Below are 57,324 nucleotides of genomic sequence, written 5' to 3'. Positions count from 1 at the left end.
CCCTGTCGCGGGCGCGGAGCTTGGTCATGGCCCGGTTGACGTGGGTCTTCGCGGTCATCGGGCTGATCACCATGCGCCCGGCGATCTGGTCGTTGGACAGGCCCTGCGCGACGAGGACGACGGCTTCACGTTCGCGGTTGGTCAGCTCGTCCAGTCCTGTGGCCGCGCCGGTGTGGAGCGGCTGGGTGACGTACCGGTCGATCAGTTTGCGGGTGATCGACGGTGCGAGCAGGGCGTCGCCGCGCGCGGCGACGCGTACGGCGTGCAGCAGGTCCTCGGGCACGATGTCCTTGACGAGGAATCCGGCGGCGCCGGCGCGCAGCGCGTCGAAGACGTACTCGTCGAGGCCGTAGTTCGTGAGGATGACGACGCGCACTCCCGCCAGGGCGGGGTCGGCGGCGATACGCCGGGTGGCCTCGATGCCGTCGGCGACCGGCATCTGGATGTCGACGAGAGCGATGTCGGGCAGGTGCTCCCTGGCCAGGGCCACGGCCCGGTCGCCGTCTCCGGCCTCGGCCACCACCTCGATGTCGTCCTCCAGGTCGAGCAGCGCGCGGAACCCGCTGCGGATGAGCGGCTGGTCGTCGGCCAGCAGGACCCGGATCATGACGTCCGCTCCACGGGAAGTTCGGCCCGTACGCGGAAGCCGCCCTCGCTGCGCGGCGCCGCCAGCAGGTGGCCGCCGAGCGCGGTGACGCGCTCGCGCATGCCGAGCAGTCCGACGCCGGGCACCGGCGCGAGGTCCGGGGTGGCCCTGCCGTCGTCGTCCACCTGGATGAGGAGGGCGCCGGGACGGTAGTCGATGCGGACCGTCGCCGTCGCGGCGGCGGCGTGCCGGGCGATGTTGGTCAGTGATTCCTGGACGATGCGGTAGGCGGTCCTGTCCACCGCGGCCGGCACGCCCTGGCGGCGCCCCTCGACGGTGAGCGTCGCGTCGAGTCCGGCGGTACGGGCGCGCTCGACCAGGCCGGGAACGTGGTCGAGACCGTGCGGCGGGCGCGTGTCGTCGTCGCGCAGCGTCTCCAGGGTCGCGCGCAGGTCCCTGGCGGCCTCACGCCCGGCCTCGCGGATCGCGAGCAGCGCCTGCGGCACCTCTTCGCCGCGCCTGCGTGCCACGTGGACGGCGGCTTCGGCCTGCACCTTGATGATCGAGATCTGGTGGGTGAGCGAGTCGTGCAGCTCTCGCGCGATGTGCAGCCGTTCCTCGTCGGCCCGGCGCCGTGCGGCCTCCTCCCGGGTGCGTTCGGCTTCGTCCGCACGCCGCTCCGCCTGCCGCAGCGCTTCGCCCGCCGCGCCGGCCGCGATCAGCCAGGCCAGTTCGAGTGCACCCCTGGCCTGCGCGAACGCCTCACCCGTGTCGTGCAGGCCCGAGGCCATGGCGGCCAGCGGCAGCGCGGCCACCACGGCCACGCTCACCACCACCGTGACCGTGCGGTGCCCCGCGCGTACGGCCGCGTACACCGCGAACAGGTACGCGATGGCGGGCACGTCGAAGCCGGCCGCCTGATGGCCCAGGGCGCACAACCCGGTGACGGCCAGGACGATGAGCGGGGCCCGGCGGCGCGCTCCCAGCACCAGGCCGCCGGCCGTCAGCAGCGTGTAGCCGAGCAGGTCGAGCGACGTGCCCGAGTGCTGCTCCGACAGCCCGCTGATCAGCAGCGTCGCCGCCACGCCCACGGCGATGGCCCCGTCCGTGACGGCTGCCCGCCGGCCGGGCCGTCCAATGCTCATGCGCGCACCCTAACCCGGCGCCGCCGCGGGCGGGTCACGCGCGCGGATGACCGGCCGGCTACCGCGGACGCGGTATTCCCGCGGCCGCTGCGGCGTCCGCGGTAGCGGGCTGCCCTGTCGGCGGCAGCGCGTAATGTCCGCATCCGCCGGACGACGGGGGGCGGGCCCGGCGGAGATGATCGGACCGCGTCCCGCCGCGGAGAGGACGTCCCGCCGCAGGCGAGGACGTCGATCGCAGGCGTGGACATCCCCTGCCGATGAAGGCGTCCCTCCGCAGGAGGGGGACGCCCTGCCGTGGAGAAGGAGTCCCTCATGCCCGTTCGACAGGTGTTCGCCGCCGCAGCAGCCGCCCTGTCCGCAGGGTGGTGGTCGGCGACGCCGGCGGCCGCTCACGTCCTGGCCCAGCCCGAAGCCGGCCTGTACGCCATGAGCGCCGGACGGCTGGGCGCCATCGTGGCCGCGCTGTCGGGCCTGGCCGGCACGGTCATCGGCGGGTGGGCCCTGAGACGTGCCTCCGGCCCCGGAGGGTCGGGGAAGGCCGTGGTGGCGCTGGTGGCGGGGCTGGCCGGCATGGTGCTGGGCGGGCTGGTGGTGGTCACCGCCGAGGGCGGCCTCGGCACCGGCAACGGGCTGGGTGGCGGCGTCGTGGCGCTGATGGTGGGGCTGGCCGGCGCGGTGCTGGGCGGGCTGGCTCTGGCCCGCTCCCGCCGCGCCGGCTGATCGCCCTGGCGGAGCTCGGCCTCCCCGAACGCGAGCACCTCATGCGACAGGCCGCACGGTCCAACGCACGCCTGCGCGGTTGAGCGGCGAGCGCTCACGGGGTGCGCGGGGTGACCGGGCCGGGCGGCCCGGCGCGGTCAGCCGGGGGCGCTGCGTGCCTCCAGGCGGTCGATCGCCTGGGTGCCGGCGTTGCCGCGCAGGCCCGCGGCGTAGTGCCAGCCGTTCAGCGCGCCCGGCCGGGTGAAGTCGATCCGGCCCTGGGTCGTGGCCGTCATGATCTGGGACCAGCCCCAGCCCCGCCCCCGGTCGACCCAGGTGCTGATCGTGTTGCCGTCCAGGACGTATGCCCAGCGGTCGCCGGGTTCGAGCGGCGCCGTGGCGCAGCAGGCGCTGGTGAGCTTCCCGTCGATCCTGATGTCGACGCCGTGCTGGCCCTTGATCCCGGTCCAGGCCATGACGTAGTTGCGCTCGTCCTTGACCAGCCCGTTGAACAGGGCGTCCTGCCCCTTCCCCGTGCCCGCCCACGTGCCGTGGTCGACGATCACCACGGCCCGGGAGCTCTGCGGCCCTGAGCCATGGGCGACCAGCCCGTAGTAGGCGCCGGGACCCTGCGCCCGCAGGCTGCCCGCGCCGAAGGTCAACCGCGGCAGCGCCTCGCCCGCCGACGGCTGGTGAACCGTGTAGCCGGCGCTGGAGTCGGTGTCGAAGGTGTCGTCCACGCCGACCACGGGGTAGGCCTCGGGGTCGAACGCCACCGTCGATCTGCTGATCGCCTGGATCGCGTGCTCACCCCAGCTCGCGGTGGCGGTGAAGTCCGCGGTCTGGCCGGTCAGCACGTCCGACTCCGCCCGTACGGTGTACGCGACGTGACGGGCCTGGCCGGGCTTCAGCGAGGCGATCGTGTCCGGCTCGGCGGCGGTCGCGGTCCAGCCCTCCGGGGCCGACATCCGCACCCGCACGTTCCGCACTGTCTTGCCGGTGTCGTTGACCACGGAGACGATCGCCGTCCCTGTGCCGGTTCCTGGCGCGATCGCCGCCGGAGCCTGGTACACCGAAAGCCGCGAGTCGACGGCCTTGAACCGCGGGCGTTCGTCGGGCGCGGAGACCCGGCCGCCGGCCAGCGCAGGTGGCGTGCCGTGGCGTCCCGCACGGGCGCCGAAGATCGACAACCCGCCGCCGTCGGAGGCGAAGCGCAGCGTGACGGTGCCCGCGTCGCCGAGTTGCCGCCCGGCGATCGGGACGGCGACGCGGTAGCCGTAGCGGTTGCCGAAGTCCCCCGCGAGGGAACCACGCGAGCGACCGGCCAGCGCCGCCGGGCCGTGGGGATCGTCGGGCAGCTCGATCGGCCGCAGCGGGCTGCCGTTGACGGACACGGTGAGGCGGGTGGGGTGGCGGCGCGCGCCGGTCTTGTTGTTGGGGTCGTACCAGCCGCGCGCCTGGGCGGAGGCGACCTCCGCGACCAGGGTCGCGCCGTCCGCCCCGCGCAGCTTCTCGGGCACCTTGACCTCGTACTCGAAGTAGCCGCGGCCGCGACCGGTGACCCAGTCCGATCCGCCGGTGGTGTGGGCCTGGGCCCCGCCGGTCCACTCCTGCGCCGTCACCTCTCCGGCGGGGAAGCCGGTCTCGCCGCCGGTCTCGCCGCCGGTCTCGCCGCCGGTCTCGCCGCCGGGGGCGTCGAAGGTGAGGGAGTTCTCGGCGAGGGTCCTGCCGCCGGCCTCGAGCCAGATCCACAGGTGCCCGGCCCGCAGCCCGGCGGGTGCGGTGACCGACACGGTGCCGGCGTCGGTGACGGTGTAGCGCGCGGGTGCGACCTCGCGCGAGCCGCCGCCGGCGTCGGCGATCCAGCGGCCCTCGTCGTCGTACCCGCCGACCTTCCAGCGCAGCCTCGCCCGGGAGAGGTCGTGGTCACTGAAGTGGCTGACCTTGACCGGGACGTCGATCGTGCCGCCGGGTTCGACGGTCCGCGCCGACCTGCCCATCAGGGCGATCGCGTCGTCACCCTGGAACATCTCGATGCCGCGGGCCCTGCCCCGGTGGTCGGTGAACTCCGGCTGGTTCGGCTGCCGGTCGAAGGTGACCGGGCTGTGGACCTCCTGCTCGGTCTCGGCCAGTTGCACGCCGACGTAGCCGTTGAGCTTGGGGTAGGCGCGGAAGAGGCTCGCCGTGTGGGGGAACTGCCCGCCCCTGATGGCGAACTCGGAGTTGAGCCAGGGTTGCCCGCTCTGTGCTCCGTCGTTGAAGTTCCAGGTGGAACCCGGCTCGACCTGGGCGTCGAACCCGTCGAGGAGCTTCTTCCACTCGTCGTAGGTGGCCAGGTAGTAGTGCCAGTCGTTGAGGTCGGTGTCGAGGTGGCCGTTCCGGCAGCAGGCGGAGTTGTCGACGACCAGCCGGGACGGGTCGAGGTCGTGCGCGACCCGCACCATTCTGCGGACGTACGGGAACGCCTCCGCCGGGATCGGCTGCTGCCACGGCTCCTTGTTGATCCCCCACGACTCGTTGAAGATCGTCCAGATCACGATCGACGGATGGTTGTGGTCGCGCTGGAACGTGGTGCGCAGCAGCCCTTCGAAGAGCCGTTCCGCCTCCTCGCCCAGGGAGTGCCAGCCCGCGTTGGGCAGGTCGTACCAGATCATCAGCCCGAGCTTGTCCGCCCAGTGGTAGTAGGCCGGTTCGTTGACCTTCAGGTGGTTCCTGATGACGTTGAAGCCGAGCTTCTTGGCGTTCCTCAGGTCGAGCAGGATCGAGCCGCGGCCCGGCTCCGCCTCGCTGCCGGTGCGCAGGTCGGGGCCGGCGCTCACCCCGGTGTAGGTGTACAGGCCCCACGGGTTGTAGCCCTGGTCGAGGACGCCGCGCACGTAGATCGGCCGGTTGTTGAGGTGGATGTACTGGTACTCGCCGGTGTGGCCGGGGGCCCATTTGCGCTCGATCGTACGCAGCCCGAAGGTCGTCCTGACGCCGTCGTCGTCTCCCAGCCGGACGTCGGCGGTGTACAGCGCCGGGTCGTCCGGCTCCCACAGGCGCGGGCGCTCGATCGGGATCCGCGCCGTGCCCCGGCCGTCGTCCAGCGGCACGGTGGCGGTGCCGACGACCTTGCCGCGGGGGTCCTTCACCCGTACGGTCGCGCTTTCCGCCGCGCCGTCGGCCGCGAGGTCGATCTTCGCGGCGGCCTCGGACGGCGTGCGTGACTCCGCCTCGAAGGTCAGCTCGGGGGTGATCCGGGTCCCGGTGAGCCGGGCGCCGTCGTAGGGTTCGATCCACACCGACTGCCAGATGCCGCCGACGTCGGTGAACCAGCCGGTGTTCTCGCCGTCGGGAACACCCGTCTGCTTGCCCTGGGGGTACGGCGAGCCGGGCGTCGTCGGAGGCGCGACCACCCGGATCGTCAGCGTGTGGGTCGAGCCGGGAGCCAGTTCGCCCAGCCCCGCGCTGATCTCGGTGTAGCCGTCGCCGGAGTAGGGCAGCACCGGCTCGCCGTCGAGCCAGACCGCCGCGCCCCAGTCGGCGGCCCCGATGCGGAGCCTGGTCCGCCTGCCGGAGAAGTCCTCGGGGACGGTGAAGGAGCGCCGGTACCACACCGTTCCGCGGTAGGAGGAGAAGGCGCTGCGGAAGATCTCCTTGGTCGCCAGCGTCTCCTCACCCCAGGCCGCCATCGACTGGTAGCCGAACGGCACCCGGATCGCCCTGCCGAACGTGTGCCCGGGGTCGAACCAGCGCTCCCGCTCCCCGGCGTCTCCGGGATCGAAGTCGAAGGACCAGGTGCCGTTCAGCGACATCCAGGCGCCGCCGGTGAACGGGCGCCGGTCGGCGTCGGGACGCGGATATTCCGCCCTGGCCGGCGCGGTGTCGCGCTCGAGCTCGAGGGTGACCGTACGGTCCGTGGTCGTGGAGGCGAAGGCGTACCCCTCCTTGGCCGCGACCACGAGGGCGCTGCCGTCCGGCACGCCGGTCAGGGTGAAGGTGCCGTCCTTCGCGGTCGTGGCGTACGCCTCCGACCTGGAGGCGTGCACGGTGGCGCCTTCGACCGGCGCGACGCCGCGATCCTCCACGACCCGTCCGCGTACGTCGATCGTCTTCCCCGCCGAGGCCGGGGCGACCGGGCCGCCCCCGCGGTCCGGCTCGGCGAGGGCCGGGGTCCCCGGGCACAGCAGCGCCAGAACGCTGATCAGGGCGATGGCTAAGTTCCGACGTGTCGTCGCGGCCGGGGCACGCACGCCCCGCCCGCCTGCAGCACCAGACATCAGGTCACCGATCTACGTGGTGGGAGAGGTGGTGGACGTGGGGGCCTGCGCCCCGGGCCGGGCCCGCTCGATGGCGGCCGGACGGTGCTGCGCCGCGCGGATCCGCGAGACGTCCAGCTTGCTCGTGCGGTCGAAGCGGTAGACGCCGTTCTGCTCCTGGAAGACGTCCGTGAGCTGGGTGTAGCAGTAGCCGAACATCCGGGGGTCGTCCAGCAGGACCCCGACCAGCCCGGCGAAGCGCCGCTGGAGTTCCTCCTCACTCGTGGGCCGTTCGCCGTACCCCCAGGAGCTCTCCCCGGGACGCACGTCCGGGTTCCACCAGATGCCCCCGAACTCGCTGCAGAAGTACGGCTGCCCGCGGTACGGCACCGACCAGGCCGTGCCGTCGCGGTCGGCGTTGACGTACGGCTCCCCCTCGGCCAGGCCGGCCATCAGCTTGCCGAACACCTCGGGATCCTGCTCGTAGCAGTGCGAGTCGTAGACGTCGGCGCCGGGAACCCGGTGCGCGTAGCCGGACGCGTCGAGCACCGGGCGGGTGGGGTCGGCCGCCTTGGTGGCGAGGTACATGCCCAGGGTGACGTCGTCGAGGACGGTGATCCGGTCGTGCAGCCGCTGCCAGGTCTCGTTGAGCGGGCACCAGCCGACGATGCTCGGGTGGGAGTAGTCGCGCTCGACCGCCTCCAGCCACTGGGTCACGAAGGTCGCGGTGGGCTGCTGGTTGTCGCCGGCCGGCCCGCCGGTGTTCGCTCCCCAGTCGCCGAACTCGCCCCAGACCAGGAAGCCCGCCCGGTCGGCGTGGTACAGGTAGCGCTCCTCGAACACCTTCTGGTGCAGCCGGGCGCCGTTGAACCCGGCGGCCACGGCCAGCTCGATGTCGCGGCGCAGGGCCTCGTCCGTCGGCGCGGTCATGAGGCCGTCGGGGTAGTAGCCCTGGTCGAGCACGAGCCGCTGGAAGCACGCCTCGCCGTTGAGCAGGACGGCGTGCCCGTCGATGGCGACCGAGCGGAGCCCGGCGTAACTCGCCGCGGTGTCGGCCACGGCCCCGTCGCCGTCGAGCAGGTCGATGCGCAGGTCGTACAGGTGCGGGTCCTCGGGGCGCCACAGGCGTACCCGATCGTCCGGCAGCGGCAGCCACACCTCGGCGGACAGGTCGAGGTCGGCGCGCGCCCGCGCCTGCACGAGCTCGCCGGCCTGGTCCGACACCGTCACCCGCACCTCGTGCCCGGCGCGGTTGGCCGATACCGGCACCGTGACGCGGAACGCGGACGCGGCGACGTTGGGCGTGATCCGCGGCCGGCCGAGGTGCGGGCCGGGCACGGGCTCGCACCACACCGTCTGCCAGATGCCGGTGGTGCGTCCGTAGCGCGCTCCGCGCCCCTCGTAGGTGGTCGCCTGCTTGCCGCGCGCCTGCGGCCCGCTCCGGGGATCGCGGGCACGCACGACCACGGTGTAGGTGTGCGCCGGGTCGGCCGCGGCGGTCAGGTCGCAGGTGAACGGGGTGAACCCGCCCCGGTGCCGGCCGGCCTCGACGCCGTCGACCCACACCGTGGCATCGTGGTCCACCGCCTGGAAGTGCAGCAGCACCCGCTGCCCCGCCCACTCCTCCGGCACCTCGACGGTGCGGCGGTACCAGACGGCCGGGTGGAAGTCGGGGTCGCCGACGCCGGACAGCGGCGCCTCCGGGCAGAACGGCACGATGATCTCGCCGGTCAGGTCGCGGTCGAGCAGGCCGCGCTCCAGCCCGGAGTCGCCGGGGTCCCTCTCGAACTGCCAGGTTCCGTTCAGGCACTGCCATGCGGCGCGGACGAACTGCGGGCGGGGATACTCCGGGCGGGGAACCACGGGGTTCTCAGGCACGATGCTCACTTTCTCGATGGGGATGTGCTCAGGACTTGACGGCGCCGGCGATGCCTTCGACGAAGTAGCGCTGCAGGGCGATGAACAGCGCGACGACCGGCAGCAGCGAGATCGTCGCCGCGGCGGCCATGCCCGACCAGTCGGTGGCGTTCTCGCCCACGAACGCGAGCATGCCGACGCTCACGGTGCGCAGGTCGGGCCGGGAGAAGGTGAAGACCAGCGGCAGGAAGAACGCGTTCCAGGTGTTCAGGAAGGTGAGCACGGTCACCGTGGCCGTCACCGGCTTGGCCAGCGGCAGCATGATGCGGAAGAAGACGGTCGCGAACCCGGCGCCGTCCATGAGCGCGGCCTCGGTGAGCTCCTTGGGGATGCCGCGGAAATAGCCGATGTAGAGCAGGATCGCCGCCACGTGCGCGGCGCCCGACATCGCCAGGATCATGCCGGTCAGCGAGTTCAGCATGCCCAGCCGCTGGGCGAGGTCGACCAGCGGGATGATGGTGTAGCCGGCGGGCACGAACAGGGTGGCGATCAGGGTGCCCATGACGATCTTGCGTCCGCGGAACTCGTGGCGGGCGAGGACATAGCCCGCCATGGCGCACCTGACGACCACGACGACCACCGTGGCCACGGTGACGATCACGGTGTTGAGCAGGTATTTGCCGAACTGGGCGTCTCCCCAAGCGCGCTCGTAGTTCTCCCACTGCGGGTTGCCCGGCAGCAGGCCGAGCCCCTGGGTGAACACCTCGGCCGACGTCTTCAGCGACGCGGCGACCATCCACAGGAACGGGTAGATCCAGAGCAGGCAGCCGATGGCGAGCGCGGCGGCGGCCAGCCACCAGGGCAGCCGGCGCAGCGCCTTGGACGGGGTCATGCCGCCCCCCTGGCCTTGCGGGTGGCACGGACCGCGAGGAGCTGCAGCAGCCCGATGACGCAGACGAACAGGCCGAACAGGACGGCGGCCGCGGAGGCGTATCCGAGCCGGGGCACCGTCGCGGCGAAGGCCCACCGGTAGATGTAGACCTCGATCACCTCGGTCGAGTAGAACGGGCCTCCCCCGGTCATGGTCAGGACGAGGTCGAAGACCTGCAGCGAGGCCTCGATCGACAGCAGCGTGATGATGACCAGGAACGGTTTGAGCAGGGGCGTGGTGATGTGCCGGAGGGTGGCCAGCGCGCCGGCACCGTCGAGGCGCGCCGCCTCGTACACCTCGTCGGGCACGGTCTGCAACGCGGCCAGCCAGTAGACCAGGGTGATACCGAACCACTTCCACACGTAGACGGCGATCGTCGTGCCCAGCGCCGTGGACGACTGGCCGAGGAAGTCGACCCCGTCGGTCACCAGGCCGGCCTCGCGCAACGCGAGGTTCACCGGGCCGCTCGCCGGGTCGAAGACGAACTGCATGACCACGCCGACGATCGCCGTCGTGGTGACCACCGGCAGGAACAGCGCGGTGCGGAACACCTTGCGCAGCGGCATGCGGGGCGAGTTGAGGACGATCGCGACCAGCAGGGTGGTCAGCACCTGGAGCGGCACCGCGACGAGCATGAACGTCAAGGTCAGCCGGAACGAGCTCCAGAACATCGGGTCGGCGAGGACCTCGCGGTAGTTGGCCACGCCGATGAACGACGGGCCGGCGTCGAACCCGTTCCAGTCGGTGAGCGAGTAGACGTAGCTGCCGACGATCGGGTAGACGGTGAACGCGCCGTACAGCAGCACGGTCGGCGACAGGAACAGCCACACGTACGTGGTGGTGCGGGCGCCGCGCGGTTTCCGCGAACCGGCCGGCGGGACGGCGAACGTCATGCGCCCGCTCCGGCGGCGCCCGTGGTGCTCTGGTCGACCATCAGCCGCCAGGGCGCCTCCAGCTCGGCCGCCGGCTCCTGGTCACCGTCGACGCGCTGCAGCAGCCGGGTCACCGCGAGCTCGGCGATCTTCTTCTTGTCGGGCACGACGGTGGTCAGGGGCGGGGTGACGAACCGGCCCTCCTCGATGCCGTCGAACCCGACGACGGCGACGTCCTGCGGCACCCGCAGCCCCCGGGCCAGCACGGCTCGCACCGCCCCGATCGCGAGCAGGTCGTTGTAGCAGAACACCGCGTCCGGCGGCTCGTCCATGTCGAGCAGGCGCTCCATCGCCTCCCGGCCATCCTGGCGCTGGTAGCGGCGGACCGTCGCGTGGATCTCGGGCAGCCCGGCCTCCTCCAGCGCCTGCACGTAACCGGCCGTCCGGTGCGCCGCCGTGTTGCCCATCGGACGTTCCACGTGCCCGATGGCGGCGATGCGGGTCCGGCCCAGCGAGACCAGATGCGCCGTGGCGGCCCGCGCCGCGGCTGTGTCGTCGATGGCGACGTGGTCGAAGCCCTCCACCCGTATCTCACCCAGCATCACCGCCGGGCAGTTGCCCGCCCAGCGCCGCAGCTCGTCCTCGGTCAGGCCGAGCGGGCTGAAGATGATCCCGTCGAACAGCGCCGACCGGTCCCGCCGCATCATGATCTGCCGCTCGCGTGCCGCCACACCCTCGGTGCGGTCGAGAAGCACCGTGTATCCGCGCTCCTCGGCCTCGTCCACCACGTGGGCGGCCAGCTCGGTGAAGTAGGGCACGTCCAGCGGCAGCACGAGGGCCAGCAGGTCGGAGCGCCCCCGGTTGAGGCTGCGCGCGGCGAGGTTGGGGCGGTAGTCGAGCTCCTCCAGGGCCCGCTGCACCTGGGCGCGGGTCTCCTCGGACACGTAGGCGAAGTTGTTGACGACGTTTGAGACGGTCCGTACGGAGACTCCCGCCAGCCGCGCCACGTCACGTTGTGTCACCACAGCCGTCCAAACCTCCAGATCGGGAGCCGACTTCCAAGAGAGTCTTGCCGCGCGGCATGCCGCGTGGCAAGAATGACTTTGCCACGCGGCAACATTGCTTCACAAGACCTTTGAACCGCCGCGGGGTGGAAGGCAGGACCGATGAGCGCGATGACTCGGCGAGGGTTCCTCGCCGCGGCGGGCACCTTGGCCGCCGCGGCGGCGGCCAGTGCGTGCGGCGGAGGCGGAGGCAGCGGCGGCGGCGCCTCGCTGACCTGGTGGGACCACCAGAACCAGCTGCAGAAGGCGAAGGCGGAGATCTTCGCCGCGTACGCCAAGACCCCCGGCGGCGTCCCCGTCCAGTACACCTACTACAACCCGGCGAAGATGGGCCAGGCGCTGCAGCTGGCCAAGCAGAGCGACCAGCTGCCGGACATCCACTCCAACGCCGGGCTCAAGCTGCCCGCCGCCGCGCTCGTCGCCGCCGGATGGGCGCAGCCGCTGAACCTCAGCGAGGAGGCGACGGCCCGGGTCAAGGACTCCCTCGTCGAGGGCGTGCACGTCTTCGACGGCAAGATCTACGCCTTCCCGATCTTCAGCCACCAGGTCTACGTCGCCGTCAACTGGTTCAACACCGAACTGGTCGGCCGCGCCGGGCTGGACCCGCAGGCGCCGCCCAAGACCTACGACGAGTTCCGCGCGGCGGCCCGGGCGGTGCAGCGGTCGGCCGGCGAGGGCACCTACGGCTGGGTGTGGAACATCGGCATGCCGGACCGGCTCGGCGAGCAGGTCCACGACCTGGCGCAGGCGGCCGGGTTCGCCGGCGGGCAAGGAAGGTTGTACGAGAGCGGCGAGTACGCGTTCCACGCCGACGAATATCTCGACGTGATCGAGTTCCTGGTCTCGCTGCGCCAGGACAAGGTGCTGGTGCCGGGGTCCAACTCCTGGGTCGACGACGTGGCGCGGGCCCGGTGGACCGCGGGGCTGGCGGCGTACTATTTCGACGGCCCGTGGTGCCCCGGCGTGGCACTGCAGGAGATGCCGGAGTTCGGGGAGAAGCTGGGCGTCGGGCCGATGCTCGTGCCCGACGCGGGCACCGCCGTGGCCACCTACCACGTGCCACAGCCAGGAGACTACTGGTTGTCACCGACGACCAAGCACGCCCAGGCGGCCAACACCCTGTTGAGCGACCACTTCGCCACCCCCGGCTACTCCCGCCGGGTCGCCGAGACCATGTCGCAGCCCCCGCGCGACATCGACGTCGTCGAGCAGTCCCAGGCGCACCCCGCCTACAAGAAGCTCATCGGCTGGTTCCGGGAAAGCGTTCACCTCGCCCCCGACCCGATAGCCGGCAACGCGGACATCCAGCAGGTGCAGATCGCGTCCAAGCCGGTGCGCCCCACCCTCGGCGACATCGTGCAGGGCGCGCTCACCGGCGACGTCACCGACGTCCGCGCGGCGCTGACCAAGTTGTCCAGCGACACCGCCAAGGACCGGGACCGCGCGATCGCGGAGGCCGGGAAGAAGGGCGCGAAGGTCAGCCTGGACGACTACGCCTTCCCCAATTGGAAACCGGGCAAGGACTACACCAGGCCGATGTACGACGAGCGCTGACGATGGAGAAGGTTCCTGTGAAGCGACCGAACATCGTGCTGATCATGACTGACCAGCAGCGTGCCGGCTGGACGGCCGCGAGCGGATTCCCCCTGGACACCATGCCGTTCCTCGACGGGCTGACGGACGCCGGGGTGCAGTTCAGGCGGGCTTACACCACCTCCCCGCTGTGCGTGCCCGCCCGGATCAGCCTGCTCACCGGGCGGTATCCGTCCGCGCACCGGGTCAGGCAGAACAGCGCCGCCCATCACGTGCTCCGCGGCGACGACCTGGTGGACGTGCTGCGTGAGTCCGGCTACGCGCTGCATCTGGCGGGCAAGACGCACTTCCACCGCAAGCCGGCCGATTTCGACACGTTCGCCGCGCCCTACTGGCACGAGCGCGGCCCGGCCGACGCGGCGACGCCCGAGCAGGAGGCGTTCGAGGAGTGGCTCGTCTCGCTCGACCACTCGGTCAGCCATGAGCCGGCGCCGTTCCCGCTGGAGTGCCAGTTCCCGCACCGGATCGTCACCGACGCGATCAGCGCGATCGACGAGACGCCCGCCGACCGGCCGTTCTTCACCTGGCTGTCGTTCCCTGAGCCGCACAACCCCTACCAGGTCCCCGAGCCGTACTTCAGCATGTTCCCGGCGGACGAGGTGCCCGACCGGCAGTCCGGACCGGAAGGCGCCGAACGCAAGGGCGGAATGTACACGTGGCTGCGCCGGCTGACCGAGGAGAAACGGCCCGGCTACGACGCCGAATGGCGGCGCTACCGCGCCAACTACTGCGGCATGCTCCGGCTCATCGACGACCAGCTGCGCCGGTTCTTCGCGCACCTGCGCGAGACCGGGCGGGACGCGGACACGCTGGTGTTCTTCGTCGCCGACCACGGCGACTACACCGGCGACTACGGCCTGCAGCGCAAGGGCGCGGGCATGCCGGAGTGCCTGATGCGCATCCCGTTCGCCGTGGCCGGGCCGGGCGTGCGGCCCATGGTCAACGGCAACGACTTCGTCTCGCTCGCCGACCTGTTCCCGACGGTCTGCGACGCCCTCGACGTCGAGATCCCACCCGGCGTCCAGGGCCGCAGCCTGTGGCCCATGCTCACCGGGGAGCCCTACCCGGCCGAGGAGTTCGCGAGCGGCTACGGGGAACGCGGGTTCGGCGGGCAGGCGTACACCGTCGACGAGCGCCCCCCGTTGCACTTCCCCTACGAAGGGCGCACCTTCGACGAGCTCAACACCGTCACCCAGTCCGGGACGACGGTGATGCTCCGGCGCGCGCGGTGGAAGCTGCTGCTGGACGAGCGCGGGACGGGCGAGCTCTACGACCTGGACGCCGACCCCGCCGAGCTGGACAACCGCTACGACGACCCGGCGCTCGCCGGGGTCCGCGCCGACCTCACCACCGATCTCGCACGCTGGATGATCCGCGTCAGGGACGACCTGCCCCAGGCGGTCTACACGCTCAAACGCTCACCGCACAACTGGAGCCGGGCGTAACCGGGCTACGCCGGACGGACGCCTGGCGGGTTACGCGAGTCCGTCCGGCAGTGTGGTGCTGATCAGTAGGCGCCCAGGACGTCCACCACGAACACCAGCGTGCTCTTCGCGGGGATGCCCTGCTGCTCCTGGTCGCCGTAGCCCAGGTCCGGCGGGATGCTCATCACGACCCGGCTGCCGACCGGCACCCCCTCCAGGCCCTGCTGCCAGCCCTTGATGACCTGGCCGAGCGGGAACTCGGCCGGCTGGCCGCGGTCCCAGCTGGAGTCGAACTTCTTGTCGGTGCCCCAGATCTTGCCCGTGTAGTGGACGGAGAGCGTCTGGTCGGCCTTCACCTTCTTGCCGGTGCCCTTGATGACCGTCTTGACCTCGAGCTTCGCCGGGGGCTTGGCGTCGGTCTTCGTGGTCAGGGTGGGAGCCTTCTCACCACCGGGATTGTCGACCTTGACGCCCTTGATGCCGTCGCCGGTCTTCTTTCCGTCGGCCGCCTTGAGCGGTGGCGGCTGCTTGCCCACCACGTCGAACACGAACACCTTGGTCGGCTGGGCCGGCGCGGCCTGCTGCTGCTGCGGAGCGGCGTCGTTGGCCAGCACGGCCAGCAGCCGGCCGCCCTGCTTGACCTTGGTGAAGCCTTCCTGCAGGACCTTCGGCAGCTGCTCGGTGACCGGGATGGCCTCGGGCGCCTTGGTGTCGTACGAGGAACCCTGCACGGCGTTGCCCTGGCCGTCCCAGTTGTAGACGGTCAGGTTGACGACCACCCGGTCGCCCGCCTTGATGGCGTCGCCGTCGCCTGGGTGGATCACCTTGTACGACGACGTGGTGGCGGGCGAGCCGGCCGGGAACGTCACCGTGGGCTTGGCGCCCACGTTCCCCGCGACCGACACCTTGGTCCCGTCGGCCGGCGCGGCGCTGGAGCCGGCGCTGGAGCCGGCCCCGGGGTTCGCGCCGTCATCGGAGCCGCACGCGGCGGCGAAAAAGAGCAGAGGCACGGCGGCCGAAGCGGCCAGAGCGCGGCGCATGGATTTCCCTCGGAAAAGACGTCAGATTCGCGTCACACTACCCGACATTCAGGTAGGGCCGGGGTAAACGCGGCGCCACGCTCTGGCACTGGCTACATGCCGGCGATGAGCTTGTCGACCCGCTCGTCCACGCTGCGGAACGGGTCCTTGCACAACACCGTGCGCTGCGCCTGGTCGTTGAGCTTGAGATGCACCCAGTCGACGGTGAAGTCGCGCCGCTTCTCCTGAGCCTTGCGGATGAACTCACCGCGCAGCCGGGCCCGGGTCGTCTGCGGCGGCACCGACTTGGCCTCGAAGATCTTCAGGTCGGACGCCACCCGCTCCACCGAGCCGCGCTTCTGCAGCAGGTAGAACAGGCCGCGCTTACGGTGCACGTCGTGGTAGGCGAGGTCGAGCTGCGCCACCCGCGGCGAGGACAGCGGCAGGTCGTACTTCTTGCGGTAGCGCTCGATCAGCTGGTATTTCGTCACCCAGTCGATCTCCCGCGACACCAGGTCGAGGTTGCCCGTGTCGACCGCGTGCAGGGTGCGCTCCCACAACTCCAGCACCCGGTGGGCGATGGCGTCGCCGCCGCGGCGATCGACGAAGTCCTTCGCCTTCGACAGGTATTCCTGCTGGATCTCCAGGCTGGACGCCTCGCGCCCGTTGGCCAGGCGCACCCTGCGCCTGCCCGTCATGTCGTGAGAGACCTCGCGGATCGCCCTGATCGGGTTCTCCAGCGACAGGTCACGCATGACCGTGCCCGACTCGATCATGCGCAGCACCAGGTCGGTGGCGCCGACCTTGAGCAACATCGTGGTCTCGCTCATGTTGGAGTCGCCCACGATGACGTGCAGCCGGCGGAACCGCTCGGCGTCGGCATGAGGCTCATCGCGGGTGTTGATGATGGGCCTGGACCGGGTGGTGGCGCTGGAGACGCCCTCCCAGATGTGCTCGGCCCGCTGCGAGACGCAGTAGACGGCGCCGCGCGGCGTCTGCAGCACCTTGCCGGCCCCGCACACGATCTGCCGCGTCACCAGGAACGGGATCAGCACGTCGGCCAGCCGCCCGAACTCCCCGTGCCTGCCCACCAGGTAGTTCTCGTGGCAGCCGTAGGAGTTGCCGGCCGAGTCGGTGTTGTTCTTGAACAGATAGATGTCACCGGCGATGCCCTCTTCGCGCAGCCGCTTCTCGGCGTCCACGAGCAGGCCCTCGAGTATGCGCTCGCCCGCCTTGTCGTGGGTGACGAGCTCGATGACGTTGTCACACTCAGGTGTTGCGTATTCAGGGTGGCTGCCCACGTCGAGGTAGAGACGTGCGCCGTTGCGGAGGAAGACGTTGCTCGATCGGCCCCAGGACACGACCCGCCGGAACAAGTAGCGCGCGACCTCGTCCGGCGACAGCCTGCGCTGTCCCCTGAACGTGCAGGTCACGCCGTACTCGTTCTCCAGCCCGAAGATGCGACGATCCATCACCTCACACTATGCCCACGGATCGGCATGCGGGAGAGATCTTCGCAGGTGTTTTCCCGCACCGGCCCCATCCGGTGCCCCGTTGACCGGGCTTTTACGGCGTTCGTCCCACGCCCGCCCCCTCGGGGCGCGGGTCACGCGGCACAGGTCAAGGGATGTAGATCTCCTGCACCTTGACGATCCGCCCCTTGTACACGGTGATCAGCGACGGATGCGCGTTGGTGCCGTGCCGCTTGATCAGCGCCGCCCTGGGACACTTCTTCGCGCCGAGCCCCGTCTTCCTGCTGACCGTCAGGTTCGACATCGTGGCCTTGCACCCGTACGCCGACAGGAACACCACGTTCTTCGCGATCGGCGAGGCGTACGCACCCACATGTCCCTCGCGCGGGCCGACGAAGTTGCCCTGGGTGTGCTTGCCCTTCTTCCACCTGATGGGCACGTACTCGGCCGTACCGCCGCGTACGTGGGTGATCCAGCCGCGCAGGATGCCGTTGCGGCGGGAGTGGATCCCCTTGGTGAAGTCATGCTTCGGGTCGGCCTGGAAGGTCGTGCCGAAGATCTTGGGCGTCTCGTACTTGGGGTAGGCGGCCGCGTCGGCCGCACCGCCGGAGGTCAGCACCACGGCCGCGGCCACCCCGGCCGCGAGGATGCCGCGCAGGCAAGTTTTCATGCAACGTAAGATCATCGGCTACTCTCCGGAGTTCGCCCGAACCAGTGTGAAACACCTCACATTTTCCCTGGACCGCCTCCGTCGCGGGTGCCGAGCGGGCGGACGGCCGGCGCGGACGGCCGGCGCGGACGGCCCGACCGCGTCCGTGAAGACCGATCACCGGCCCCCACTCCGGTCACCGACGCAGAACCCCACCGCCCGCACCCCAACCCCGTGATCGGCGCAGGCAAGCCATCGCGGACGCGGGGACCCGATCTCAGGCGTGCGGCCGGCCACAGGCGCGAGAGGCCCGAACACCAGGACGCGAGAGGTTCGCTTCCCGCGCCGACCTGCCAGGCGCAGCGTGGTCGCGGGACCGGCGGACCCCACACCGCGGCGACCGGAAATCTCCCGCCGGTCACCGCCCGGCAGCGGGGACCCCTTCGTGGCGGGCCCCCGCGGGAACCGCCGTTACAGCGGCGAGGAGCCGTCGTCCACGTCGCCGTCCGGCCCTGTGGGCGGAGGCGTGTCCTTGCCCTCGCCGGCCGGAGGTGTGGTCTCGGAGGCGAGTGGGGTGGTCGTCTGGGCGAGCAGGCGCTCCAGCCGCGCCCCCGTCAGCCGGAGGAACTTGCGGTGCTCGCGGTTGCGGTCGAGCACCGCCACCTCCAGCTGCGCCACCGGCGGCCGCTCGCCGCCCGGCTCGGTGAGCGCCGTCAGCGCCACCTCCAGCGCGTCGGCCAGCGACATCGACTCGCGGTAGTGCTCCTTCAGCCGGGACGACACCGCCTCGGCCTGGCCGCCCATGGCCGCGAAGCCGTGCTCGTCGAAGACCGACCCGTCGAAGGTCAGCCGGTAGATGGCGTCGCCGTCCTTGGTCTCGCCCACCTCGGCGACGACGACCTCCACCTCGAGCGACTTGATCGACTCGGTGAAGATGCGGCCCAGGTTGGAGGCGTAGAGGTTGGCCAGGCCGCGCCCGGTCACGTCGGAGCGGTCGTAGGTGTAGCCGTTGATGTCGGCGTAGCGGATGCCGCCGAGCCGCAGTTCCTCGAACTCGTTGTAGCGCCCGACCGCGGCGAAGCCGATGCGGTCGTAGATCTCGCTGATCTTGTGCAGCGCCCGCGACGGGTTGGGCGCCACGAACAGGATGCCGTCGACGTACTGCAGCACGACGACGGACCGGCCCCGCGCGATGCCCTTGCGCGCGTAGTCGGCTTTGTCCCGCATGATCTGCTCAGGGGACGCATATCCAAAAGGCATGGACACGTGCGGTGGTCCTTTCTAGCGCAGCGGGGCGATGGGGCCGTCGGGCGAGATCAAGCGGGCTTCGAGCATCTGCTCCACGTAGGAGGAGACCTGCTCGTCGGACAGGCGGCGGAAACCGTCGGCGTCGATCACCGCCACGACCGGCCAGATCTTCCTGCTCACGTCGGGCCCGCCGGTGGCCGAGTCGTCGTCGGCCGCGTCGTAGAGGGCCTGGATGAGCGTCATCACCATGTCGTCGGAGGATGCGCCGTCGCGGTAGAGCTTCTTCAGCGACCCGCGCGCGAAGATCGAACCGGACCCGATCGCGTCGAAACGCTCCCGCTCGTAGGGGCCGCCCGCCACGTCGTAGCTGAAGATGCGGCCTTCGTCCTTGTCGGGGTCGTAGGCGGCGAACAGCGGCACCACCACCAGCCCCTGCATCGCCATGGCGAGGTTGCCCCTGATCATGGTCGCCAGCCGGTTGGCCTTGCCGGCCACCGACATCGTGCGGCCCTCGAGCTTCTCGTAGTGCTCCAGCTCCACGCGGTAGAGGCGGGCGAACTCGAGGCCCGTGCTGGCCGTGCCCGCGATGCCCATGCACGAGTAGTCGTCGGCGCGGAACACCTTCTCCACGTCCCGCTGGGAAATGATGTTGCCCGACGTCGCGCGCCGGTCGCCGGCCATGATCACGCCGCCGGCGAAGGTGGCGGCCACGATCGTGGTCGCGTGCGGGACCTGATCGCCGATCGGGGTGGCGAGAACCTCATCCCGCTGTGGCAGCAACTCGGGCGCATACGAGCTGACAAACTCCGTGAACGAGGAATTCCCCGTGTTCCGGAAAAGGTGGTTCACCAAGCCGACGGGCAGATCCCTTTGCGATGCCACGCGACTCCCTCCAAACGTCAGTGTTCCTAGGGCGACCCTACTCATGTTGGGTTGCTGTCTGCACTTCCCACGATCAGCTCACGGCGAACCATTCTGCGCGGGGGCCACTGGCGTACCGCTGAAACCGTCAAACGCGACACCACGCCCACGGGCCGCCCTGCGCGGCGGCCGTCACGAACCCAGCGGCCATACTGGACACCATGGCCACCAGGTCCGTCCGCGACTGGATCCTGCACGTGGACCTCGACCAGTTCATCGCCGCGGTCGAGCTGCTGCGCCACCCCGAGCTGCGCGGCAGGCCCGTCGTCGTGGGCGGCACCGGCGACCCCACCCGCCCCCGCACCGTGGCGGCCACCGCCACCTACGAGGCCCGCGCCCACGGTGTCCGCTCCGGCATGCCGCTGCGCACGGCGCAGAGACGCTGCCCTGAAGCGGTCTTCCTGCCCAGCGACCCACCGGCCTACGAAGCCGCCTCACGGGAGGTGATGGCCGTGCTGCGCGCGTTTCCCGTACGTGTGGAGGTCTGGGGCTGGGACGAGGCCTTCGTCGGCGCCGCCACGGACGATCCTGAAGCGCTCGCGGCGGACCTCCAGCACGCCGTGCTCGCCCGCACCGGGCTGACCTGCTCCGTCGGCATCGGCGACAACAAACACCAGGCCAAGCTCGCCTCGGCCTTCGCCAAGCCGGCGGGGGTGCACCGGCTCACCGGCGACGACTGGGCCGAGACCATGAACCACCGCTCCACCGACGCGCTGTGGGGCGTCGGCGCCAAGACCGCGAGAAAGCTCGCTGCTCACGGCGTGCACACCGTCGCCCAGCTGGCCGCGGCCGACCCGGCCGAGCTCGCCCGGCATTTCGGCCCCACCAACGGCCCCTGGCTGCGTTATCTCGCCCTCGGCAAGGGCGAGGCCGAGGTCGTCACCACACCGTGGATCGCCCGCGGCCACAGCCGCGAGACCACCTTCGAGCACGACCTCACCGACAGGGGCGACATCGCCCACCACGTCGCGACGCTCGCAGGGCGCGTCGCGCGGGACACCATCGACGCCGGCCGCCAGGCGACCCGCGTCACCGTCAAGGTGCGCTACACGCCTTTTCTCACCCGCACCCGCCAGGCCACACTTCCCGCCGCCACGGCGGACCCGGCCGCCATCACCCGGACGGCCCTCACCGTGCTCGGCCGCTTCGATCTCGACCGCCCCGTGCGCCTCCTCGGCGTCGCGGTCGACTATGCCATGCCGGACGACCAACCCACCCTCGACCACCTGGACTAGAGAACAGCCCCGAGCTTCCTTGCTCCGCGAAGAGCGGCGCCGTGCTCGCCCGGCCGGGCGAGCACGCGCTCGCAGTCGTCCTGGTGGTGCCGTGACGGTAGGCAAGCGGGTGGCCGCCGAAGAGACTTTGCCGCGCGCCCGTCGGGGCTGCGCTAGGTGAGCCCGGACCGGGCGAGGGCCATGGCCTCACCACGGTCCGGGCAGGTCGTCGTTCGGTACGGCGTTTCCACCCGAGTCATCCTTAACGTGCTGTCGTCCTACTCCCCACCCTTTTGGACATAGCTCCGTACGAATTCCTCGGCGTTCTCTTCGAGAACTTCGTCTATCTCATCCAGGATCGAGTCGACATCGTCGGTGAGCTTCTCCTGCCGCTCCTGAACGTCCGGCGCCGCCGAGGCCTCGGTCTCCTCAACTTCGGCCTCGCGCCGACCTGCCTGCTTCTGGCCGCCGGTGTCCTTGGTTGCCATGTCCTACCTCCGTCTGGGGGACTGCCTCTCCTGCATATCTTCCCCGAACCGGGCGACATTTCGCGCCGATCATCCAGCGATCTTGCGGGGTTGACCAGATAGTAGAGCTACCCGATAGCGGGACACCCGCTCCCACAGAAGGTTGAGATGTCCCCTTTGTCCCTGAGTGTGGCTAATGTGGTCCTCGTCACACTACCGCCGCAGGGTCTCTGTCGTCGCTTCTGATGCGGAACGTTCCAGGCTACCCCGTCCGCCCCTGGGCAGACCCGCGCGATGCGTGCTCAGTCGCCGCCGGTGAGCGCGGCGACGAGGTCGGCGGCCGTACGGCAGCGGTCGAAGAGCTCTCCGACGTGGGCCTTGGTGCCGCGCAGCGGCTCAAGGGTCGGCACCCGCTGCAGCGACTCCCTGCCCGGGATGTCGAAGATGACGGAGTCCCAGGAGGCGGCGGCGACGGCTTCGCTGTACTGGCTCAGGCAGCGGCCGCGGAAGTAGGCCCGGGTGTCGGTGGGCGGGTGCTCGACGGCCCGCTGCACTTCTTCCTCGGTGACGAGGCGCTGCATGCGCCCGCGGGCCACGAGGCGGTTGTAGAGGCCACGGTCGGGACGGATGTCGGAGTATTGCAGGTCGACGAGCTGGAGCCGGGGATGGGACCAGGCCAGGCCGTCGCGGCTGCGGTAGCCCTCGAGGAGTTCGAGCTTGGCGACCCAGTCGAGCTCGCCGGCGAGCTGCATCGGGTCCTCGGCGAGGCGGGTGAGCACGGACTCCCAGCGGTCGAGGATGTCCTTGTTCATCTCGTCGTGGGCGGTGCCGCGTTCCTCGACGTATTTGCGGGCCTGCTCCAGGTATTCCATCTGAAGCTGGATCGCGGTGAGCTTGCGGCCGTCACGCATGGGGATCTCGTAGCGGCAGCCGGGGTCGTGCGAGACCGCCCGCAGCGCCTGCACGGGATTGTCGACGGCCAGGTCGCGGGTGAGGAAGCCGTCCTCGATCATGGCGAGGACGAGCGCGGTGGACCCGAGCTTGAGGTAGGTCGAGATCTCCGACATGTTGGCGTCGCCGATGATCACGTGCAGCCGGCGGTATTTCTCGGGGTCGGCGTGCGGTTCGTCCCGGGTGTTGATGATCGGGCGCTTGAGCGTGGTCTCGAGCCCGACCTCGACCTCGAAGAAGTCGGCCCGCTGGCTGATCTGGAAGCCCTCGCCGCGGGAGTCCTGGCCGATGCCGACCTTGCCGGCGCCGACGACGACCTGCCGGGAGACGAAGAACGGGGTGAGGTGCCTGACGATGTCGGCGAACGGAGTGGCCCGCCGCATCAGATAGTTCTCGTGGCAGCCGTAGGAGGCGCCCTTGGCGTCGGTGTTGTTCTTGTAGAGCTGGATCGGGGCGTTGGACGGGATGGCCGACGCCCTGGTCGCCGCGTCGTACATGACCCGCTCGCCCGCCTTGTCCCAGATGACCGCGGCCCGTGGGTTGGTGCATTCGGGCGCGCTGTACTCCGGATGGGCGTGGTCGACGTAGAGCCGGGCGCCGTTGGTGAGGATGACGTTGGCCAGGCCGAGGTCCTCGTCGGTGAGCTGCGTGGGGTCGGCCACCTCCCGGGCGAGGTCGAACCCGCGCGCGTCGCGCAGCGGGTTCTCCTCCTCGAAGTCCCACCGTGCCCTGCGCGCGCGGGCCGCCGAGGCGGCCAGGTAGGCGTTCACGACCTGTGAGGAGGTCACCATCGCGTTGGCGCCTGGCTGACCAGGTACGGAAATGCCGTACTCGGTCTCGATGCCCATCACCCGACGCACCGTCATGCAACACCCTCTGTTCGTCCGGGTCTGTCTATCCGCCGTTTATATGCCCGAGCCTATGCCCTTCACAGTGCCCCGAGGCCACAAGGTTATGGCACCGACGCCTTTTCAACCTGTACGACGGGAGCTGACGCGGTATGCCGTGCCTTGCGCGGCTTGAGGAGCCGCTGGACAGGACGTTCGGCAAAGACATGGACGAGATAGGACAGGACGATCGCGACCAGCGTCGCGGTCACGGCGACGGCCCAGGGGGGAAGGTCCTCGACCAGCACGGGGATGAGGGCCACCGCGACCACACCATGGAACAGGTAAAGCGGGTAAGTGACCCCGCCCAGCGCGGTGAGCGCACGCGACGGCCTGAGCCTGAGCAGGCCGAGGGCGACCAGGGCCATCACGGCGAAGATCAGGGTGATGGTGATGATGACGCTGACGTCGGTGACGGGCATGTTCTTGAAGCCGGCGGCCTCGACGCGGCTGTGCACCCGCCCGAGCGCGGCGTTGATCGACAGACCGTACCCGCCGGCCACGTACAACCAGGGCAGCCAGGCGCTGCCGTGCTTGTGAATGAGGTACAGGGACATGCCGGCCACGAAGTAGGGGGCGTAACGCGGCATCACGATCTCGTCGAGCAGGTCGTTGCCGAGCAGTTCCGCGCCGAGCGCCGCGACCAGCCAGACGCCCGCGAAGACCAGCACGCGCCGGTACGTCACGCCGATGATCACGAGGATCGCCATCAGGAGGTAGAACCGGAGCTCGGCCCAGAGCGACCAGTAGACGCCGCTGGCGTCGGTGACCTTGAACAGCCGCTGGAGCATGGTGGCGTTCACCAGGTATTCGCCTGGTGAAAGTTTTGGGTTGAGCGCCTTGGCGCCGGTGATCGCGTAGAGGGCGGCGACGGCGCCGAGACTGAGCCAGTACGCGGGATAGAGCCGGACGAACCGGGACCTCGCGAAGCCGCCGAGCCCGCGGCCCCAGACGGTCATCAGGATGACGAACCCGCTGATGATGAAGAACAGTTCGACACCCAGGATGCCTAACCCCGCGACGGGTGCCAGCGCCGGGAACAGTTCGGCGGGCCTGTCCCCCCAGACGGAGGCGTACGCGACGAGGTAGTGGAAGGCGACGACGGCCAGGGCGGCGATGAATCGCAGGAGGTCGAGCTCGGCCAACCGGCCGTCCCCCCGGACTTGCTTCGGCCGGTTGGGTGAATGCACGCCCCTTTGACGTAGTAGTCGATCATTTCGGTTCCACCGTCCCCTCTGTTCCCACCAGCAACACGTGTGAGCGGTCGTCGACGCCGAGCGCGTCGCGGGAGGCGTCGCCGAGTTCGAGCAGCCCGGCGGCGCCGGCCGCGCCGCACGGCGACAGGGCCACCCCGTGCCCGGCCAGGAGCCGTACCGCGGCGTCCGCCTGCTCGTCCGTGATCGTCATGTAGAGGTCGGCGAGGTGGGACAGCAGGCGGTGGGCCACGAGCGAGGGTTCGAGGCAGTCGAGCCGGCCGAGCGTGGTGTGCCCGCCGCCGACGCGGACGGGCTTGCCCGCGCGGGCGCTCTCCAGCAGGCAGGGCGCCCCCTCGGGCTCGACGACCACGACCTTGGGCTGCTCGCCCCAGCGGTCCCGTACGTACGCCGCCGCCGCGGCGGCCAGCCCGCCCACCCCCGCCTGCACGAACACGTGCGTGGGCGCCTCCAGGGCCCCTGCCGGGCCGTGCACGGGGTCGTGAACGGAGCCGCCGATCGCCTGATGTCCGGCGGGTTCCGCGGAGAACCGCAGCGCGCCGGGGTCGGTGAGTTCGTCGAAAAGGACCGTGTAGCCGCGCATGACGTCCAGCGGGACGGCGGTGTAGCCCTCCCACGAACTGTCGGAGACCAGGCGCCACCCGTGCTCCTCGGCGGCGTGGAGCGCGGCGGCCATGCTGTCGTCGTAGTGGCGGCCGCTGCGCCGCACCTCCGCGCCGAGCGCCCGCAGCCGCCGCTCGAACGCCTCGGGAACGTCCTCGCTCAGATAGATCACGCACGGCACCCCGGCCTCCGCCGCGCCGGCGGCGACGGAGATGCCGTGGTTGCCGGCGCTGGCGCACACGAACGCGGGCCCTTCCGGCTCGCGTTCGGCCATCAGGCGCACGGCGTAGGCGCCGCCGAGCGCCTTGAAGCTGCCCAGCCCCATGCGCAGGCTCTCGTCCTTGATGTGCGCGGCGGCCGTGCCCGCGAACCCGTGGACGGTGTGGACGGGCGTCGGCCGGTAACCCGGCAGCCCGGCGAAACGGGCGCGCGCCCGGCGGGCGTGCCCGGCTCCGATGAGCGCGCGATCCTGGGCGGTGTACGGGGCGCGCGCGGGATTGAGGTACTCCATGATCGCCATGCTAGGCAGGGCCCGCGCCCGTCACCGGCAGGCGAGCCGCCATGGCGGCCGCGGCCGTTCCGCGCCGGAGGGCGGCCGCAGATGCGGGAGGGCCGCGCGGGTCTCCCGCGCGGCCCTCCCGATCAAGGGGTGTTACAGGTATTGGCCGGTGTTGGCGACGGTGTCGATGGACCGGCCGGCTTCGGTGCCCTGCTTGCCGGAGACCAGCGTGCGGATGTAGACGATCCGCTCGCCCTTCTTGCCGGAGATGCGGGCCCAGTCGTCGGGGTTGGTGGTGTTGGGCAGGTCTTCGTTCTCGGAGAACTCGTCCACGCAGGCCGTGAGCAGGTGCTGCACCCGCAGGCCCTTCTGGCCGGATTCGAGGAACTGCTTGATGGCCATCTTCTTGCCCCGGTCGACGATGTTCTGGATCATCGCGCCGGAGTTGAAGTCCTTGAAGTAGAGGACCTCCTTGTCGCCGTTGGCGTAGGTCACCTCGAGGAAGCGGTTCTCCTCGCTCTCGGTGTACATGCGCTCGACGACGCTCTGGATCATGCCCTGGATGGTGGCCTCACGGGAGCCGGAGTGCTCCGTCAGGTCATCGGGATGCAGAGGCAGGTCAGAGATGAGGTATTTCGAGAAGATGTCCTTGGCCGCCTCGGCGTCCGGCCGCTCGATCTTGATCTTGACGTCCAGGCGGCCGGGCCGCAGGATCGCCGGGTCGATCATGTCCTCGCGGTTGGAGGCGCCGATGACGATGACGTTCTCCAGGCCCTCGACGCCGTCGATCTCCGACAGCAGCTGAGGGACGATGGTGTTCTCCACGTCGGAGGACACGCCCGAGCCTCGGGTGCGGAAGATCGAGTCCATCTCGTCGAAGAACACGATCACCGGGGTGCCCTCTGAGGCCTTCTCGCGGGCTCGCTGGAAGACGAGGCGGATGTGCCGCTCGGTCTCACCGACGTACTTGTTGAGCAGCTCCGGGCCCTTGATGTTGAGGAAGAAGCTCTTGCCGGACTGGCCGGTCTTCTCCGCGACCTGCTTGGCCAGGGAGTTGGCGACGGCCTTGGCGATGAGCGTCTTGCCGCAACCGGGCGGGCCGTACAGCAGCACGCCCTTCGGGGGACGGAGTTTGTGCTCGCGGAACAGGTCGGCGTGCAGGTAGGGCAGCTCGATCGCGTCCCTGATCTGCTCGATCTGCCGCATGAGACCGCCGATCTCCTCGTAGGAGATGTCGGGAACCTCTTCGAGCACGAGCTCTTCGACTTCGGACTTGGGTATGCGCTCGTAGACGTAGCCGGAACGAGGTTCGAGCAGGAGCGAGTCGCCCGCCCTGATGGGCTGGCCGACCAGCGACTCGGCCAGTCGCACGACGCGCTCTTCGTCGGCGTGCGAGATGACCAGGGCCCGCTGTCCCTCGTCGAGCAGTTCTTTGAGCATCACGATCTCGCCGACCTCTTCGTAGCCGAGGGCTTCGACCACGTTGAGCGCCTCGTTGAGCATGACCTCCTGGCCACGCCGCAGCGAAGCGACATCGACGGCGGGGCTGACGTTCACCCGGAGCTTGCGCCCTCCGGTGAACACCTCGATCGTGCCGTCTTCTCGGGCCTCCAGGAAGGTGCCGAAGCCGGATGGCGGCTGCGCCAGCCGGTCGACCTCCTCCTTGAGGGCGACGATCTGGTCCCTGGCCTCCTTGAGTGTGGCCACCAGGCGTTCGTTCTGGCCGGTCACGGCCGCCAGATTGGCCTGTGCCTCATGGAGACGTTCTTCGAGGACCCTGGCCTGACGGGGTGACTCGGCCAGCTTCCGCCTCAGCGCGGTGATCTCCTCCTGGAGGAAGGAGACCTGTGTTGAAAGATCAGCGACCTCCCGTTCGCGCTGCGCGGCTCGAGCCTCAGCATCATCGCGAGCTGCCACGCCCCGTCACCTCCTTCCCAGTCGAGGGCGACTACTAAGGACCTTACCTATCTCGGGCCCCTCCGTAACCTGGCCGGGCAGTGTTCGTCGTGTGACATTCAGTATTCGGTGATTAATCCCCAATAGTGCGTTTAATACTCCCAGCATATGAACACGGCCCTCTGTTCCCGTGTCACGCACCAACGCACCCTCGTGGCCAAATTGTCATAGTTCTTCAGTCGTCCCCTTCGGTCGTCGACGGCGCGGCGGTGGTGTCACGCCGTCGGCCATGCGGCGGGCGGTGACGAGGAACCCGGTGTGGCCGATCATCCGATGATCCGGTCTCACCGCGAGCCCTTCGACGTGCCAGTCGCGAACCAGGGTCTCCCACGCATGTGGCTCGGTGAAACACCCATGATCGCGAATGACCTCGACCGTCTTGGACATCTGGGTCGTCGTGGCGACGTAGCAGCAGATCACGCCGCCCGGCGTGAGCGCCTTCGCCGCCGCGTCGACGCATTCCCAGGGAGCGAGCATGTCGAGGATGACGCGGTCGACGTCGACCTCGTCGATGGAGACCACCAGGTCGCCGGTGACCAGGCGCCAGTTGTCCTCCATGGGGCCGCCGTAGAACTTCTCGACGTTCTTGCGCGCCACGTCGGCGAACTCCTGGCGGCGCTCGTACGACGTCACGTGGCCCTCGGGGCCGACCGCGCGCAGCAGGAAGCAGGTCAGCGCCCCGGAGCCGACGCCGGCCTCGACGACCCTCGCGCCGGGGAAGATGTCGGCCATGCCGACGATCATCGAGGCGTCTTTCGGGTAGATGACGGCCGCGCCGCGCGGCATGGCCAGCGTGTAGTCCTGCAACAGATGGCGGAAGGCGAGGTAGGCGGTGCCGCCCGAGGAGCGCACGACCGAGCCTTCAGGCTGCCCGATCAGCTCGCTGTGCGGGATGGCGCCCTTGTGGGTGTGGAAGACGCCGTCCTCCTTGAGCGTGATCGTGTGGCGCTTGTTCTTGGGGTCGGTGAGCTGCACCTGATCCCCCGCCTGGAAAGGCCCATGCCTGCGGAAACCCATGGCGGCAAGGTTATAGGGCTTTCGAGCGGGTCATGACGCGCGATAAGTATGGGTGATGCTCCCGCGCGACGTGATCTCCACCGGTGCCCTGATTCTGCGGCCGCCCACGGAGCCGGACACCGAGGCGATCGTCATGACCTGCGACGACCCGGTGACGGCCAGGTTCCTGCCGCTGCTGCCCTCCCCCTACCGGACCGAGGACGCGCGCGAGTACCTCGGCAGGGCCGCGGCGACGTGGCGGGACGGCGGCGCGGAGTTCGCGATCACCGAGAACGGCCGCTACGCCGGCTCCATCGGCGTCACGCCGCCGGACCGCTGGGGCGTGACCCGGATCGGCTACCTGGTGGCGCCGTGGGCCCGGGGCAAGAACGTCGCCGCCACGGCGGCCAGGGCCGTCACCGACTGGCTCTTCGACCACGGGGTGCGCCGGGTCGAGCTGCAGACCGAGGTGGAGAACGTGGCGAGCCTGCGGGTGGCCGGCAAAGCGGGCTTCCGTGAGGAGGGACGCAGGCGGGACGCCAAGCGGCTGCGCGACGGCCGGTACGCCGACTTCGTCACGTTCGGCCGGCTGCCCGGCGACGTCAGGGTGGCGGAGCCGTACCTTCCGCTCTTCGACGGCGGGGAACTGGGCGACGGGGTCGTGGCGCTGGAGCCGCTGGCCGCCGAGGACGCCGCGGACTTCCACCGGATGATGGCCGAGCCGAGCGTGGCGGCCTACTCCGTGGGGCCGCCGGCCACGCTGGAGGAGAACGAACGGCGCTGCCGCTACACCGGCTACTGGTGGGTGTCGGGGCAGCGTGTCGAGCTGGCGGTCAGGGACGCGGCCTCGCGGGCGTTCGCGGGGCATGTGCAGCTGACGCAGGTCGTCCCGGCACTGGGCCAGGCGATGATCGGCTACTCGCTGGTGCCGGAATACCGGAAGAAGGGGCTCATGACGCGCGCGGTGCGGCTGCTGGTGGACTGGGCGTTCGCGAGCACGGCCCTGCACCGGATCGTGGCGGGCACCGAGGCGGGCAACACGCCCTCGCAGGCGGTGCTGGAACGGGCCGGGTTCAGCCGGGAGGGCGTGCACCGTCAACTGTTCCCGCAGCCGGACGGCACGTGGGCCGACGACGTGGCCTGGGCCCGCCTGCGGCCGGCCGAGCCCTCCGGCGGGAAATTCTGATTTCCTGTTGAGGGCTGGTCAAGGGGATCGTCCAGGGCGATAGTCAGGGCACCCGCACGTGAGGGTCGCGTGATCGGGGTACGCGATCTCACCCTCTCCCCCCGAGGGGCGCCGCGATGCCATACGACCGTGCCGACGTCGCCATGCGCGAGCTGATCGCCGTCTTCTCCTGCCTGGAGGCGGCGAACCTGATCGACCGGCTGGCACGTGCGGCCGCCGGCGTCGCGGGCACCGCGAACGCGGGATTCGTCCAGGTGGACGTGCTGCGCCGGCACGCCTGCTCGCTCCACGTGCACACCCCGCCGGGCGATCCGCTGCGCGTGCGGCGCTGGCTCACGGAGTCGGGCGTGATGAAGGAGCTCGTGGCGTCGACGGCGACGGTACGGCTGGCGCGCGACGTGTCGGTGGGCGAGCCGGGGTTCCTGTCCATGCCCGTGCCGATGACGACACGCGACTTCACGTACCTGTGGGTGGCAGGGCGCGGGTTCAGCGACGGCGACGAGCACCTCGTGAGCCGGTTCGCCACGGCGGCGGGACGGGCTCTGGAGGCCGCCGGCGGCCTGGAGGCGGCGGTGCGCATGTTGCGCGGGGTACGGTCTTTCCGGCCGCTCTAGCGGCGCGGGCCCCCTTATCGCGCGGGGACAATCCCGAGGTTACGGACGACCGGTTGCGGGCCCAATGGAGGCGGGAAACGGTGCCGCGGCGGGTTCTCGGGCCCGCTGCCCGTGAAGATCCTTCGCCTTTTCCCCGGCTTTTGGGCAGAGCGGCGCTTTTCGCGTATATAGCCCTATAAACCTGTGCGCCGCGGCCGGAATGCCCGGCGTGGCCGCCGTTCCCGGCGTACACGCCAGGACGCCCGCGCCCTCGGTGAGGGCGCGGGCGTCCGGCGACGAGGTGTCCGTCAGCCCCGGTGGGCTTCGAAGCGAAGGGTGCGGGACACGCCCACCCGGACGGTCGTGCCCGGCGCGATGGTGACGGGCTCGTTGGGCGGGATGTCGTAGAAGTTGGGGTCACCGGGCGGCTGGATCTGAGTGCCGTTGACCGAGCCGAGATCCACCAGGTTGACGTCCCAGCCGTCCAGCGCCACACGCAGGTGCCGCCGGGAGACCGAGCCGTCGGGGCTGGTGACCTTGGCCGGCCTGGCGTTGCCGCCGGCCACCTCCGGCGCGCGTTCCGGGTCGCGGCCGAGGAGGTAGTCGCTCTCCAGGGGCAGCGCCGTGCCGTCGTCGAGGACGAGCACCCCGAGCGAGGGCCGCGGCCCTTTGTAGGGAACGAGGGTGCGCTGGACCAGGGCGATGCCGCAGACGGCGCAGTAGGGCACGCGGGGGTCGTTGAAGTGGTCGTTCTTGCAGTCGACCCCGTAGACCAGCGGCCGGTCGCCGTGGTCGCCCTGCTGCTCCTGCTGCTGGGGCGGGCCCGGCTGGTCGTAGTGCTCCTGCGGGCCGGGCCCGGGCGGAGCGGGCTGGTCGTAGTGGTCGGGCGGCCCCATGTGCTGGCCGGCCTGCTGCTCGGCGCCGCTGCCCTGATGCGGCTCGTCGTAGGAGGGGAACTGCTGCTGCGGCTCCTGCAGGGGCGGCGGCTGGTCCTGCGGCGGACCGAAGGGGGACTGCTGGTCGTGGGGAGGACCGTAGGGTGGCTGGTCGTGCGGCGGACCGTAGGGCGACTGCTGCTCCGGGGGCGAGCCGTAGGGCGACTGGTCCTGCGGCGGGCCGTAGGGGGCCGGCTGGTCCGGGGGCGTCATGTAGGACGGCGGCTCGACCGGCTGCGGACCCGAGTGGGGGCCCGGTTGCGGGCCCGAGCCCGCCTGTGGCTGGTCGGCCAGCGGGTAGGGAGGTCGCTCGACCGGCTGCTGCGGGGGCGGCTGGATGAGATCGGGCTCGACGTGGATGCCGGTGGCGGGCATCTCGCTGGTGAGCGGCCTGGACACGGCCGAGGGCTGTTCGGAGAAGTCACCCACGAGACCGCCGCCGTGCACGACGCCGCCGTCGAGCCGGACCGCGGGGTGCGGGCTGCCGGCACCGGGCAGGCTCAGCTCGACGCGCTCGACGGTGCCGGTGACGAGCCGGTCGGCCCACGTCAGCGAGTCGCTGCCGGCCAGCCGCGTCTCGCCTCCAGGGGTGCCGATGGTGGCCGCCGCCGAACCGCTGACCAGGACGGCCACGCCGTCGCCGACGGGGCCCGCCACCGCGCAGGTGGCCGGGTCGCCCGCCATGTTGGCCGCGAGCACCTGGGCGGCACGCCGGGCCAGCGCCCGGCCGTCCCCGCCTGACGAGGCCGTCGCGCGCAGCGCCTCGAGCAGGTCGTCGGCCGCGGACTCGCCGGCGTCGCACACGAGCAGCAGCCCGCCCTCGTAGGCGACCAGCCCATTTCCAGGAAGCGGACGCACCACTCCGAAGCCTTGGTCGGTCATGCGTCCTCCCTCATGACGACCGTGCTGCGCTCATTGGTGCCCTCGCTGCGCTCGGTCACTCAACTCTCCTCCCCGGAAGCCGGCGGTGTTACGGCACCCGCACTGCCGTGCTGGTCACCAGCCATACGTACCCCGACGACGAGGCCGCGTCGCGGCCCCCTCGTCTCGATTCGGTGAACCGGTCGACCGCGGCAAACCCCTCAACTGTGCAAGTCTGGCCAAACAGCACACTATCGGCCTGTCGTCACATCGCAGAAATCGCCAGAGTCGGCTCCGGCCCACCCCGAAACTGCTGGACACGACCCTAGCTGTGGGCTGCCGCTTAAACGAGTGGGACAAATCAGACGCCCGTGAAGACCCGGTTGACGTCTGCCGTGGCCAGCACGCCGTAGATGTCGCCGCCGCGCTCCACGAGCAGGTATTCGCTGCCTGGCGCCTCGCGCATGGCGTCGATGAGGGGCTCGCCCTCCAGATCGGCGGCGAGCACCATGTCGGGCTCCAGCGACTTGGCGAGAGAGGCGACGTTGACCCAGGGGCGGCGGTGCTCGGGCGTGGCCTGGACGGCGGCCTCGCTGACGATGGCGAGGGGCTTGCCTTCGTGGTCGACCACGACCATGGCGCCGGCCCGGCGTTCGCCCGCCTGCCTCAGCGCCTCGGACAGCGGCGTCTCGGCGCTCACAGGGATGGCCCTGCGCGCGAGCGTGCGGGCGTTGACCTGGGGGATCCTGGCGCGGATCTTGGCCACGCGCAGCGACTGGCTGGCGCCGAGCCAGATGAACATGGCCAGCACGATCGGCCACAGCAGGTCGGTCAGGTCGAGCTCGCGCCCGTCGGACATCGTCGTCGCGACCGGCACGACGACGAGGAGCACCGCCAGCACCCGGCCGCCCCAGGCGGCGACGACGGTGCCGGAGCCGGGATTCTTGGTGAGCTTCCACACGCCGGCCCGCAACATCCTGCCGCCGTCCAGCGGCAGCCCCGGCAGCAGGTTGAACACGCCGACGATGAGGTTGGCCACCCACAACTGCCAGACGAGCGCCTCCGGGATGCCGCCGTCGTTGACCACGTAGACGTCGGCGGCCAGCCCGAGCCCGCCCAGGGCCAGGGAGAGCGCGGGGCCCGCGGCGGCCACCAGGAACTCCTTGCCCGGTGTCGGCGGCTCCTTCTCGATCTCGGAGACGCCGCCGAGGAAGTAGAGGGTGATCCGCCGGACCGGCAGGCCGTAGGCCTTGGCCAGCACGCTGTGGGCCAGCTCGTGCAGCAGCACCGAGACGTACAGCAGCACCGCGAACACGAACGCGACGGCGTACGCGGCCGTGTCGCCGAGCTCGGGCAGCATGATCTGCATCCTCGGCCCGACGAGCATGGTGATGAAGGCCGCCACGATGAACCACGTCCACGAGACGTACACCGGAATGCCGAACGGCTTCCCCATCCGGATGCCGGAGAACTCCTGTCGCGGGCTCTGCTCGCTCACCGCACTCCTTGACGTCCTCGCCGCGGGGGAACCTGATCACCGCGCCCGGCCGGGGGGCCGGGCCGCGGTCCGTGTCGCGGAATCCCGTTGGCACGTGCTGTTGCTGCCTCGATGCTACGCGCCGGATCACGTGATCCTCGTTTCGCGGGCGTTATTCTGTCGGGCTCTTGACCTAGAGTGCGGTGCATGACATTGACCGAACCGGCGATCATCGGAGCTCTCTCCCCGTCCCGGGCGGGCGATTTCATGACATGTCCGCTGCTCTACCGCTTCCGGGTGATCGACCAGCTCCCCGAGAAGCCGTCGCAGGCGGCGGTGCGCGGCACGGTGGTGCACGCGGTCCTGGAGCGCCTCTACGACCTGCCGGCGCAGCGGCGTTCCGTGAGCGCGGCGCTGGAACTGCTGGAGCCGCAGTGGCGGCGGCTGCTCGACGACGACCCGCAATACGGCGAGATGTTCGCCGACGAGGCCGAGCAGGCCGAATGGCTCGCGCAGGCGCGCGACATGCTGGAGCGCTACTTCAGGCTGGAGGATCCTACGCGGCTGGAGCCGGCCGAGCGGGAGCTCTACGTCGAGGCGGTGCTCGACGGAGGGCTGCTGTTGCGGGGCTACGTCGACCGGCTCGACGTGGCGCCGACCGGCGAGGTCAGGGTGGTCGACTACAAGACGGGCAGCGCTCCGGGGCCCGACTTCGAGGCCAAGGCCTTATTTCAGATGAAGTTCTACGCCCTCGTGCTGTGGCGGCTGCGCGGTCAGGTGCCCCGGCTGCTGCAGCTGGTCTACCTGGGAGGCCAGGGCGAGGTGCTGCGCTACGCGCCCGACGAGGCCGACCTGCTGGCCACCGAGCGCAAGGTGATGGCGTTGTGGGCGGCGATCGAGCGGTCGCTGAAGTCGGGCGAGTGGCGGGCGCGGCGCAGCCGGCTGTGCGACTGGTGCGACCACCAGGCGTTGTGCCCGGAGTTCGGCGGCACCCCGCCGCCGGTGCCCGACCGCCAGCCCGGCGACACCGTCCGCAGCAGCCGCCGCGCAGCCACCGACGAGCTCTGACCCCACGCCCCGGACCGCCGCCCGCCCACGGGACACACGAGCGACGGTGCCGGGCCGTACCGGTCCGTGCCGGGCCAAGCGGCGCGGGGTGCTAGGGACGGGGCGGCGCGGGCCCACCCGGACCAGCCTGGACCGGGACAAGCCCCACCCCTGGAGCGGCACGGACCCAGTCCGGAGCGGCGCGGGGCGGTGAGGGGTGGCGTCGCCGTAACTGTCCTCATGGTCGTCGCGGGAGGGTCCGCCTTTGGATCGGCGCGGCCCGGAGCGCGCGGCCCGGAGCCCGAGGCCCGGGGCGTTCGGGCCCTGAGTGCTCGGGCGGGGTAATCCTCCCGAGGGAGGAGGCTGCGGGTTCTGGCCTGGGCCTACAGTGAAGCGGTGCGGATAGACCGGACCAGGTTCCACGACACGGTGCTCGCCGGAGTGGTGGCCGCCGCCTCGGTGGCGCTGTTCGTTCTTTACGAACATGGGCGGCTGTCGTCCGGGGATCTGGTGGTCGACGGCGTGCGCGAGCCCGATCCGCTCGGTGCGCTGCTGGTGTTGCTGGCGTGCGTCCCCGTGGCCGTGCGCAGGCGGTGGCCGCTGGCGGCGCTGTGCGCGGGCCTGGTGCCGGAGACGCTGCTGGCCGGCTTCGGGTACAGCACAGGGGTGCCGGGCCTGTCCGGGCTGGTGCTGCTCTATTCCGTGGCCTCCAACCGGGGCCTGGCGATGGCGCTGGGCGGGCTGCTGGCCACGGTGCTGGCGTACGCGCTCGGCGCCGCGGCGGGCCCGCCCAGCGCCACGACCTTGAGCGACCACGTGGTGGTGGCCATGGTGCTGGTCTCCGTGTGGGGCGCGGGCCGGAGCCTGCGGCTGCGCCGGGCGTACATGGAGGAGCTGAGAGGCCGTGCGGCGCGGCTGGAGCGGGCGCGCGCGGCCGACACGCGGGCCGCGCGGGCCGAGGAGCGGTCGAGGATCGCCCGCGAGCTCCACGACGTCGTGGCCCATCATGTCAGCGTGATGACCGTGCAGGCCGCCGCGGCGCGCAAGGTGTTGTCCTCCGACCCCGGCCTGGCCGGCGAGGCGCTGACGGCGATCGAGCACACCGGCCGGATGGCGATGTCGGAGATGCGCAACATCGTCGGCGTGCTGCGCACCGACGCCCGTGCCGAGCTGGGCCCGCAGCCGGGCATGGAGGACCTGCCCGCGCTGGTCGAGCAGATGCGCGAGGCCGGGCTGCCCACGCGGCTGGTCGTCGAGGGCGAGCCGCCGCCGCTGCCCGCGGGGGTCGATCTGGCCGCCTACCGGCTGGTCCAGGAAGGGCTGACCAACAGCCTGCGGCACGCGGGCGCCGGGGCGAAGGCGGTGGTGACCGTCCGCCACGCACCCCATGAGCTGGACGTACTCGTGGCCGACGACGGCCGTGGCGCTGCCGGGGCATCCGGACGGCCCGGTCATGGTTTGGTGGGCATTCGTGAAAGGGTTGCCCTCTATGGTGGAATCCTCAGCGTCGGCCCGCTACCGGGGGGCGGTTTCGAGGTGCGGGCGAGATTCCCGTTGAAGGACGGTCAATGACGATCAGAGTGCTGCTGGTGGACGACCAGCCGCTGCTGCGTACGGGATTCCGCCTGATTCTCGAGGCCGAGCCCGACATCACGGTGGTGGGCCAGGCCGGCGACGGCAAAGGCGCACAGGAGCAGACGCGGGCGCTGCTGCCCGACGTGGTGCTCATGGACATCCGGATGCCGGGGGTCGACGGCATCGAGGCCACCCGCAGGATCGTGCGGGAGGCGGCTCCTTCGGCGCACGTGCCGAAAGTGCTGGTGCTGACCACGTTCGACCTGGACGAATACATCGTGGAGGCGTTGCGCTCCGGCGCCTCCGGGTTCCTGCTGAAGGACGTGCCACCCGACGAACTGGTGCAGGCCATCCGGGTGGTGGCGGCCGGCGACGCGATCGTGGCGCCCAGCGTGACCCGGCGGCTGCTCGACCGGTTCGCCACGCGGTTGCCGTCCGCTCACGAGCAGGCCACCCCCGCGCGGCTCGACCGGCTGACCGAGCGGGAGCTGGAGGTGCTGCGGCTGATCGCGAAAGGCATGTCCAACGCGGAGATCGCGGCCAAGCTCGTGGTGAGCGAGACCACGGTGAAGACGCACGTCGGCAACGTGCTGACCAAGCTGGGGTTGCGCGACCGGGTGCAGGCCGTGGTGCTGGCGTACGAGACGGGGCTGATCACGCCGGGCGCCATGCCCTGACACCCGCTCCTCCCCCGCGCTCCCCTACGCCTGGTCCGTAGGACACCACGTACGCTGCTCCATGCCTGTCGGGACGCGGTCGGCCGGATCTCGCCGGCCGCGTGCGGACGCGGCGGGCGTCCCGGCCGGTCCCGGGGCGTCGCGGGGCGTCGCGGGCCACCTCCACCTGGCGATCGCGCGGAGCTCCGCTGCGGCGGCCGTCATGACGCCGTCGCCCGGGGCGAGGGCGCACCGCTGACGTCGCCTCGCCCGGGAACGGGCTGGTCCACCGCACCCCCGGCGCCTCGTGTTGACGGCGGGCGGCGGAGTCAGGCGTCCTTGGCGGCGGGGGTCGCGGCGGCCTGCGGGGCGTTCTCCGGGAAGTGGCAGGCGACCTGGTGGCCGCCGGCGAGCTGCTCCAGCGGCGGCTCGACCTGCTTGCAGATGTCCTGAGCCTTCCAGCAGCGGGTGTGGAAGCGGCAGGCGGGCGGCGGGTTGAGCGGGCTGGGCACGTCGCCGGTCAGCCGGATGCGCTCGCGACCGGCCCGTCCTCTGGGGTCGGGCACCGGCACCGCCGACAGCAGGGCGTTGGTGTACGGGTGCATCGGCGAGCTGTACAGCAGCTTGCGGTCGGCGATTTCGACGATCTTGCCCAGGTACATGACGGCGACCCGGTCGCTGATGTGGCGCACCACCGACAGGTCGTGCGCGATCACGACGTAGGTCAGGTCGAGCTCGTTCTGCAGGTCTTCGAGCAGGTTGACGACCTGGGCCTGGATGGACACGTCGAGCGCGGAGACGGGCTCGTCGGCGATGATCAGCTTGGGCCTGAGCGCGAGCGTACGGGCGATGCCGATGCGCTGCCGCTGCCCGCCGGAGAACTCGTGGGGGTAGCGGTTGTAGTGCTCGGGGTTGAGCCCGACGAGCTCCAGGATGTCCTGTACGGCCTTCTTGACGCCGTTCTCGGTGTGCACGCCCTGGATCCGGAAGGGAGCGCCGACGATGGCGCCGACCGTGTGCCGGGGGTTGAGCGACGAGTAGGGGTCCTGGAAGATCATCTGCATGTCGCGGCGGAGCGGCCTGAGCCGGCCCTGCGACATGTGCGAGATGTCCTCACCCTCGAAGATGATCTTACCGGCCGTGGGTTCGAGCAGCCGGGTGACCAGCCGCCCGGTCGTCGACTTGCCGCAGCCCGACTCGCCCACCAGCCCGAGCGTCTCGCCCTTGACCACGTCGAAGCTGATCCCGTCGACCGCCTTGACGGCGCCGACCTGCCGCTTGAGCAGACCCTTGGTCACCGGGAAGTGCTTCTCGACGTTCTGGACGGAAAGCAGCGGCTCGTCGGCGTCCAGGCGTACGCTCGCCTCGGTCATCGCGCACCTCCCGCGTAACGACCACGTCCCCTGGCGCGGTGAACGGATGGGGAGCTCCAGGGCATGACGTTCTCCTGATCATGTCGGCGCGGCGGCCCGGAGTGAGCGGCGGCGGTGGCGGCCACCACGCGGGCTCGCGCCACCGCGTCGGGGTGTGCGGCGGCGCTCCAGGCGCGGGCCGGGGTGGCGACCTGTGCGCCACCCGGCTTCGTTCGGGATACTGCGGCCTCGCGGGCCGGAGCGAAGGTCACGAGGTCTCCAGCGCGGGCTTGATCTCGTTCTCCCACAGGGTGCGCCGTTCGTCGCGGCTCATGTGGCAGCGGACCAGGTGGCCGCCCTGGGTCTCGGCGAGCACCGGCGCCTCGGTCTCTGCCTTGCCTTCGGTACGCTCGCCGAACGGGCAGCGGGGGTGGAAGGCGCAGCCCTGCGGCACGTTGATCAGTGACGGCGGGGAGCCCTTGATGGGCATCAGCCGTTCGGTGGGCTCGCGGTCGAGTCGGGGCATGGAGCCCAGCAGCCCCCACGTGTAGGGGTGCTCGGGGCGGTAGAAGATGTCGTCGGTGGAGCCGTATTCGACGCATCGGCCCGCGTACATGACGAGGATGTCGTTGGACAGCTCCGCCACCACGCCGAGGTCGTGGGTGATGATGATGAGCGCGGAGTTGAACTCGCTCTGCAGGTCGCGCATCAGATCGAGGATCTGTGCCTGCACGGTCACGTCGAGCGCCGTGGTCGGCTCGTCGGCGATGAGCAGCTCGGGGTCGCACGAGAGCGCCATGGCGATCATGGCGCGCTGGCGCATGCCGCCGGAGAACTCGTGCGGGTAGCTGTCGACGCGCCTGCCCGGCTCGGGGATGCCGACCCGGCCGAGCATGTCGACGGCGTGCTTGCGGGCCACCTGCTTGGAGACGTCGTTGTGGATGCGGTACGCCTCGATGATCTGGTGGCCGACCGTGTAATAGGGGTGCATGGACGACAGCGGATCCTGGAAGATCATCGCCATCTTCTTCCCGCGCAACCCGCGTACGTGCTCGGCCGTGGCGCCGTTGAGCTCCTCGCCGTCGAGCCAGATCTCGCCGGAGATGCGTGCCCTGCCGCCCTTGTGCAGGCCGAGGAGACCGAGGCTGGTCACGCTCTTGCCCGAGCCCGACTCCCCCACGATGCCCAGGGTCCTGCCGCGCTCGACGCTGAACGACAGCCCGTCGACGGACTTGACCAGGCCGTCGTCGGTCGGGAAGTGGATCTTCAGGTCCTTGACGTCAAGGAAGCTCACGACAACCTCACCCTCGGGTCGACCACGGCGTACAGCAGGTCGACGATCAGGCTGGCCACGACCACGAACATCGCGGCGACCAGCACCACGCCCATGACCTGCGGCATGTCCTGGTTCCTGATCGCCAGGATGGCGAACTGGCCGAGCCCGGGCAGAGTATAGGTCGTCTCGGTGAGGATGGCGCCGCCGATGAGCAGACCGAAGTCGATGCCGAACAGGGTCAGGATGGGCGTCAGCGCGGCCCGCAGGCCGTGCCTGACCACGACCTCGCGCTCGTGCAGGCCCTTGGCCCTGGCGGTGCGGATGTAGTCCTCGCCCATCGTCTCCAGCATCCCGGCGCGGGTGAGCCGGGCGTAGGTCGCGGCGAACAGGAACGCCAGCGTGATCCACGGCAGCAGCAAGTTGTAGGCCCATTGGGCTGGATTGACGGAGATGTCCGTCCACGCGCCGCCGGGCGGGGTCCAGCCCAGGCCGTAGCTGAAGACGACCAGGGAGATCATGCCGGTGAAGAAGATCGGCAGCGAGACGCCGGCCAGCGCGGTGCCCATGGAGAGGCGGTCGAAGAAGCTGCCCCTGCGCAGCGCGGAGATCACGCCCACGCTCACGCCGCCCACCACCCAGAGGACGGCGGCGCCGATGGCCAGCGAGAACGTCACCGGCATGCGGTCCAGCAGATCGGGCCAGACGGGCTGCCCGCTGATGAAGGAGTAGCCGAAGCAGGGCGCGGGGCACTGCTCGACGCCCGCGCCGTAGTCGTACTCGGCTCCGGCGACCAGGCCCTTGACGAACCTGCCGTACTGCACGATCACCGGGTCGTTGAACCCCAGCCGCTCGGCCACCAGGTGCACCGTCTCCGGCGTCGCGGCGCGCCCGACGTAGCGCGACGCCATGGCCTCCGGTGAGGCGCCGGCCCACTGGGGGACGACGTAGAAGATGCCGAAGGTGACCATGCTGATGACGATGAGCATGGCGAACGCGCCGATGACACGTTTGATGATGTATGTGAACACCGCTACGGCCGAGTGGCCTGCCCGTCGCCGAGCAGGCCACTTCTGCCTTCACCTGCCTTCGCTGATCCCCGTAGTCCCTCGCACGGTCACTCGACGCCGAGCAAGATGTAGTCGTACATGCTCTGGCCCTCGTTGTAGGCGACGTTCGTCAGGCCCTTGCCGCGCATGAGCAGCGACTTGGCCCAGACCACCGGAAGGATGGAGGCGTCCTCCATGACCTTCTTGTCGACCTCGACCCAGAGCTTGGCGCGGGCCGCGTCGTCGAGCTCGGCGGAGGCCTGGTCGATCAGCTTGTCGACCTCGTCGCTCTTGACGCTGAGGTTGTAGTTGCCGGCGTCGCGGATCGTACGGCTGTCGACGATGGCCTGCATGAAGCCGTAGCCGTCAGGCCAGTCGGAACCCCAGCCGTGGGCGGCCAGGCCGATGCCGTTCTTCTTCACGTAGTTGACGTTGCCGGCGTAGTCGGAGAAGTAGCTGGAGCCGGGGAAGCCCTTGAGCGTCAGCTTGATGCCGACCTTGGCCAGCGCCTGCTCCATGGCCTCGGCCAGCGCCTTCTCGCGAGGACGGTCGGAGCGGTAGGTCATGGTGGTGGAGAAGCCGTTCGGCTGGCCGCAGGCGGCGAGAGCCTGCTTGGCCTTGTTGACGTCGCCCTTGTTGCCCGGGGTCGCGTACAGGTCGAACTTCTCCTGGCCGACGACGGGCGGCGGCAGGACGTTCGTGGCGATCTCGCCGCCGGCCAGCTCGCCTCCGTAGGCGGTCTGGTTGGCGACGCGGTCGGCGGCCCACATGACCGCCTTGCGGCACTCGATGTTGTCCAGCGGCGGCGTGTCGGGGATGACCGAGACGTACCACAGCCTGGGGATGGTGGGGTTGTCCGTACGCGCCTTCAGCGCGGGGTCGGGCAGCACCTTGCCCAGGGCGGCCGCCTGGAGGCCGGTGCCCACGATGTCGAGCTGGACGTCGCCGGCGATGAGCTGGTTGTCCAGGTCGTCGGCGTTGACGTTGACCTGGACCTCGATCCGGTCGGGCAGCGCGGGACGGTTGGGGTCGGTCGCCGGGTCCCACTGGTCGTTGCGCACCAGCGTGAAGCCCTTGCCGATCTCGTTGGTCTCGAACTTGTACGGGCCGGAGGAGACGACCTTCTCCTTGTATTTCGCGCCGGTGTCCTTGTCCTTCGGCACCGGGGCCGTCATCGGCATCTGCACGACGTAGTCCATGGACGCGAACGGCTCCTTCAGGTGGAAGACCACCGTCGAGTCGTCGGTCGCCTCGACTGCCGAGGAGTAGTCGGCGTCGGCGTCCTCGTAGACGCCCTTGAAGTCCTTCGGCCAGTCGAGCAGCTCGTTGAGGTAGGAGGGGCCGTGCGGGAAGGTCTTCTTGTCCCAGGAGCGCGCCACGGCGTAGGCCACGTCCTTGGCGGTGATCTCCGTGCCGTCCTCGTACTTCAGCCCGCTCTTGAGCTTGTACGTCCAGGTCTTGCCGCCGTCGCTCGGCTCGCCCAGCCCTTCGGCCAGGTCGGGGATGACGGTGTTGCCCTCGGGGCCGGGACCCGGCTTGTACATCGTCAGCGTGCGCCAGTAGAGGCGGCCGAAGTTGAACGAGTAGCCGTAGTAGGTGTCGCCCGGGTCGAGGCTGTCCCAGTCGGCGGAGTGGGCGGCCTTGAGGGTGCCGCCCTTCTTCGTCGAGGGGTTGTACACCTCGTTGAGGCCGGCGTTGAACGCGGGTTGCGCGGCACCGCCGGAGGACGACTCGGCGGGCTGTTGTGTGCCGCCGCCTCCGCCACACGCGGAGAGCACCAGGACGAGCGCCGCTGTCGCGGCCCCTGCCAGTGCGGTTTTCCTTCTCATTGACTTAACCCCTTGATGAGTGAGATGGGGGATGGAGCGTTGGCGAAGGTCAGTGCGCCCGCGGGTCGAAGGCGTCCCTCAGCCCGTCGCCGAAGAGGTTGAACGCAAGGACGGTAACGAAGATCGCCAGCCCCGGGAAGAGCACGAAGTGCGGCAGCGTGTAGAACCGGACCGCCTCCGAGAGCATGCCTCCCCAGGTCGGTGTGGGCGGGTTGACGCCGACGCCGAGGAAGGAGAGCGCGGCCTCGAACAGGATGTTGGTCGGGATGAGCAGGGTCGCGTAGACCAGGATGGGGGCCATCAGGTTGGGCAGGATCTCGCGGAACAGGATGTAGCCGTCGCGCGCCCCCAGGCTTCGCGCGGCGTCGACGAACTCCCGCTCGCGCAGCGAGAGCGTCTGCCCGCGGACGATACGGCCGATGCTGGGCCAGCTGAAGAAGCCGATGATGAAGATCATCATGGCGATCCGGAGGCCGTTGCCCTCGAGGCCGAACCCCTTGTCGGGCACGACGCCCGCCAGCGCGATCGCGAAGACCAGCAGCGGGAAGGCCAGGAAGACGTCCATCAGCCGGCCGATCACCAGGTCGACCCAGCCGCCGAAGTATCCGGCGATGACGCCCAGCGTGGTGCCGATGAGCACCGACAACATCGTGGCGAGGAAGCCGATGAGCAGCGAGATCCACGCGCCGGCGACGATGCGGCTGAAGATGTCACGGCCGTTGATAGGCTCGACGCCGAGCAGATATTCGCTGCCCATGCTGCCGAAGGTGCCCTTGGGCAGGAGCGTGCTCTGGTCGATCTGGTCCTGGTGGAACTCCAGCGGCGGATGGCCGAACACGGCGATGATGGGCGAGGCGAAGACCGCGACCAGGATCAGCAGCACGACGACGATGCCGCCGGTGAGAGCGACCTTGTCGCGCCTGAGCCGCGTCCACGCGATCCGGGTGAGGGATCTGCCCTGGATGGCCTTGCCCGCTCCCGCGAGCACCGACTCCGGCTGCGCTTCTGCGGCGGAACCGGAAACGTCAAGCGGTGCGGTCATGCCGGATTGCCCCCTGGTACCAGACGACGGGTCTTGGAGTACTGACTTTAGACCGCGAGTCGCGACCTCAGGAGGCAGAATCTATGGCCTGAGCTGCGCTGACCAGCCCCTCAGGCCGCTATGTGGCTAATCTGTGATTGATGCGAAACTCATTCGTATTGATCTTGTCGACAATGTCTAGCCCGCGTCCCGGTTGAGTCTCGGAACTGTGACAGATCGCCCGTATCAGCTGATGCCGCGGCGCTTCAGCAGTTCCTCGATGTCGGAGAAGTCGTCGTCGCCCTTGCCTGTCTTGGCGGCGGGGGCGGCGGCCTGAGGCTTGGCGGAGACGGCCGGCTTGTTCGCTGAAGGCGCAACGGCGGGGTCCTGCTCACCGTCCGCGGACGGCTTCTTCTTCCTCCTCACGAGCCTCAGCTTCTTGCCGCGCATCACTCCGGACACCACGAAGAGCACCGCCGACAGCCCCGCGACGGCCACTCCGGCCCACACCTGCGGGTTGAACACCAGCCCGGTCACGAAGCCCACGACGGTGACGCCGATGGTCCACAGCGACCGCAGCGCGTCCGTCAGGTAGGCCGCCAGCGGCAACAGGGCCCACGCCGTCACCCGCAGCCCTGAGGCGGCTCCCCTGCGCCGGAACGCAAGAAAACTCAGCACCAGCCCGGCGATGGTCGCCCCGGCGCACAGCGGCAGCCAAGCGAACTGATCAAACGACATCCTGCCTGCTCCCTCGTTGTGGGTCTGTCTCCATCCTGGCACGCGAACGCGGACCGGCATCCTCCGCGAGAACCACATTTCCCCTAGGGGACAGGCCCTGAGCCCTCAGGCGCCGGGCAGGAGGGCCCTCAGACGGGCGACCGTGACCTCCTCCAGCGAGGAGACCACCAGGCGCCCCGGCGCCGCCTCGACCGGCAGCAGGCTGGGCACCGCCACCACCGCGCACCCCGCCGCGGTGGCCGCCGCCACGCCGTTCGGTGAGTCCTCCAGGACGACGCAGCCGACCGGCCGCACGCCGAGCAGCCGCGCGGCCGTCAGGTACGGCTCGGGGTCGGGCTTGGTGCGCTCGACGTCGTCGGCGGTCACCACGACGTCGAACCGGTCGCGGCCGAACTCCTTGAGCACCGCGTCGGCGATCTGCCGCAACGACGAGGTGACCAGCCCGATGGGGACGCCCTCGTCACGCAGCGCGTCGAGGAGCTCGGACGCTCCCGGCATCACGCGCGCCCCGCCGGACAGGCGCTCGACCATGCCGGAGACCATCCACTGCTCCACGGTCGCGGCGCTCTCGCCCGAGCCGGACGCGGACAGCATGTAGTCGACCGCGCGCTCCATGGAGCCGCCCAGGAGGTGCACCTGGTGGTCGGGCGTCCACTGCCCGCCCAGCCTGCGCATCACCTCCGACTCGATCTCGAGCCAGACCTTCTCGGTGTCGACCAGCAGGCCGTCCATGTCGAAGAAGACCGCCCGCATGTCCATCGCCTCACTCCGTCCGCCGTGCTCGCTCGCCATGTGCCGTGAACCTCCCCGGCACTCCCCCGTCCCGGCCCCGCCGCGCCCGCGGCCGGCGGGCCGGTCAGACGTTGAAGTATTTGGCCTCGGGATGGTGGGCGACCAGCGCGGAGGTGGCCTGCTCGGGGTGGAGCTGGAACTCCTCCGACAGCGTCACGCCGATGCGTTCGGGCTCCAGCAGCTGGAACAGCTGCTGCTGGTCCTCCAGGTTGGGACAGGCGGGGTAGCCGAACGAGTAGCGGCAGCCCTGGATGTTGACCTTGAGCATGTCGTCGAGCGTCTCGCCGCCGCCGATGCCCCACTCCTGGCGCACCCTCGCGTGCCAGTATTCGGCCAGCGCCTCAGTGAGCTGCACCGACAGGCCGTGCAGCTCGAGGTAGTCGCGGTAGGCGTCCTTCGCGAACAGCTCGGCCGTGGCCTCGGAGATCTTCGGCCCCATGGTGGCCACCTGGAAGCCGACCACGTCGACCTCGCCCGAGTTCTTGCCGCGGAAGAAGTCGGACAGGCACAGGTGGCGGTCGCGCCGCTGACGCGGGAACGTGAAGCGGGTGCGCTCGCCGCCGTCGTCATCCAGGATGATCAGCGTGTCGCCGTCGGAGACGCACGGGAAGTAGCCGTAGACGACGGCGGCCTCCAGCAGGCCCTCGGTCTGCATGCGTTCGAGCCACATGCGCAGCCGCGGCCGGCCCTCGGTCTCCACCAGCTCGTCGTAGCCGGGCCCCTGACCGCCTCTGGTGGGCTTGAGACCCCATTGGCCGAGGAACAGCGCCCGCTCGTCGAGGAAGGCGGAGTAGTCGGCCAGCGAGATGCCCTTGACGACGCGGTCACCGTGGAAGGGCGGGGTCGGCACGGGGTTGTCCTCCGCCACGTCGGAGCGGCTCGGCAGTTCCTCGACGGGCGTACGGGTGAGCACGGCGCCGGACTTGACGCGCCGCTCGCGCAGCGGCGGCAGCTTGGCGCCGGCCACCCCCCGCTTGACGGCCATGAACGAGTCCATCAGCCGCAGCCCCTCGAACGCGTCGCGCGCGTAGCGCACCTCGCCCTCGAACAGCCCGGCCAGGTCCTGCTCGACGTAGGCGCGGGTGAGCGCGGCCCCGCCGAGCAGCACGGGGTAACGCTCGGCCAGGCCCCTGGAGTTCATCTCCTCCAGGTTCTCCTTCATGATGACCGTCGACTTCACCAGCAGGCCGGACATCCCGACGACGTCGGCCTTGTGCTCGTCGGCGGCCTCCAGGATGGCCGAGACCGGCTGCTTGATGCCGAGGTTGACCACCTGGTAGCCGTTGTTGGACAGGATGATGTCGACGAGGTTCTTGCCGATGTCGTGCACGTCGCCCTTGACGGTGGCCAGCACGATGCGGCCCTTGGTCTCGCCCTCGACCCGCTCCATGTGGGGCTCGAGGTAGGCGACGGCCGACTTCATCGCCTCAGCGGACTGCAGCACGAACGGCAGCTGCATCTGCCCCGACCCGAACAGCTCGCCCACGGTCTTCATGCCGTCGAGCAGCACCTCGTTGATGATCTCAAGGGCGGGGCGCTGCTCCAGCGCGGTGTCGAGATCGGCCTCCATCCCCTTCTTCTCACCGTCGATGATGCGCCGCTTGAGCCGTTCCCACAGCGGCAGCGCGGCCAGTTCCTCGGCCTTGCCCGCGCGCATGGCGGCGGCGTCGACGCCCTCGAACAGGTCCATGAAGCGCTGCAACGGGTCGTAGCCTTCGCGGCGGCGGTCGTAGACCATGTCGAGCGCGACCTGGCGCTGCTCGTCGGGGATGCGGGCCATCGGCAGGATCTTGGAGGCGTGCACGATGGCGGAGTCGAGCCCGGCGTTGACGCACTCGTTGAGGAACACCGAGTTGAGCACCATGCGGGCGGCCGGGTTGAGGCCGAAGCTGATGTTGGACAGCCCCAGCGTGGTCTGCACGCCCGGGTGGCGGCGCTTGAGCTCGCGGATGGCCTCGATGGTCTCCAGGCCGTCGCGCCTGGTCTCCTCCTGGCCGGTGGCGATGGGGAAGGTCAGGCAGTCGACGATGATGTCCTCGACCCGCATGCCCCAGTTGGTGGTCAGGTCGTCGATGAGGCGGCCGGCGACGCGCACCTTCCATTCGGCGGTGCGGGCCTGGCCCTCCTCGTCGATGGTCAGCGCCACCACGGCCGAGCCGTGCTCGCGCGCCAGGCGCATGATGCGCTGGAAGCGCGAGTCGGGGCCGGCGCCGTCCTCGTAGTTGACGGAGTTGACGGCCGCACGCCCGCCGAGCATCTCCAGGCCGGCCTGGAGCACCGCGGGCTCGGTCGAGTCGAGCATGATCGGCAGCGTGGAGGCGGTGGCGAAGCGGAAGGCCAGTTCCTTCATGTCGGCCACGCCGTCGCGGCCGACGTAGTCGACGCACAGGTCGAGCATGTGGGCGCCGTCGCGGGCTTGGTTGCGGGCGATCTCGACGCAGTCGTCCCAGCGGCCCTCCAGCATGGCCTCGCGGAAGATCTTGGAGCCGTTGGTGTTGCACCGCTCGCCGATGGCGAGGTAGGAGGTGTCCTGCCGGAACGGCACGGTCTGGTAGAGCGAGGACGCGCCCGGCTCGGGGTGGGGGCGGCGCTGGGCCACCTGCTTGCCCCTGACCCGCTCGACGACCTGGCGGAGGTGCTCGGGCGTGGTGCCGCAGCAGCCGCCGACCAGGGACAGGCCGTAGTCGTTGGTGAAGGTGTCGTGCGCGCCGGCCAGCTCCTCCGCGCTGAGCGGGTAGTAGGCGCCGTCGGAGGTGAGCACCGGCAGGCCGGCGTTGGGCATGCAGGAGAGCCTCAGGCGCGAGTGGCGGGCGAGGTAGCGCAGGTGCTCGCTCATCTCGGCGGGGCCGGTCGCGCAGTTGAGCCCGATGATGTCGACACCGAGCGGCTCGATCGCGGTCAGTGCGGCGCCGATCTCGGAGCCGAGCAACATCGCGCCGTTGGTCTCGATCGTCACCTGGGCGATGATCGGCACGTCGCGGCCGGAGTCTTCGACGGCTCGCCTGGCGCCGATGACGGCGGCCTTGACCTGGAGCAGGTCCTGGCAGGTCTCGACGATCAGGGCGTCGGCGCCGCCGGCGATCAGGCCGGCGGCGTTGTCGCGGTAGGCGTCGCGCAGGCTGGCGTAGGGAAGGTGGCCCAGCGTCGGCAGCTTGGTGCCCGGGCCCATCGAGCCGAGCACGAACCTCGGCTGGTCAGGGGTCGACCACTGGTCGGCGGCCTCCCGCGCGATGCGGGCGCCTGCCTCGGAGTATTCGAAGACCCGCTCGGGGATGTCGTATTCGCCGAGCGCGGCCAGGTTGGCGCCGAAGGTGTTGGTCTCCACGCAGTCGACGCCGACGGCGAAATAGGCGTCGTGCACACCGCGGACGATGTCGGGCCGGGTGACGTTGAGCACCTCGTTGCAGCCCTCGTGGCCGTGGAAGTCGTCGAGCGTCGGGTCCTGGGCCTGCAGCATCGTGCCCATCGCCCCGTCGGCGACGACGACGCGCTGGGACAACACTTCTCGGAAGGACGGGGAGATGCTCATGTGGTGAAGCTTATCGGCTGCACCTGAACCATCGTTCGAAGCGGCCTCGACCGCCGGTGAACGCACCGGTCAAAGCGGGGCATAAGGGCCCGAGGTCGTCACGGATGAAGGGGTGTCCGGGGGTCAGGAGCGGGGACGGTACGGTTGACGGCCCGGCGGAAAGGGCCGGGGACCCGGGCGGGCGCCGGAAGAGGTCAGCGGAGGAGGCTGTGGCGCCGAGCCGGAGGAGGCGCGGGGGAGATCGGTGACGCTGACGCCCCCGAACCACATAGGCTTAGCGGGATGATGGAGAGAGGGGGCGACACGTGATCGAGCTCGAAGGGCTCCCCGAACTCGTCGACCCGGTGCTGATAGCCGCGTTCGAAGGGTGGAACGACGCGGGCGAGGCCTCCAGCGGCGTGGTCGCCCATCTCGAGTCCGCCTGGAAGGCCGAGACACTCGTCGCGCTCGACCCTGACGACTACTACGACTTCCAGGTGACCCGGCCCGCCGTGGAGATGAACGACGGGCTGGCGCAGTCGATCGTGTGGCCGACGACGCGGCTGCTGCGCGCCCGCCCGCCGGGCGTCGAGCGCGACGTCGTCCTGTTGCGCGGCATCGAGCCCAACATGCGCTGGCGCTCGTTCTGCGCCGACATCATCGCAGTCTGCCGCGAGCTCGGCGTGGAGCTGGCCGTGATGCTGGGGGCGCTGCTCAACGACTCGCCGCACACCCGGCCCGTGCCCATTCTCGGCGGCGCGACGGACGAGTCGCTGGCGCGTTCGACCAACCTGGAGCTGAGCCGTTACGAGGGCCCGACGGGCATCGTGGGGGTGCTGCAGCACGAGTTCGGCCGGGCCGGCATGGACGCGGTGTCGTTGTGGGCGTCGGTCCCCCACTACGTCGCCCAGCCGCCCAACCCGAAGGCCACGGTCGCGCTGCTGCGCCGGCTGGAAGACGTGCTGGAGATCTCCATGCCGCTGGGCGACCTCGACGAGGAGGCCCGTGCGTGGGAGCGCGGCGTCGACGAGCTGGCCTCGCAGGACAGCGAAGTGGCCGAATACGTCAAGGAGCTCGAGGAGCGCAAGGACGCCGCCGAGCTGCCCGAGGCCAGCGGCGACGCGATCGCCGCGGAGTTCGAGCGTTACCTGCGGCGCAGGGACCGCGACACCGACAGCTGACCTTCGGAGCGCAAATCCCGGCATTTTCCGCGGTTTCGGGTGATAATCGGTGCCTCGCTTGATTGCACCAAGCTGGAACTCCGGCTGTCGCCCTTTCCCGTCAGCATCGACACCGCACCGTAATGCCTGATCAACCGACCGCGCACCGTTAGGCATGCCATGGCGACTTCCCACGTGGACCCGCACCAAAGAAGTCAGGACACCAGGCGGCGCATCCTGGAGATGGCCGTCTCCGTCAGAGAGGACCGCCGCGGCGGCAACGTCGACCACTTCCTCGCGCTGCTGCAGGACCGGCTCCCGCTCTGGCTCAGCATTCTTCATGACTTAACCCATCTCGCGGGGAAAGGGAGCGTATCCGACAACCTTCAGCCGGTGGCACGAGCGGGCATCGACTACTACATGGAGGTCCAGAGCGCGGCGCTGCCCGCCTTCACCTCCCCTGACGTGACGGTCCGCTTCCGCGAGGCGCTGCGAGGCGCCGAGCTCGGGCCGCGCACGGAGACGACGCCGCTCGCCGCCTACCTGGCCGCCGAGCAGCGGCTGGGCCGGGTGCGGACCGACGCCGACCCTGATGCCAGCGCGCGGCTGCTGGTCGCCGGCTGCTTCCACCGGGCCTACATCGAGATGTTCGTCGGGCCGGAGGCCGCGCCGAGCCTCGACGACAGCGCCAGGGAGATCGTGCGCGAGCTGCGCCTCGAACCCGTCCACGCCTGAAACCCCCGAAACACCGCCCGCGGGCCCGCCGCCGTGCGGAACCGCGCGCCTCGGCGGGTCACCGTACGGGGCGCGCGTCCCGGCGGGTGGCGTGGCGGAGGGACGGTGCGGCTGTAAGGGGGTGCTCCGCCGTCGTGCGGCGGGCGCGGAGCGCCTCGTCGTAGCGGTGCCAGATCAGCGCCACCACGTCCAGGTCGGCCCCCAGCGGTTCGCTCACCGCCCCCGCCCCCGCCGCCGTCAGCCGGTCGTGGAAGAAGCCGGGCGCGAGCACGTACGACGCGATCGCCACCCGCGCGGCGGAGCCCAGCCGTTCGACCGCCTCCTCCAGCGAAGGAGCCCCGGAGGAGGCGAAGGCGGCGGTGACGGGGCGCGCGAGACGTACGGAGAGCCGGTGGGCGGCGGCGCGCACGTCGGCGAGCGCCGCCGGGTCGGACGACCCCGCCGCGCCGAGCACGACGGCGTCGTCCGCGCGCAGCCCGGCCCGCGCCAGCTTGCGGACGAGCGCCGACGTGAGCAGCCGGTGCGGACCCAGCCAGCCGGCCACCACCGCGTCGGTACGGCTGCGCGCGACCACGGCGGGCAGGTCGATGTGGACGTGGTAACCGCCGGCCAGCAGGAGCGGCACGACGACGGGACCGGGGACGGCGGGGAGCACCTCGGCCAGCAACGGCGGGCTGATCTCGAGATGGCTGAGCTCGACGCGCCGCCCAGGACGTGCCCTCCTGACCGCCCGCGCCAGCGCCGCCAGGGTCCGCTGTCCCGCGGCGCTGCGTGTGCCGTGCGCGGCCAGGACGAGTGCGGGCGTCACGGGCCCGCCTCGTAGCGGCAGGCGAGCCGGTAGCCGCGCTTGACCACCGTCTCCACGATGCCGCTCGGCCCGAGTGCGCGGCGCAGCCGGGTGATGGCCATCTCCACCGCGTGCTCGGCCGATTCGCGCGCCACGCTGCCCGGCAGCACGGTACGCAGGTCGGCGCGCGACACGACGTGCCCCGGTTTGTCGGCCAGGCGTTTGAGCACCGCCATCGGAGCCGGCGGCAGCGGCCGCAGCTCACCGTCCACGACCACGGCGTGACCGCGGATCTCCAGCCGGTGATCGCCCGCCTCCAGCCTCGTCACGCCGTGCTCCGGCAGGTGCCTGGCCAGGGCACGGGCCAGCGCGCCGAGCCGGGAACGGTCGGGCTGCAGCGTGGGCACGCCGCGCGCGGCCAGCGGGCCCGCGGTCACGGGCCCCACGCAGGCGGCCACCACGGGCCCGCCGAAGGCGGCCAGCAGGGCGTCCTCCAGCCTCTCGGTACGGGCCATGCCGAGCATGGCGTGCACGGCGGGCGCGCTGGTGAAGGCGACGGCGTCCACCGAGCCGGAGATCGTCTGGCTGACGAGGCGGCGCAACGGTGAGGTGTCACGGTAGGGCAGCCACCGGTAGACCGGGATCTCGATCACCTCGGCCCCCGCCGCGCGCAGGTCGGCCACGAAGTCGCTGAGCGGCTCGCCGTGCTGCTGCACCGCGATGCGCCGTCCCCGCAGGTCCTGCGCCAGCAGGTACTGCTTGATCTCGTCGCACGATTCGGTGGCGGGCGTCCAGTGGTCGTTGAGCCCGGCCGCACGCACCGCTCCCCTGGCTTTGGGCCCGCGCGTCAGCAGGCGCGCGCGGGACAGGTGCTCGCTCAGGTCGGCGGAGAGCCCCCAGCCCTCGGCGGCGGCCATCCAGCCGCGGAAGCCGACGCCGGTGGTCACCACCACGTCGTGGAGCGGCCCGCGCAGGCTGTCGCGGGTCGCGGCGAGCAGGTCGGAGTCCTCGGCCAGCGGGACCAGCCGGATGGCGGGGGCGCTGACGACACGCGCGCCGCGCCGCTCCAGCAGCGCACCGAACTCCTCCCGCCGCCTGGTCGCGGTCACGCCGACGGTGAAGCCCGCCAGCGCGTCGGGCTCCGTCTCCGGGGACGAACGCTCATTCATGCGGGCACCTCCGGGTGCACGGCGACGCCCGGCCCGGTGAGTGGCCCTGCGCCTGGCCGGGCCCCGAGCACCCGACCAGGCATCACAGGCGTGAGTGACGCAAGTGAGATCACCCTCAGATACTGCTTCCGGGTGGTTTCGCCCCTGGGTCTCCTCTGTTACCGCTGTGCTACAAGACCCGAACCTTCACGGTTGGCGCGGCGCCGCCGAGGGAAACGTCCGTCATGACGACGGCTATCGGGGAGTGCTGGTGACGGTCCGGCCTATTCGCACGTTCGACGATCCGCTGCTGCGCTCGGTGGCGGCACCGGTGCACGACTTCGACCGGGAGCTGCGGCGGCTGGTGAAGTCGCTGACGGCCACGATGCGGGCGGGAGCCGGCCGGGCCGGCCTGGCGGCGCCGCAGGTGGGAGAGCCGGTGCGGGTGGTGGTCTACGCGTACGACGGCAAGGCGGGCCACCTGGTGAACCCGCGGCTGGAGGTGTCAGAGCGGCGCGTGAAGGCCGACGAGGCGTGCCTGTCGGCGCCCGGCGTGTGGTGGCCGCTGGAACGTTCCTACATGGTCACGGCGCGTGGCCGTGACATGTTCGGCAAGCCGCTGACGGTGCGGGCGCTGGGCATCCTCGCGAGGGTGCTGCAGCACGAGGTCGACCATCTCGACGGCGTGCTGTTCAGCGACCATCTCGAAGAGAGCGAGCGGGCACGGTTTCTCGCCGAGGCGCTGCCGGCGGGCTGAGCCGGGAGGCGACGAACGCTCGCAGCTCCCGCCGTTGTTCCGGGTCGGTGCCGCCCCAGACGCCGTACGCCTGCCTGGTGTCGAGCGCGTAGTCGAGGCACGCCTGCTGTACGGGGCAGCCCCCGCAGACGTTCTTGGCCCGCCGGACCTGTGACTGGCTGGGACCTTCCAAGGAGATCGGGAAGAACAGCTCAGGGTCCAGGTCGAGGCAGGCGGCCCTGCGTGTCCAGTCGAGCATCATCATGGGGCGCGCCTACCCAGACGTCTGGCCCTCATACCTCTTGGAGCAGCCGGTCCCAGTCGGCTAGGAACCGGTCGAGCCCGTAGCGCGCCAGAGCCGCGGCCCTGGCGGCCTTTCCCGCCTGGCCGGCGCGTTCGGGATCGGCCACGAAATCGTGCAGCGCGCCGGCGAGCACGTGGACCTTGGTCGACAGGACGCCGGCCTCGGGCGGCACGGCCTCGATCGCCTCGGTGGCGGCCAGCGCGACGACGGGCATGCCGAGCGTCATGGCCTCGACGAGGGCGAGCCCGAGCGAGGTCCACCGGTAGGGGTGCAGGTAGACGCGGCGCCTGGCCAGCTCGCCGTGCATGACGTGCTGCGGCAGGTCCTCGTGGGTGCCGTACGGCAGGCCGTCCACCTTCATGCCGAACACGTCGAGGGGCACCCGCTCGGCGAAGCGGGGCAGCAGGTCGGTGCCGGCCACCCTGGTGCGGCGTACCGGTTCGTTGACCACGACACCGGCCCTGGGCAGCTCGCCCGTGTAGAGGTGGCCGGGGTCGGGGACGCCGTGCTCGATGACGCGCGTGCGCGCGCGGCCGTTGTCCCAGTACAGCTCGTTGAAGTGGGTGACGTGCACGAGCGGGATGCCGCTCTGCCCGGCCAGGTGGTGGCGCGTGCGGGGCACGTCGCCCGCGGGGGTGTTGTGCTCGACGTACACGCCGGGCACGTCACGGCCGAGCCACTCGCGGGCCAGGTCGATCTCGTGCGGGCGCTGGTAGACGACGACGTCCACGGGTTCGTCGCGCAGCCGGTCGTACGGCACCTCGCGGGCGGCGGCCGGCCAGTCGAAGGTGGCGGCGCGGCCCCGGCCGTCGGGGCCGCGGCCGGGGACGAGCGGGAGGACGTACTCGTGCGGGCCCCTGATGAAGGCGCTGGTCCATGAGCCGTGCACGTGCCAGAGGAGGATCCTCACCAGCGGCTCCAGCCCATCGCCCTGGCCCAGGGCGCGGCGGCGGCCGGCACGGGCGCCTCGCTGACGTCGTTGAGCACCCGTTCGACGACGTCGGTCAGGTCGTCGGCGACCTCGGGCGCCTCGTCGATCTCCTCGGGCCGCGTCTCCTTGGTGGGGACGAGGATGCCCCGGGCTCCCGCGGCCCTGGCGGCGGCCATGTCCCTGCCGATGTCGCCGACCACCACGCAGTCGCGCGGGCTGACGTCGAGCACGGCGGCGGCCCTGATCACGAGCCCGGGCGCGGGTTTGCGGCAGGTGCAGCCGTCGCCGTCGTCGTGCACGCAGATCGCCCAGGCGTCGAACGGGCCGAGCAGCTCCTCCACCCTGGCGTTGACCTGGTCCATCTCGTCGGGCGTGACCAGCCCCCTGGCCACCCCGGACTGGTTGGTGACCACGGCCACCGGGACGTCCGCGCGCCGTAGCCGGCCGAGCGCCTCGGTCGCACCCGGCATGGGCTCGACGAGACGGGGATCGCCGTTGTACGGAACGTCCCTGATCAAGGTCCCGTCCCGGTCGAACAGCACGGCGCCGGGACGTCGCTTTTCGAACACCATTCACCTCCGTCGCGTGTCCCGCAGCTACCCGGGCCCTCCACCGACAAACAACTACTTAGCGTGACAATCCCCGGCGGTGTGGCCTGTTCCCGCACCTCTTCCGGTTGCCGAATGTTTGAGAGCCGCTTCTGTCGGTAGCGGTTCTCGACATCTCTGGGGAGGGGACATGAAGTTTCTCGGCATCAACGCGATCTTCCACGACCCGGCCGCGGCGCTCGTGGTCGACGGGGAGATCGTCGCCGCCGCGGAGGAGGAACGCTTCAGCCGCCGCAAGCACGGCAAGCGGCCGCTGGCGTTCTCGGCTTGGGAGCTGCCCGAGCTGGCCGCCGCGTGGTGCCTGCGGGAGGCCGGCCTGTCCCCCGAGGACATCGACGCGGTCGCCTACTCCTACGACCCCTCCCTCGTCGTCGGGAAGCCGGAGGGCGACTGGGGGGACCTGCGCACGAGGTACGCCGTACGGGCGCCGGCGTTCCTGTCCACCGCGCTGCCCGGCCTGGACCCGGGCCAGGTCAGCTACGTGCCGCACCACGTGGCGCACGCCGCCTCCGCGGGGCTGGCCTCGCAGTGGACGACTCCCGGGCGCGACTGCGCGGTGCTGGTGTGCGACGGGCGCGGCGAGAACGTCTCCCACCTGGCCGGCCGCTACCGCGACGGCGAGCTGGAGGTGCTGGCCACGCAGGAGCTGCCGCACTCGCTCGGCCTCATGTACGAGGACGTCACGCAGCACCTCGGGTTCCTGCGCTCCAGCGACGAGTACAAGGTCATGGCGATGGCCTCCTACGGCACCCCCCGCCACCTGGACGCGCTGCGCGAGGTGATCCACACGACCGGGGACGGCGGGTTTCGCGTCGAGCCGGTCGACTGGGGCGGCTACGCCAAGGCCCTGCGCAAGGGCGCGCCCTGGACCTCCGACCACGCCGACCTGGCCGCCAGTGTGCAGGCCCGCTTGGAGGAGGTCGTGCTGGAGCTGGCGCGCTGGCTGCACGAGCGGACCGGCGAGCGGCGGCTGGCGCTGGCCGGCGGGGTCGCGCTGAACTGCGTGGCCAACACCCGGCTGCTCGACGAAGGACCGTTCGAGGAGATCTGGGTCCAGCCGGCGGCGGGCGACTCCGGCACCGCGCTGGGCGGCGCGCTGCACCTGGCGCACGCGTACGGCGAGCCGGCCGCGCCCATGACCGGAGCGGCGCTCGGGCGCGGCTTCACCGACGAGGAGCTGGGCGCCTGGCTGGACGTGGCGCGCGTGCCCCACACCCGGCCGCGCGACCTGGCCGCCGCGGTGGCGGCCGAGCTGGCCGCCGACCGGATCGTGGCCTGGTTCCAGGGGCGCTCCGAGTACGGGCCGCGCGCGCTCGGCCACCGCTCCCTGCTGGCCCACCCGGGTCACGCCCGCAACACCGAGCGGCTGAACGACGTCAAGGGGCGCGAGCAGTTCAGGCCGATCGCGCCGATGGTGCTGGAGTCGCGGGCGGCGCAGATCTTCGGGCGGGGGCCGGTGCCCTCGCCGTACATGCTGTTCGTCCATGACGTGCGCCCCGAATGGGCGCCGCGCATCCCCGCGGTCGTGCACGTGGACGGGACGGCGCGCATCCAGACGGTCTCGCCGGGCGCGGACCCGCTGATGGCCCGGGTGCTGAGCGAGTTCGAGGCGCGCACGGGACTGCCCGTGGTGGTCAACACGAGCCTGAACACGGCGGGGCGGCCCATGGTCGACGATCCCAGGGACGCGCTGGAGTGTTTCGGGTCGTCGCCGGTGGACGTGCTCGCGCTCGGGCCGTACCTGGTGCGGCGCGGGGAGGTGTTCGCCTCGTGATCACCGTGGTGATCCCCACCATCGGGCGTGCCACGCTGCCGGACACGCTGGCCGCCGTGGGCTCCGCCCTGCCGGTGATCGTGGTCGACGACAGCGCGGAGGCGGCGGGCGGCGTGCTCGCGTCGCTGCCCGGCCGCGTACGGGTCGTCCGCTCGTTCGGCAGGGGGCCCGCCGCGGCGCGCAACGTGGGATGGCGGGCCGCGCAGACGCCGTGGGTGGTGTTCCTCGACGACGACGTGATCCCCGCGCCCGGATGGGCGGAGGCGGTCTGGAAGGACCTCGTGGACCTGCCCGAGGACGTGGCCGGCAGCCAGGGACGCATCGAGGTGCCGCTGCCGTCCTCGCGCCGGCCCACCGACGGCGAGCGGCACACCGGCGGGCTGTCCGGCGCGCTGTGGGTGACGGCCGACATGGCCTACCGGCGTCCGGTGCTGGAGTCGGCCGGCGGCTTCGACGAGCGTTTTCCCCGGGCGTACCGGGAGGACGCCGACCTCGCGCTGCGGGTGACGCGGGCGGGACACCGCCTGGTGCGCGGGCAGCGGCTGACGACCCATCCGGTGCGGGACGACGGGTTCTGGGCGAGCGTGCGTTTCCAGCGGGGCAACGCCGACGACGCGCTCATGCGGCGCCTGCACGGGCCGGGATGGCGCGCGGCCACCGGCGGCGGCCCCGGCAGGCTGCGCCTGCACGCCGCCACCACGGCGGCCGGGCTCGCGGCGACGGCTCTGGGGGCGGTTTGGGGGG

General features: G+C 70.8%; 47 protein-coding genes (1 of these 47 only partly in view). 14 read left to right on the top strand and 33 right to left on the bottom strand.

Going from position 1 to position 57,324, the window contains the following annotated elements; genetic code table 11:
* Positions 1-607 carry the 5' portion of a response regulator gene (locus E1295_RS05520; protein WP_132628566.1) on the bottom strand. It extends 53 nt beyond the left edge of the window, so only the first 607 of its 660 coding nucleotides appear in the window; it begins with the start codon at positions 605-607; its stop codon lies beyond the left edge, outside the window.
* Positions 604-1,731 (bottom strand): sensor histidine kinase, encoded by a 1,128-nt coding sequence (locus E1295_RS05515; protein WP_132628565.1) that lies wholly within the window; start codon positions 1,729-1,731, stop codon positions 604-606. The genes E1295_RS05520 and E1295_RS05515 overlap by 4 nt, the downstream gene beginning before the upstream one ends.
* A 312-nt stretch (positions 1,732-2,043) precedes the next feature.
* Between E1295_RS05515 and E1295_RS05510 the strand changes: the two genes are divergently transcribed.
* Positions 2,044-2,451, top strand: a complete 408-nt coding sequence (locus E1295_RS05510; protein WP_132628564.1) for a DUF6223 family protein — start codon at positions 2,044-2,046, stop codon at positions 2,449-2,451.
* A 137-nt stretch (positions 2,452-2,588) separates the two neighbouring features.
* On the opposite strand, the gene E1295_RS05505 is transcribed toward E1295_RS05510, so the two are convergent.
* From E1295_RS05505 to E1295_RS05485, 5 genes are read right to left on the bottom strand one after another with little or no spacing between them, the layout of a single operon-like run.
* Positions 2,589-6,689 carry a glycoside hydrolase family 2 TIM barrel-domain containing protein gene (locus E1295_RS05505; RefSeq protein ID WP_132628563.1) on the bottom strand — a complete coding sequence of 1,367 codons (4,101 nt, stop codon included), beginning with the start codon at positions 6,687-6,689 and terminating at the stop codon, positions 2,589-2,591.
* 12 nt (positions 6,690-6,701) lie between these two features.
* The gene (locus E1295_RS05500) at positions 6,702-8,555 is read right to left on the bottom strand and encodes a glycoside hydrolase family 2 protein (protein ID WP_246079863.1); all 1,854 of its coding nucleotides are present in this window, start codon (positions 8,553-8,555) and stop codon (positions 6,702-6,704) included.
* Positions 8,556-8,574: 19 nt separating this feature from the next.
* On the bottom strand, positions 8,575-9,417 hold the full coding sequence (locus tag E1295_RS05495; RefSeq protein WP_132628562.1) for a carbohydrate ABC transporter permease: 843 nt from the start codon (positions 9,415-9,417) through the stop codon (positions 8,575-8,577).
* Positions 9,414-10,349, bottom strand: coding sequence for a carbohydrate ABC transporter permease (locus E1295_RS05490; protein ID WP_132628561.1), 936 nt, complete (start codon positions 10,347-10,349; stop codon positions 9,414-9,416). Before E1295_RS05490 ends, E1295_RS05495 begins: the two co-directional genes overlap by 4 nt.
* Positions 10,346-11,353: a LacI family DNA-binding transcriptional regulator gene (locus E1295_RS05485; protein WP_132628560.1), complete on the bottom strand. Its 1,008-nt coding sequence runs from the start codon at positions 11,351-11,353 to the stop codon at positions 10,346-10,348. Before E1295_RS05485 ends, E1295_RS05490 begins: the two co-directional genes overlap by 4 nt.
* Before the next feature lie 141 nt (positions 11,354-11,494).
* Between E1295_RS05485 and E1295_RS05480 the strand changes: the two genes are divergently transcribed.
* Both E1295_RS05480 and E1295_RS05475 read left to right on the top strand, forming a co-directional pair.
* Positions 11,495-12,946, top strand: a complete 1,452-nt coding sequence (locus tag E1295_RS05480) for an ABC transporter substrate-binding protein (RefSeq protein ID WP_132628559.1) — start codon at positions 11,495-11,497, stop codon at positions 12,944-12,946.
* Between the two features lie 2 nt (positions 12,947-12,948).
* Positions 12,949-14,430 (top strand): sulfatase-like hydrolase/transferase, encoded by a 1,482-nt coding sequence (locus E1295_RS05475; RefSeq protein WP_132628558.1) that lies wholly within the window; start codon positions 12,949-12,951, stop codon positions 14,428-14,430.
* Between the two features lie 62 nt (positions 14,431-14,492).
* Here E1295_RS05475 and E1295_RS05470 read toward each other — a convergent pair whose 3' ends face one another.
* The 5 genes from E1295_RS05470 to prcB all read right to left on the bottom strand — a co-directional run bounded on the left by E1295_RS05470 (position 14,493) and on the right by prcB (position 19,577).
* Positions 14,493-15,449: an FKBP-type peptidyl-prolyl cis-trans isomerase gene (locus tag E1295_RS05470; protein WP_132628557.1), complete on the bottom strand. Its 957-nt coding sequence runs from the start codon at positions 15,447-15,449 to the stop codon at positions 14,493-14,495.
* A gap of 92 nt (positions 15,450-15,541) precedes the next feature.
* Positions 15,542-16,900, bottom strand: a complete 1,359-nt coding sequence (gene pafA / locus E1295_RS05465; protein WP_103962987.1) for a Pup--protein ligase — start codon at positions 16,898-16,900, stop codon at positions 15,542-15,544.
* Positions 16,901-17,048: 148 nt separating this feature from the next.
* The gene (locus E1295_RS05460; RefSeq protein WP_246079862.1) at positions 17,049-17,570 is read right to left on the bottom strand and encodes a hypothetical protein; all 522 of its coding nucleotides are present in this window, start codon (positions 17,568-17,570) and stop codon (positions 17,049-17,051) included.
* 450 nt (positions 17,571-18,020) lie between these two features.
* A complete protein-coding gene (prcA, locus tag E1295_RS05455; RefSeq protein WP_132628626.1) occupies positions 18,021-18,809 on the bottom strand; it encodes a proteasome subunit alpha in 789 nt (262 codons plus the stop codon).
* Positions 18,810-18,830: 21 nt separating this feature from the next.
* The gene (gene prcB, locus E1295_RS05450) at positions 18,831-19,577 is read right to left on the bottom strand and encodes a proteasome subunit beta (RefSeq protein WP_246079861.1); all 747 of its coding nucleotides are present in this window, start codon (positions 19,575-19,577) and stop codon (positions 18,831-18,833) included.
* A 302-nt stretch (positions 19,578-19,879) separates the two neighbouring features.
* Here prcB and E1295_RS05445 point away from each other — a divergent pair, with 302 nt between their 5' ends.
* A complete protein-coding gene (locus E1295_RS05445; protein ID WP_132628555.1) occupies positions 19,880-20,953 on the top strand; it encodes a DNA polymerase IV in 1,074 nt (357 codons plus the stop codon).
* 257 nt (positions 20,954-21,210) lie between these two features.
* Here the strand turns inward: E1295_RS05445 and E1295_RS05440 are convergent, their stop codons facing one another.
* The 6 genes from E1295_RS05440 to E1295_RS05415 all read right to left on the bottom strand — a co-directional run bounded on the left by E1295_RS05440 (position 21,211) and on the right by E1295_RS05415 (position 28,526).
* Positions 21,211-21,420 (bottom strand): ubiquitin-like protein Pup, encoded by a 210-nt coding sequence (locus tag E1295_RS05440; RefSeq protein ID WP_132332266.1) that lies wholly within the window; start codon positions 21,418-21,420, stop codon positions 21,211-21,213.
* Positions 21,421-21,701: 281 nt separating this feature from the next.
* Positions 21,702-23,216, bottom strand: a complete 1,515-nt coding sequence (dop, locus tag E1295_RS05435; protein ID WP_132332267.1) for a depupylase/deamidase Dop — start codon at positions 23,214-23,216, stop codon at positions 21,702-21,704.
* Positions 23,217-23,302: 86 nt separating this feature from the next.
* On the bottom strand, positions 23,303-24,382 hold the full coding sequence (locus E1295_RS05430; RefSeq protein ID WP_246079860.1) for an acyltransferase family protein: 1,080 nt from the start codon (positions 24,380-24,382) through the stop codon (positions 23,303-23,305).
* A 67-nt stretch (positions 24,383-24,449) separates the two neighbouring features.
* A complete protein-coding gene (locus E1295_RS05425) occupies positions 24,450-25,565 on the bottom strand; it encodes a pyridoxal-phosphate dependent enzyme (protein WP_220448550.1) in 1,116 nt (371 codons plus the stop codon).
* Positions 25,566-25,706: 141 nt separating this feature from the next.
* Complete coding sequence (gene arc, locus E1295_RS05420) at positions 25,707-27,470, bottom strand: proteasome ATPase (protein WP_132628552.1); 1,764 nt, start codon at positions 27,468-27,470, stop codon at positions 25,707-25,709.
* Between the two features lie 204 nt (positions 27,471-27,674).
* Positions 27,675-28,526 (bottom strand): tRNA (adenine-N1)-methyltransferase, encoded by an 852-nt coding sequence (locus E1295_RS05415; protein ID WP_132628551.1) that lies wholly within the window; start codon positions 28,524-28,526, stop codon positions 27,675-27,677.
* A 55-nt stretch (positions 28,527-28,581) separates the two neighbouring features.
* Here E1295_RS05415 and E1295_RS05410 point away from each other — a divergent pair, with 55 nt between their 5' ends.
* Positions 28,582-29,691, top strand: a complete 1,110-nt coding sequence (locus tag E1295_RS05410) for a GNAT family N-acetyltransferase (protein ID WP_132628550.1) — start codon at positions 28,582-28,584, stop codon at positions 29,689-29,691.
* Between the two features lie 116 nt (positions 29,692-29,807).
* Complete coding sequence (locus tag E1295_RS05405; RefSeq protein ID WP_132628549.1) at positions 29,808-30,305, top strand: hypothetical protein; 498 nt, start codon at positions 29,808-29,810, stop codon at positions 30,303-30,305.
* A gap of 287 nt (positions 30,306-30,592) precedes the next feature.
* On the opposite strand, the gene E1295_RS05400 is transcribed toward E1295_RS05405, so the two are convergent.
* Positions 30,593-32,101, bottom strand: a complete 1,509-nt coding sequence (locus E1295_RS05400) for an FHA domain-containing protein (protein WP_132628548.1) — start codon at positions 32,099-32,101, stop codon at positions 30,593-30,595.
* A 340-nt stretch (positions 32,102-32,441) separates the two neighbouring features.
* Entirely contained in the window at positions 32,442-33,578 is a 1,137-nt protein-coding gene (locus E1295_RS05395; protein ID WP_132628547.1) for a site-2 protease family protein, read from the bottom strand.
* 186 nt (positions 33,579-33,764) lie between these two features.
* Here E1295_RS05395 and E1295_RS05390 point away from each other — a divergent pair, with 186 nt between their 5' ends.
* The 3 genes from E1295_RS05390 (at position 33,765) to E1295_RS05380 (ending at position 36,856) form a co-directional block, all read left to right on the top strand.
* Entirely contained in the window at positions 33,765-34,625 is an 861-nt protein-coding gene (locus E1295_RS05390; protein WP_132628546.1) for a RecB family exonuclease, read from the top strand.
* A gap of 375 nt (positions 34,626-35,000) precedes the next feature.
* A complete protein-coding gene (locus tag E1295_RS05385; protein ID WP_132628545.1) occupies positions 35,001-36,176 on the top strand; it encodes a sensor histidine kinase in 1,176 nt (391 codons plus the stop codon).
* On the top strand, positions 36,173-36,856 hold the full coding sequence (locus E1295_RS05380) for a response regulator (protein ID WP_132628544.1): 684 nt from the start codon (positions 36,173-36,175) through the stop codon (positions 36,854-36,856). The genes E1295_RS05385 and E1295_RS05380 overlap by 4 nt, the downstream gene beginning before the upstream one ends.
* A gap of 308 nt (positions 36,857-37,164) precedes the next feature.
* Here the strand turns inward: E1295_RS05380 and E1295_RS05375 are convergent, their stop codons facing one another.
* The 8 genes from E1295_RS05375 to metH form a co-directional block, all read right to left on the bottom strand.
* Complete coding sequence (locus tag E1295_RS05375; protein ID WP_132628543.1) at positions 37,165-38,208, bottom strand: ABC transporter ATP-binding protein; 1,044 nt, start codon at positions 38,206-38,208, stop codon at positions 37,165-37,167.
* Positions 38,209-38,455: 247 nt separating this feature from the next.
* On the bottom strand, positions 38,456-39,481 hold the full coding sequence (locus E1295_RS05370) for an ABC transporter ATP-binding protein (RefSeq protein WP_132628542.1): 1,026 nt from the start codon (positions 39,479-39,481) through the stop codon (positions 38,456-38,458).
* A complete protein-coding gene (locus tag E1295_RS05365; protein ID WP_132628541.1) occupies positions 39,478-40,491 on the bottom strand; it encodes an ABC transporter permease in 1,014 nt (337 codons plus the stop codon). The genes E1295_RS05370 and E1295_RS05365 overlap by 4 nt, the downstream gene beginning before the upstream one ends.
* A gap of 86 nt (positions 40,492-40,577) precedes the next feature.
* Positions 40,578-42,338 (bottom strand): ABC transporter substrate-binding protein, encoded by a 1,761-nt coding sequence (locus tag E1295_RS05360; RefSeq protein ID WP_166427091.1) that lies wholly within the window; start codon positions 42,336-42,338, stop codon positions 40,578-40,580.
* 49 nt (positions 42,339-42,387) lie between these two features.
* Positions 42,388-43,380, bottom strand: a complete 993-nt coding sequence (locus E1295_RS05355) for an ABC transporter permease (protein ID WP_132628540.1) — start codon at positions 43,378-43,380, stop codon at positions 42,388-42,390.
* Between the two features lie 225 nt (positions 43,381-43,605).
* Entirely contained in the window at positions 43,606-44,097 is a 492-nt protein-coding gene (locus tag E1295_RS05350; RefSeq protein ID WP_132628539.1) for a cellulose synthase, read from the bottom strand.
* Between the two features lie 105 nt (positions 44,098-44,202).
* Positions 44,203-44,889, bottom strand: coding sequence for an HAD family hydrolase (locus E1295_RS05345; protein ID WP_246079859.1), 687 nt, complete (start codon positions 44,887-44,889; stop codon positions 44,203-44,205).
* 64 nt (positions 44,890-44,953) lie between these two features.
* The gene (metH, locus tag E1295_RS05340; RefSeq protein ID WP_132628538.1) at positions 44,954-48,418 is read right to left on the bottom strand and encodes a methionine synthase; all 3,465 of its coding nucleotides are present in this window, start codon (positions 48,416-48,418) and stop codon (positions 44,954-44,956) included.
* Between the two features lie 305 nt (positions 48,419-48,723).
* Between metH and E1295_RS05335 the strand changes: the two genes are divergently transcribed.
* Positions 48,724-49,578 carry a PAC2 family protein gene (locus E1295_RS05335; protein ID WP_132628537.1) on the top strand — a complete coding sequence of 285 codons (855 nt, stop codon included), beginning with the start codon at positions 48,724-48,726 and terminating at the stop codon, positions 49,576-49,578.
* Positions 49,579-49,737: 159 nt separating this feature from the next.
* Positions 49,738-50,292: a TetR/AcrR family transcriptional regulator C-terminal domain-containing protein gene (locus tag E1295_RS05330; protein WP_132628536.1), complete on the top strand. Its 555-nt coding sequence runs from the start codon at positions 49,738-49,740 to the stop codon at positions 50,290-50,292.
* A 58-nt stretch (positions 50,293-50,350) separates the two neighbouring features.
* Here the strand turns inward: E1295_RS05330 and E1295_RS05325 are convergent, their stop codons facing one another.
* The gene (locus tag E1295_RS05325; RefSeq protein WP_132628535.1) at positions 50,351-51,100 is read right to left on the bottom strand and encodes a sirohydrochlorin chelatase; all 750 of its coding nucleotides are present in this window, start codon (positions 51,098-51,100) and stop codon (positions 50,351-50,353) included.
* The gene (locus tag E1295_RS05320; RefSeq protein ID WP_132628534.1) at positions 51,097-52,248 is read right to left on the bottom strand and encodes a uroporphyrinogen-III synthase; all 1,152 of its coding nucleotides are present in this window, start codon (positions 52,246-52,248) and stop codon (positions 51,097-51,099) included. Before E1295_RS05320 ends, E1295_RS05325 begins: the two co-directional genes overlap by 4 nt.
* 250 nt (positions 52,249-52,498) lie before the next feature.
* Between E1295_RS05320 and E1295_RS05315 the strand changes: the two genes are divergently transcribed.
* Positions 52,499-52,984: a peptide deformylase gene (locus E1295_RS05315; protein WP_132628533.1), complete on the top strand. Its 486-nt coding sequence runs from the start codon at positions 52,499-52,501 to the stop codon at positions 52,982-52,984.
* Here the strand turns inward: E1295_RS05315 and E1295_RS05310 are convergent.
* From E1295_RS05310 to E1295_RS05300, 3 genes are read right to left on the bottom strand one after another with little or no spacing between them, the layout of a single operon-like run.
* On the bottom strand, positions 52,920-53,222 hold the full coding sequence (locus E1295_RS05310) for a WhiB family transcriptional regulator (protein ID WP_132628623.1): 303 nt from the start codon (positions 53,220-53,222) through the stop codon (positions 52,920-52,922). The two genes, E1295_RS05315 and E1295_RS05310, sit on opposite strands and share 65 nt — an antisense overlap.
* Positions 53,223-53,256: 34 nt before the next feature.
* A complete protein-coding gene (locus tag E1295_RS05305) occupies positions 53,257-54,177 on the bottom strand; it encodes a glycosyltransferase (protein WP_132628532.1) in 921 nt (306 codons plus the stop codon).
* Positions 54,174-54,770 (bottom strand): D-glycero-alpha-D-manno-heptose-1,7-bisphosphate 7-phosphatase, encoded by a 597-nt coding sequence (locus E1295_RS05300; RefSeq protein WP_246079858.1) that lies wholly within the window; start codon positions 54,768-54,770, stop codon positions 54,174-54,176. The genes E1295_RS05305 and E1295_RS05300 overlap by 4 nt, the downstream gene beginning before the upstream one ends.
* Before the next feature lie 166 nt (positions 54,771-54,936).
* On the opposite strand from E1295_RS05300, the gene E1295_RS49960 reads away from it, so the two are divergent.
* Both E1295_RS49960 and E1295_RS05290 read left to right on the top strand, forming a co-directional pair.
* A complete protein-coding gene (locus E1295_RS49960) occupies positions 54,937-56,580 on the top strand; it encodes a carbamoyltransferase family protein (protein ID WP_132628531.1) in 1,644 nt (547 codons plus the stop codon).
* Positions 56,577-57,324 (top strand): glycosyltransferase family 2 protein (locus E1295_RS05290; RefSeq protein ID WP_220448549.1); only part of this gene is annotated, 748 nt, incomplete at its 3' end. The genes E1295_RS49960 and E1295_RS05290, both read left to right, overlap by 4 nt.

The sequence above is a fragment of the Nonomuraea mesophila genome (assembly GCF_004352805.1).
In the GTDB taxonomy this organism is placed as follows: Bacteria; Actinomycetota; Actinomycetes; order Streptosporangiales; family Streptosporangiaceae; genus Nonomuraea; species Nonomuraea longispora.
This window is presented reverse-complemented; position numbering and strand designations above follow the sequence as displayed.

Excerpts from the sequence above, each read along its gene's own strand:
- E1295_RS05515 (WP_132628565.1), bottom strand. The coding sequence starts at position 1,731 with ATGAGCATTGGACGGCCCGGCCGGCGGGCAGCCGTCACGGACGGGGCC.
- E1295_RS05510 (WP_132628564.1), top strand. The coding sequence starts at position 2,044 with ATGCCCGTTCGACAGGTGTTCGCCGCCGCAGCAGCCGCCCTGTCCGCA.
- E1295_RS05505 (WP_132628563.1), bottom strand. The coding sequence starts at position 6,689 with ATGTCTGGTGCTGCAGGCGGGCGGGGCGTGCGTGCCCCGGCCGCGACG.
- E1295_RS05495 (WP_132628562.1), bottom strand. The coding sequence starts at position 9,417 with ATGACCCCGTCCAAGGCGCTGCGCCGGCTGCCCTGGTGGCTGGCCGCC.
- E1295_RS05490 (WP_132628561.1), bottom strand. The coding sequence starts at position 10,349 with ATGACGTTCGCCGTCCCGCCGGCCGGTTCGCGGAAACCGCGCGGCGCC.
- E1295_RS05480 (WP_132628559.1), top strand. The coding sequence starts at position 11,495 with ATGAGCGCGATGACTCGGCGAGGGTTCCTCGCCGCGGCGGGCACCTTG.
- E1295_RS05475 (WP_132628558.1), top strand. The coding sequence starts at position 12,949 with ATGGAGAAGGTTCCTGTGAAGCGACCGAACATCGTGCTGATCATGACT.
- E1295_RS05470 (WP_132628557.1), bottom strand. The coding sequence starts at position 15,449 with ATGCGCCGCGCTCTGGCCGCTTCGGCCGCCGTGCCTCTGCTCTTTTTC.
- pafA (WP_103962987.1), bottom strand. The coding sequence starts at position 16,900 with ATGGATCGTCGCATCTTCGGGCTGGAGAACGAGTACGGCGTGACCTGC.
- E1295_RS05460 (WP_246079862.1), bottom strand. The coding sequence starts at position 17,570 with ATGAAAACTTGCCTGCGCGGCATCCTCGCGGCCGGGGTGGCCGCGGCC.
- prcA (WP_132628626.1), bottom strand. The coding sequence starts at position 18,809 with ATGCCTTTTGGATATGCGTCCCCTGAGCAGATCATGCGGGACAAAGCC.
- E1295_RS05445 (WP_132628555.1), top strand. The coding sequence starts at position 19,880 with ATGGCCACCAGGTCCGTCCGCGACTGGATCCTGCACGTGGACCTCGAC.
- E1295_RS05440 (WP_132332266.1), bottom strand. The coding sequence starts at position 21,420 with ATGGCAACCAAGGACACCGGCGGCCAGAAGCAGGCAGGTCGGCGCGAG.
- dop (WP_132332267.1), bottom strand. The coding sequence starts at position 23,216 with ATGACGGTGCGTCGGGTGATGGGCATCGAGACCGAGTACGGCATTTCC.
- E1295_RS05425 (WP_220448550.1), bottom strand. The coding sequence starts at position 25,565 with ATGGAGTACCTCAATCCCGCGCGCGCCCCGTACACCGCCCAGGATCGC.
- E1295_RS05415 (WP_132628551.1), bottom strand. The coding sequence starts at position 28,526 with ATGGGTTTCCGCAGGCATGGGCCTTTCCAGGCGGGGGATCAGGTGCAG.
- E1295_RS05410 (WP_132628550.1), top strand. The coding sequence starts at position 28,582 with ATGCTCCCGCGCGACGTGATCTCCACCGGTGCCCTGATTCTGCGGCCG.
- E1295_RS05405 (WP_132628549.1), top strand. The coding sequence starts at position 29,808 with ATGCCATACGACCGTGCCGACGTCGCCATGCGCGAGCTGATCGCCGTC.
- E1295_RS05400 (WP_132628548.1), bottom strand. The coding sequence starts at position 32,101 with ATGACCGACCAAGGCTTCGGAGTGGTGCGTCCGCTTCCTGGAAATGGG.
- E1295_RS05390 (WP_132628546.1), top strand. The coding sequence starts at position 33,765 with ATGACATTGACCGAACCGGCGATCATCGGAGCTCTCTCCCCGTCCCGG.
- E1295_RS05380 (WP_132628544.1), top strand. The coding sequence starts at position 36,173 with ATGACGATCAGAGTGCTGCTGGTGGACGACCAGCCGCTGCTGCGTACG.
- E1295_RS05375 (WP_132628543.1), bottom strand. The coding sequence starts at position 38,208 with ATGACCGAGGCGAGCGTACGCCTGGACGCCGACGAGCCGCTGCTTTCC.
- E1295_RS05360 (WP_166427091.1), bottom strand. The coding sequence starts at position 42,338 with ATGAGAAGGAAAACCGCACTGGCAGGGGCCGCGACAGCGGCGCTCGTC.
- E1295_RS05355 (WP_132628540.1), bottom strand. The coding sequence starts at position 43,380 with ATGACCGCACCGCTTGACGTTTCCGGTTCCGCCGCAGAAGCGCAGCCG.
- E1295_RS05350 (WP_132628539.1), bottom strand. The coding sequence starts at position 44,097 with ATGTCGTTTGATCAGTTCGCTTGGCTGCCGCTGTGCGCCGGGGCGACC.
- E1295_RS05345 (WP_246079859.1), bottom strand. The coding sequence starts at position 44,889 with ATGGCGAGCGAGCACGGCGGACGGAGTGAGGCGATGGACATGCGGGCG.
- metH (WP_132628538.1), bottom strand. The coding sequence starts at position 48,418 with ATGAGCATCTCCCCGTCCTTCCGAGAAGTGTTGTCCCAGCGCGTCGTC.
- E1295_RS05330 (WP_132628536.1), top strand. The coding sequence starts at position 49,738 with ATGGCGACTTCCCACGTGGACCCGCACCAAAGAAGTCAGGACACCAGG.
- E1295_RS05320 (WP_132628534.1), bottom strand. The coding sequence starts at position 52,248 with ATGAATGAGCGTTCGTCCCCGGAGACGGAGCCCGACGCGCTGGCGGGC.
- E1295_RS05310 (WP_132628623.1), bottom strand. The coding sequence starts at position 53,222 with ATGCTCGACTGGACACGCAGGGCCGCCTGCCTCGACCTGGACCCTGAG.
- E1295_RS05300 (WP_246079858.1), bottom strand. The coding sequence starts at position 54,770 with ATGGTGTTCGAAAAGCGACGTCCCGGCGCCGTGCTGTTCGACCGGGAC.
- E1295_RS49960 (WP_132628531.1), top strand. The coding sequence starts at position 54,937 with ATGAAGTTTCTCGGCATCAACGCGATCTTCCACGACCCGGCCGCGGCG.